54 protein-coding genes, 2 tRNA genes and 3 pseudogenes (1 of these 59 cut by a window edge) are annotated in these 57304 nt (G+C 65.9%); 26 read left to right on the top strand and 33 right to left on the bottom strand.

From position 1 onward, the window contains the following. A protein-coding gene (locus AB0B72_RS02670) for an RNA polymerase sigma factor (RefSeq protein ID WP_367736531.1) crosses the window boundary here: on the bottom strand, nt 1-85 show its 5' portion. 464 nt of this gene lie to the left of the window's left edge; the window shows 85 of its 549 coding nt (coding positions 1-85); its start codon is at nt 83-85; the stop codon falls past the left edge of the window. Between the two features lie 365 nt (nt 86-450). Here AB0B72_RS02670 and AB0B72_RS02665 point away from each other — a divergent pair, with 365 nt between their 5' ends. Next, nucleotides 451-1401, top strand: a complete 951-nt coding sequence (locus tag AB0B72_RS02665) for a methyltransferase domain-containing protein (protein WP_367736530.1) — start codon at nt 451-453, stop codon at nt 1399-1401. 239 nt (nt 1402-1640) lie between these two features. Here the strand turns inward: AB0B72_RS02665 and AB0B72_RS02660 are convergent, their stop codons facing one another. Both AB0B72_RS02660 and AB0B72_RS02655 read right to left on the bottom strand, forming a co-directional pair. Next, nucleotides 1641-2069 (bottom strand): MmcQ/YjbR family DNA-binding protein, encoded by a 429-nt coding sequence (locus AB0B72_RS02660; protein ID WP_367736529.1) that lies wholly within the window; start codon nt 2067-2069, stop codon nt 1641-1643. 189 nt (nt 2070-2258) lie between these two features. Beyond that, a complete protein-coding gene (locus tag AB0B72_RS02655; RefSeq protein WP_367736528.1) occupies nt 2259-3035 on the bottom strand; it encodes an aldo/keto reductase in 777 nt (258 codons plus the stop codon). Nucleotides 3036-3143: 108 nt separating this feature from the next. On the opposite strand from AB0B72_RS02655, the gene AB0B72_RS02650 reads away from it, so the two are divergent. Beyond that, nucleotides 3144-3959 (top strand): hypothetical protein, encoded by an 816-nt coding sequence (locus tag AB0B72_RS02650; protein ID WP_367736527.1) that lies wholly within the window; start codon nt 3144-3146, stop codon nt 3957-3959. Continuing rightward, complete coding sequence (locus AB0B72_RS02645) at nt 3956-4333, top strand: GntR family transcriptional regulator (protein WP_367736526.1); 378 nt, start codon at nt 3956-3958, stop codon at nt 4331-4333. Before AB0B72_RS02650 ends, AB0B72_RS02645 begins: the two co-directional genes overlap by 4 nt. A gap of 68 nt (nt 4334-4401) precedes the next feature. On the opposite strand, the gene AB0B72_RS02640 is transcribed toward AB0B72_RS02645, so the two are convergent. Both AB0B72_RS02640 and AB0B72_RS02635 read right to left on the bottom strand, forming a co-directional pair. Beyond that, a complete protein-coding gene (locus tag AB0B72_RS02640; protein ID WP_367736525.1) occupies nt 4402-5703 on the bottom strand; it encodes a DUF4303 domain-containing protein in 1302 nt (433 codons plus the stop codon). Nucleotides 5704-5959: 256 nt separating this feature from the next. After that, a complete protein-coding gene (locus AB0B72_RS02635) occupies nt 5960-6958 on the bottom strand; it encodes an SDR family NAD(P)-dependent oxidoreductase (protein WP_367736524.1) in 999 nt (332 codons plus the stop codon). Between the two features lie 74 nt (nt 6959-7032). On the opposite strand from AB0B72_RS02635, the gene AB0B72_RS02630 reads away from it, so the two are divergent. Beyond that, nucleotides 7033-7998, top strand: a complete 966-nt coding sequence (locus tag AB0B72_RS02630; protein ID WP_367736523.1) for an AraC family transcriptional regulator — start codon at nt 7033-7035, stop codon at nt 7996-7998. 235 nt (nt 7999-8233) lie between these two features. Then, nucleotides 8234-9202 carry a hypothetical protein gene (locus AB0B72_RS02625; RefSeq protein ID WP_367736522.1) on the top strand — a complete coding sequence of 323 codons (969 nt, stop codon included), beginning with the start codon at nt 8234-8236 and terminating at the stop codon, nt 9200-9202. Between the two features lie 14 nt (nt 9203-9216). On the opposite strand, the gene AB0B72_RS02620 is transcribed toward AB0B72_RS02625, so the two are convergent. Further along, nucleotides 9217-9387 carry a TetR family transcriptional regulator gene (locus AB0B72_RS02620; protein ID WP_367736831.1) on the bottom strand — a complete coding sequence of 57 codons (171 nt, stop codon included), beginning with the start codon at nt 9385-9387 and terminating at the stop codon, nt 9217-9219. A 219-nt stretch (nt 9388-9606) separates the two neighbouring features. Between AB0B72_RS02620 and AB0B72_RS02615 the strand changes: the two genes are divergently transcribed. Next, on the top strand, nt 9607-10650 hold the full coding sequence (locus tag AB0B72_RS02615; protein WP_367736521.1) for a lytic polysaccharide monooxygenase: 1044 nt from the start codon (nt 9607-9609) through the stop codon (nt 10648-10650). Nucleotides 10651-10911: 261 nt separating this feature from the next. Continuing rightward, on the top strand, nt 10912-12183 hold the full coding sequence (locus tag AB0B72_RS02610; RefSeq protein WP_367736520.1) for a hypothetical protein: 1272 nt from the start codon (nt 10912-10914) through the stop codon (nt 12181-12183). 92 nt (nt 12184-12275) lie between these two features. On the opposite strand, the gene AB0B72_RS02605 is transcribed toward AB0B72_RS02610, so the two are convergent. Together AB0B72_RS02605 and AB0B72_RS02600 are read right to left on the bottom strand one after the other, a co-directional pair. Further along, nucleotides 12276-14726: an FtsX-like permease family protein gene (locus tag AB0B72_RS02605; protein WP_367736519.1), complete on the bottom strand. Its 2451-nt coding sequence runs from the start codon at nt 14724-14726 to the stop codon at nt 12276-12278. A 35-nt stretch (nt 14727-14761) separates the two neighbouring features. Next, nucleotides 14762-15505: an ABC transporter ATP-binding protein gene (locus AB0B72_RS02600; RefSeq protein ID WP_367736518.1), complete on the bottom strand. Its 744-nt coding sequence runs from the start codon at nt 15503-15505 to the stop codon at nt 14762-14764. Between the two features lie 194 nt (nt 15506-15699). Here AB0B72_RS02600 and AB0B72_RS02595 point away from each other — a divergent pair, with 194 nt between their 5' ends. Further along, complete coding sequence (locus AB0B72_RS02595) at nt 15700-16338, top strand: TetR/AcrR family transcriptional regulator (protein WP_367736517.1); 639 nt, start codon at nt 15700-15702, stop codon at nt 16336-16338. Between the two features lie 341 nt (nt 16339-16679). Then, nucleotides 16680-17315, top strand: coding sequence for a DUF6368 family protein (locus tag AB0B72_RS02590; RefSeq protein WP_367736516.1), 636 nt, complete (start codon nt 16680-16682; stop codon nt 17313-17315). Nucleotides 17316-17458: 143 nt separating this feature from the next. On the opposite strand, the gene AB0B72_RS02585 is transcribed toward AB0B72_RS02590, so the two are convergent. Together AB0B72_RS02585 and AB0B72_RS02580 are read right to left on the bottom strand one after the other, a co-directional pair. Beyond that, complete coding sequence (locus AB0B72_RS02585) at nt 17459-17935, bottom strand: hypothetical protein (RefSeq protein ID WP_367736515.1); 477 nt, start codon at nt 17933-17935, stop codon at nt 17459-17461. Between the two features lie 225 nt (nt 17936-18160). Further along, nucleotides 18161-18469, bottom strand: a complete 309-nt coding sequence (locus AB0B72_RS02580) for an SCO4225 family membrane protein (RefSeq protein WP_367736830.1) — start codon at nt 18467-18469, stop codon at nt 18161-18163. A gap of 51 nt (nt 18470-18520) precedes the next feature. Here AB0B72_RS02580 and AB0B72_RS02575 point away from each other — a divergent pair, with 51 nt between their 5' ends. Together AB0B72_RS02575 and AB0B72_RS02570 are read left to right on the top strand one after the other, a co-directional pair. Then, complete coding sequence (locus AB0B72_RS02575) at nt 18521-18727, top strand: hypothetical protein (RefSeq protein ID WP_367736514.1); 207 nt, start codon at nt 18521-18523, stop codon at nt 18725-18727. Between the two features lie 147 nt (nt 18728-18874). Then, a complete protein-coding gene (locus tag AB0B72_RS02570) occupies nt 18875-19597 on the top strand; it encodes a HEAT repeat domain-containing protein (RefSeq protein WP_367736513.1) in 723 nt (240 codons plus the stop codon). A gap of 96 nt (nt 19598-19693) precedes the next feature. Here AB0B72_RS02570 and AB0B72_RS02565 read toward each other — a convergent pair whose 3' ends face one another. From AB0B72_RS02565 to AB0B72_RS02545, 5 genes are all read right to left on the bottom strand, one after another. Continuing rightward, nucleotides 19694-19888: a hypothetical protein gene (locus AB0B72_RS02565; RefSeq protein WP_367736512.1), complete on the bottom strand. Its 195-nt coding sequence runs from the start codon at nt 19886-19888 to the stop codon at nt 19694-19696. Nucleotides 19889-20149: 261 nt separating this feature from the next. Beyond that, on the bottom strand, nt 20150-21175 hold the full coding sequence (locus tag AB0B72_RS02560; protein ID WP_367736511.1) for a methyltransferase: 1026 nt from the start codon (nt 21173-21175) through the stop codon (nt 20150-20152). Nucleotides 21176-21323: 148 nt separating this feature from the next. Further along, nucleotides 21324-21396, bottom strand: a tRNA-Arg gene (locus tag AB0B72_RS02555). 1 nt (nt 21397) lies between these two features. After that, a tRNA-Ile gene (locus tag AB0B72_RS02550) sits at nt 21398-21474 on the bottom strand. Between the two features lie 420 nt (nt 21475-21894). Then, on the bottom strand, nt 21895-22134 hold the full coding sequence (locus AB0B72_RS02545; RefSeq protein WP_367736510.1) for a hypothetical protein: 240 nt from the start codon (nt 22132-22134) through the stop codon (nt 21895-21897). A 616-nt stretch (nt 22135-22750) separates the two neighbouring features. Here AB0B72_RS02545 and AB0B72_RS02540 point away from each other — a divergent pair. Further along, entirely contained in the window at nt 22751-23209 is a 459-nt protein-coding gene (locus AB0B72_RS02540) for a hypothetical protein (protein ID WP_367736509.1), read from the top strand. A gap of 789 nt (nt 23210-23998) precedes the next feature. Here the strand turns inward: AB0B72_RS02540 and AB0B72_RS02535 are convergent. The 4 genes from AB0B72_RS02535 to AB0B72_RS02520 form a co-directional block, all read right to left on the bottom strand. Then, the gene (locus AB0B72_RS02535) at nt 23999-24334 is read right to left on the bottom strand and encodes a hypothetical protein (protein WP_367736508.1); all 336 of its coding nucleotides are present in this window, start codon (nt 24332-24334) and stop codon (nt 23999-24001) included. Nucleotides 24335-24587: 253 nt separating this feature from the next. Continuing rightward, a complete protein-coding gene (locus tag AB0B72_RS02530) occupies nt 24588-25157 on the bottom strand; it encodes a hypothetical protein (protein WP_367736507.1) in 570 nt (189 codons plus the stop codon). Nucleotides 25158-25796: 639 nt separating this feature from the next. After that, on the bottom strand, nt 25797-26390 hold the full coding sequence (locus tag AB0B72_RS02525; RefSeq protein WP_367736506.1) for a transposase: 594 nt from the start codon (nt 26388-26390) through the stop codon (nt 25797-25799). Beyond that, nucleotides 26387-26734 carry a hypothetical protein gene (locus tag AB0B72_RS02520; protein WP_367736505.1) on the bottom strand — a complete coding sequence of 116 codons (348 nt, stop codon included), beginning with the start codon at nt 26732-26734 and terminating at the stop codon, nt 26387-26389. Before AB0B72_RS02520 ends, AB0B72_RS02525 begins: the two co-directional genes overlap by 4 nt. A 93-nt stretch (nt 26735-26827) precedes the next feature. Between AB0B72_RS02520 and AB0B72_RS02515 the strand changes: the two are divergent. Next, nucleotides 26828-27031 (top strand): annotated as a pseudogene (locus AB0B72_RS02515) (IS630 family transposase); the annotation flags it as partial. A gap of 34 nt (nt 27032-27065) precedes the next feature. On the opposite strand, the gene AB0B72_RS02510 reads toward AB0B72_RS02515, so the two are convergent. Then, on the bottom strand, nt 27066-28943 hold the full coding sequence (locus AB0B72_RS02510) for a hypothetical protein (RefSeq protein ID WP_367736504.1): 1878 nt from the start codon (nt 28941-28943) through the stop codon (nt 27066-27068). 298 nt (nt 28944-29241) lie between these two features. Here AB0B72_RS02510 and AB0B72_RS02505 point away from each other — a divergent pair. The 4 genes and pseudogenes from AB0B72_RS02505 to AB0B72_RS02490 all read left to right on the top strand — a co-directional run. Beyond that, nucleotides 29242-29526, top strand: a pseudogene (locus AB0B72_RS02505) (DDE-type integrase/transposase/recombinase); the annotation flags it as partial. A 94-nt stretch (nt 29527-29620) separates the two neighbouring features. Beyond that, nucleotides 29621-29887, top strand: a complete 267-nt coding sequence (locus AB0B72_RS02500) for an integrase core domain-containing protein (protein ID WP_367736503.1) — start codon at nt 29621-29623, stop codon at nt 29885-29887. A gap of 145 nt (nt 29888-30032) precedes the next feature. Next, nucleotides 30033-30485: a hypothetical protein gene (locus AB0B72_RS02495; RefSeq protein ID WP_367736502.1), complete on the top strand. Its 453-nt coding sequence runs from the start codon at nt 30033-30035 to the stop codon at nt 30483-30485. A gap of 44 nt (nt 30486-30529) precedes the next feature. Further along, nucleotides 30530-33163: a tetratricopeptide repeat protein gene (locus AB0B72_RS02490; protein ID WP_367736501.1), complete on the top strand. Its 2634-nt coding sequence runs from the start codon at nt 30530-30532 to the stop codon at nt 33161-33163. 34 nt (nt 33164-33197) lie between these two features. Here AB0B72_RS02490 and AB0B72_RS02485 read toward each other — a convergent pair. From AB0B72_RS02485 to AB0B72_RS02465, 5 genes and pseudogenes are all read right to left on the bottom strand, one after another. Continuing rightward, nucleotides 33198-33418: pseudogene (locus tag AB0B72_RS02485) on the bottom strand (IS3 family transposase); the annotation flags it as partial. 396 nt (nt 33419-33814) lie between these two features. Then, complete coding sequence (locus AB0B72_RS02480; protein ID WP_367736829.1) at nt 33815-33931, bottom strand: hypothetical protein; 117 nt, start codon at nt 33929-33931, stop codon at nt 33815-33817. Between the two features lie 1387 nt (nt 33932-35318). Further along, a complete protein-coding gene (locus tag AB0B72_RS02475) occupies nt 35319-35972 on the bottom strand; it encodes an HAD family hydrolase (protein WP_367736500.1) in 654 nt (217 codons plus the stop codon). Nucleotides 35973-36031: 59 nt separating this feature from the next. Then, nucleotides 36032-36439, bottom strand: coding sequence for a very short patch repair endonuclease (locus AB0B72_RS02470; RefSeq protein WP_367736499.1), 408 nt, complete (start codon nt 36437-36439; stop codon nt 36032-36034). 196 nt (nt 36440-36635) lie between these two features. After that, on the bottom strand, nt 36636-36977 hold the full coding sequence (locus AB0B72_RS02465; RefSeq protein ID WP_367736498.1) for a nucleoside triphosphate pyrophosphohydrolase: 342 nt from the start codon (nt 36975-36977) through the stop codon (nt 36636-36638). A gap of 29 nt (nt 36978-37006) precedes the next feature. On the opposite strand from AB0B72_RS02465, the gene AB0B72_RS02460 reads away from it, so the two are divergent. The 3 genes from AB0B72_RS02460 to AB0B72_RS02450 all read left to right on the top strand — a co-directional run bounded on the left by AB0B72_RS02460 (nt 37007) and on the right by AB0B72_RS02450 (nt 40844). Continuing rightward, a complete protein-coding gene (locus tag AB0B72_RS02460) occupies nt 37007-38041 on the top strand; it encodes an HNH endonuclease (RefSeq protein ID WP_367736497.1) in 1035 nt (344 codons plus the stop codon). Between the two features lie 551 nt (nt 38042-38592). Beyond that, nucleotides 38593-39261 carry a hypothetical protein gene (locus AB0B72_RS02455; protein WP_367736496.1) on the top strand — a complete coding sequence of 223 codons (669 nt, stop codon included), beginning with the start codon at nt 38593-38595 and terminating at the stop codon, nt 39259-39261. Between the two features lie 386 nt (nt 39262-39647). Further along, on the top strand, nt 39648-40844 hold the full coding sequence (locus AB0B72_RS02450) for an HNH endonuclease (protein ID WP_367736495.1): 1197 nt from the start codon (nt 39648-39650) through the stop codon (nt 40842-40844). 506 nt (nt 40845-41350) lie between these two features. Here the strand turns inward: AB0B72_RS02450 and AB0B72_RS02445 are convergent. Together AB0B72_RS02445 and AB0B72_RS02440 are read right to left on the bottom strand one after the other, a co-directional pair. Further along, nucleotides 41351-41728 (bottom strand): HAD family hydrolase, encoded by a 378-nt coding sequence (locus AB0B72_RS02445; RefSeq protein ID WP_367736494.1) that lies wholly within the window; start codon nt 41726-41728, stop codon nt 41351-41353. Between the two features lie 310 nt (nt 41729-42038). Then, nucleotides 42039-42302: a hypothetical protein gene (locus AB0B72_RS02440; RefSeq protein WP_367736493.1), complete on the bottom strand. Its 264-nt coding sequence runs from the start codon at nt 42300-42302 to the stop codon at nt 42039-42041. A 797-nt stretch (nt 42303-43099) separates the two neighbouring features. Here AB0B72_RS02440 and AB0B72_RS02435 point away from each other — a divergent pair. Beyond that, nucleotides 43100-43825 (top strand): DUF6338 family protein, encoded by a 726-nt coding sequence (locus AB0B72_RS02435; protein WP_367736492.1) that lies wholly within the window; start codon nt 43100-43102, stop codon nt 43823-43825. Between the two features lie 1108 nt (nt 43826-44933). Here the strand turns inward: AB0B72_RS02435 and AB0B72_RS02430 are convergent. The 3 genes from AB0B72_RS02430 to AB0B72_RS02420 all read right to left on the bottom strand — a co-directional run bounded on the left by AB0B72_RS02430 (nt 44934) and on the right by AB0B72_RS02420 (nt 52049). Continuing rightward, entirely contained in the window at nt 44934-46052 is a 1119-nt protein-coding gene (locus AB0B72_RS02430) for a hypothetical protein (protein WP_367736491.1), read from the bottom strand. Nucleotides 46053-46327: 275 nt separating this feature from the next. After that, nucleotides 46328-51424 (bottom strand): hypothetical protein, encoded by a 5097-nt coding sequence (locus AB0B72_RS02425; protein WP_367736490.1) that lies wholly within the window; start codon nt 51422-51424, stop codon nt 46328-46330. Nucleotides 51425-51770: 346 nt separating this feature from the next. After that, entirely contained in the window at nt 51771-52049 is a 279-nt protein-coding gene (locus AB0B72_RS02420) for a winged helix-turn-helix domain-containing protein (RefSeq protein WP_367736489.1), read from the bottom strand. 107 nt (nt 52050-52156) lie between these two features. On the opposite strand from AB0B72_RS02420, the gene AB0B72_RS02415 reads away from it, so the two are divergent. The 3 genes from AB0B72_RS02415 to AB0B72_RS02405 are packed head-to-tail and all read left to right on the top strand — an operon-like array spanning nt 52157 to nt 53624. After that, nucleotides 52157-52963: an SAM-dependent methyltransferase gene (locus AB0B72_RS02415; protein ID WP_367736488.1), complete on the top strand. Its 807-nt coding sequence runs from the start codon at nt 52157-52159 to the stop codon at nt 52961-52963. Continuing rightward, nucleotides 52960-53292, top strand: a complete 333-nt coding sequence (locus tag AB0B72_RS02410; RefSeq protein ID WP_367736487.1) for a hypothetical protein — start codon at nt 52960-52962, stop codon at nt 53290-53292. Before AB0B72_RS02415 ends, AB0B72_RS02410 begins: the two co-directional genes overlap by 4 nt. Continuing rightward, nucleotides 53289-53624, top strand: coding sequence for a hypothetical protein (locus AB0B72_RS02405; protein WP_367736486.1), 336 nt, complete (start codon nt 53289-53291; stop codon nt 53622-53624). The genes AB0B72_RS02410 and AB0B72_RS02405 overlap by 4 nt, the downstream gene beginning before the upstream one ends. A 152-nt stretch (nt 53625-53776) precedes the next feature. Here the strand turns inward: AB0B72_RS02405 and AB0B72_RS02400 are convergent, their stop codons facing one another. The 3 genes from AB0B72_RS02400 to AB0B72_RS02390 form a co-directional block, all read right to left on the bottom strand. Then, nucleotides 53777-54400, bottom strand: a complete 624-nt coding sequence (locus AB0B72_RS02400; protein WP_367736485.1) for a guanylate kinase — start codon at nt 54398-54400, stop codon at nt 53777-53779. Then, nucleotides 54397-55434, bottom strand: coding sequence for an AAA family ATPase (locus AB0B72_RS02395; protein ID WP_367736484.1), 1038 nt, complete (start codon nt 55432-55434; stop codon nt 54397-54399). Before AB0B72_RS02395 ends, AB0B72_RS02400 begins: the two co-directional genes overlap by 4 nt. Nucleotides 55435-55699: 265 nt before the next feature. Then, nucleotides 55700-56047, bottom strand: a complete 348-nt coding sequence (locus AB0B72_RS02390) for a winged helix-turn-helix domain-containing protein (RefSeq protein ID WP_367736483.1) — start codon at nt 56045-56047, stop codon at nt 55700-55702. Between the two features lie 167 nt (nt 56048-56214). On the opposite strand from AB0B72_RS02390, the gene AB0B72_RS02385 reads away from it, so the two are divergent. Together AB0B72_RS02385 and AB0B72_RS02380 are read left to right on the top strand one after the other, a co-directional pair. Next, nucleotides 56215-56553, top strand: coding sequence for a hypothetical protein (locus AB0B72_RS02385; RefSeq protein ID WP_367736482.1), 339 nt, complete (start codon nt 56215-56217; stop codon nt 56551-56553). After that, a complete protein-coding gene (locus tag AB0B72_RS02380; RefSeq protein ID WP_367736481.1) occupies nt 56550-57227 on the top strand; it encodes an FtsK/SpoIIIE domain-containing protein in 678 nt (225 codons plus the stop codon). The genes AB0B72_RS02385 and AB0B72_RS02380 overlap by 4 nt, the downstream gene beginning before the upstream one ends. Nucleotides 57228-57304 lie beyond the last annotated feature (77 nt).

Below are 57304 nucleotides of genomic sequence, written 5' to 3'. Positions count from 1 at the left end.
GCTCGGCCCGCAGCAGGGCGTAGCCCAGCACGCTCCGGTAGTGGCGGTCGTAGAGGTCCGTGAAGCGCTCTTGGGGATCGTTCACACCCAGAAGTCCCCCCAGGCGCCCGCCGATTACCTCTGTCGGCCAATTTTCCAGCAGTCGCGCCCATTTCCGCTGTCGGCGTACAGCACACCCCCACCCAGCCTGCGGGCGGCCTACCAGGCCGAGCCCGACCTGGCCCGCTTCCACTTGGAGCCGAAGGAATCCTTGAAGCCCCCCTGACCGCAACCCTCCGGGGCGTGCTACCCCGCCGCTGGTCTGCGTTGCCTCGCGATGGTGGCCCATGCCGAGCCGGCCTTTCTCGCCGCAGAACTGGCGGCGGAACCGGCCATGCCGAACACCTGTACCCCTGCCGGCGCGTCACGGTGCGGAACCGTGCCGTAGGACGTGCGGGGTTCGCCGGCTGTGTGAGATATCCCTCGTCCGTCGTCGTGGCGCTGGTGGTCCGGCGAGGTGACCATGTGGTGATGACCTCCTCGCCCCGCCCGCCGCACGTGGGCCGACCGGATCCGATGGGCGGGACTACCGCGCCCGCTGGAGAGCCCGCTCCCGCCCGCGGGTACCTGCTGGACAACGCGCGCGCCGAGGCGGGCGAGCGATTCGTCTGGCTGGCCGAGCTGTTCGACGGTGTGACGCGGGGGCACTTCGATCGGCTGGGGGTCAGGGCCGGCTCGCGCTGCTGGGAGGTGGGGGCCGGCGGCCGCAGCATCCCGGAGGCGCTCGCGGCGGCCGTCGGTCCGACCGGGCACGTGCTGGCCACGGACATCGACCCGTCGTGGCTGGAGGCAGGCGGCGGGTACGAGGTGCGCCGGCACGACGTCGCCGCTGATCCGCCCCCGGAGCCGGGGACGTTCGATCTGGTGCACGCCCGGCTCGTGCTGGTCCATGTACCCGATCGGGCTCGGGCGTTGGCCACGATGGCGGCGGCGCTGCGGCCCGGCGGCTGGCTGCTGGTCGAGGACGCCGACACCGCTCTGCAGCCACTTGCATGCCTGGACGACAGCGGCCCGGCGCAGCGGCGAGCCAACCGGCTGCGCGACGCGGTCCGGGAGCTGCTGAAGCGCCGCGGCGCGGACCTGCGCTACGGCCGGACACTGCCGCGGGCACTGCGTGAGGCCGGCTTGGTGGATGTCGCCGCGGCGGGCTCTTTCCCGGTCGGCGGGCCGGCCTGCGACCGGCTGGAGGCGGCGACCATCCGGCACGTGCGCGGCGAGCTGCTCGCGGCCGGCCTGGCCGACGACGCCGAGATCGACGCGCACTTGGCCGCCATCCACGCGGGCGAGCTCGACCTGACACTCGCGCCGCTGATCTCGGCCTGGGGACGCCGTCCAGCCGAGCACCCGCCGGCACTCGGTTAGGTACGGATCCACAGAACTCACAAGCAAGTGCGGTCAGTCCCACGAGCAGTACCACCCGGACTACTACGGCGCCTTCGTACGCGATCCCGACGGCAACAACGTCGAGGCGGTCTGCCGCCGATCCCGCTGAGTCACCGCTTCATCCACGCTCCGGAGCACGCATGCGCGTCCCACCGAACATGTCTTCTTCCGCCGCGATCCTCACGCCGCCCGCAGGCAGGACAAGGAGGCGAGGTGTTTCACGCCGGGTGACGTGCGCGGAGCCAGGCTGCCGCTCTGCGCGACGATGCGCGGGACAGCCACGCGTCGTGGACCACCTCGGCCAGCTCGCTCCGGGTGAGCTCACCGATCCGACTGGCCCGCAGCAGCACCGACGGGTGACCGTCGAAGTGCGCGGTGGTGAAGAACGGCGATGTCTCGTCCTGAACCAGTGCCTGCTTATCCGCCTCCGAGTCGACCCAGAAGACGATCACATCCGCATAGCGCTCCCCGGTGTCGGGGTCGACCGCGTCCGGCCGTGGGTTGCGGAAGAAGACGAACGACTTCCCGCCCACTTGGTAGACCGGATTGTCGCCGGTCCCGTACTCGACGGTGACGTGCGGCATGGCCGAAGCCAGCTCGTGCACGTCCTCGACGCGGGCCGGCCGGCTTCCGTTGTCGTCGGACACAGCCTCAGCGTAGGCGGCTCCCGGTGGAACGTCCGGCCATGCCGCAATCTGGGCGGCCGGTCGGCTCTGGTCTTCCTGTGGGCCGCCCACGTTCACGCCGGCGCCTGAGCTAACGACCGCAACCCGGCCCCGGCGTCCACCGCGCCCCGCAGCGGATTGTCTTCACACGAGGTTCGCCGCCGTCTTCGGTCAGCCGGCCCGGGTGAGGGCGTCGATCGCGGCGACCTCCTCGGTTGTGAGATCGAAGCCGTGCAGGTCGAAATTGGTGGCGACGCGTTCCCGGCGGGAGGACCTGGGCAAGACCACGATGTCATGTTCCAGATGCCAGCGGAGGACGACCTGGGCGGGAGTGACTCCGTGCCTTTGGGCGATCTCGGTGAGGACCGGGTTGCGCAGGTCGGTGTTCTTGAGACCGCTGTAACCCTCGACGACCACCCCTCGGCGGCGGTGCTCCTCCAGCAGGGCCGGGTCGTGCTGCGCCGGGCTCCACGGAATCTGGTTGACCGCCGGCTGCCGTCCGGTGGCCTTGGTCAGCAGGTCGATCTGTGCCGGGCTGTAGTTGCTGACCCCGACGTTACGGACCAGTCCGGCGTCCTCGGCGGACAACATCTCCTGCCACGTCGGGACGAGCTCGTCCCGGTCCGTCGGCCAGTGGATCAGCCAGAGATCCACATAGCCGGTGTCGAGCAGCCGGAGACTCGACTCCAGGGTGCGACGGGCATGCCGCGCGTCCTGCGGGCGGAGCTTGGTGGTGACGAAGACCTGATCCCGGTCCAAGCCGCTGTCCTTCACGGCTCTGCCGACGTCCGACTCGTTCTGGTACAAAGTCGCGGTGTCGACATGTCGGTAACCGATCTCAAGCGCCGCACGCACCGACTCGTACGCCGCCTTGGACCGCAGCTGCCAGGTCCCAAAACCGATCAACGGCAGCGCAGTACCACCAGGCAGGTTCACTGTCTTGGTCATGCGGAGCATTCTGCACCAACGCCGGTGGAGCGTTGACTTTGTCGCAATGTATGACGCACCATGTTGATACAAAGATTGCGACAAAGGCTCCGTGACAGAGGAGGCGTCATGACCCGTGAACCGTTGCCGGACGCCGGCCCGCCGGCCCGTGCGGCCGATCTGCGACCGGCGGGCGAGTGGCTTGCCCAGCACAACCTGGCCGGCGCCCGCCCGACCCCGCTGCTGGCCAGCCGGCTCGCGGTCCGGAGACGCGCCCGCATCGCCGCCGCGGTCATTTTGACCGTGCTGATCCTCGCGAGCGCGCTCGCCGCCGTTTCCGCCCTCGGCGGCTCTCAGCCGCATCGCCCGCTGCCGCTGCTTGCCCTGACCGCGCTGGTGGCCGGGCTGCTGCTGGCACAGTCGCTGCTCGACTGGTGGGTGCGGCGCGTCGATCAGCGGGCGGGTGCGACGCTGTCGCGCAGGGCCGCCCATCTGATCCAGCCCGGCTGGCAAGCCGTGCTCGGCCGGCCGTACGCCGTCTTCGCGGCCGCCACGTTCGCCGGTGCGATGGTGCTGGCCGGGAGCGCCCTGGCCGTTCCCGACCCCACCGTGCGGCGGCTGGCCGTCGTCCTGCTGATCGGCCTGCTCGGCGGGACGGCCATCAGCGCCATGCAACTGCGCCACCTGCTGCGGCGTCCGGTGGTGGCGGAGGACGAGGAGTCGCTGACCGCCGACGTCATCATGCGCGTCGAGGACGCTCGCGAGCTCACCACGCCGAGCGTGCAGTGGACGCTGCCCATGGTGCTGTTGTTCGGCACCGCGCCCGGCTGGTGGAGCGCCGCCGCGGTCGCCTACCTGCTCCTGGGCGTGGGCGCGATCATCGTGCTCCAAGCCAGGACGCCGTCGAGCGCGACGGTGGCCCGGCAAGTTATGCGCGTCGGATGATCGTCATCGACGCGGCCTCGCCGGTGCCGCCGTTCGAGCAGCTACGGGCCCAGCTCGCCCGGCAGATCCAGGACCGCACGCTGGCCGTGGGCGCCCGGCTGCCGACCATCCGCCACCTCGCGGCCGACCTCGGCCTGGCCGTCAACACGGTCGGCCGGGCCTACCGGGAGCTGGAGGAGGCGGGGCTGATCGAGACGCGCGGGCGGGCGGGCTCGTTCGTGTCGTCCGCCGGAGAGGAGGGCCGGGAGCGGGCCCGCCGGGCCGCCGCCGACTACGCGGCCGTGATCGCCAGCGTCGGCATCGACACGACCGAGGCGATCCGCATCGTGCAGGCGGCTCTGACGTCCGGCGCGGCGACACCGGCCTCGTCATGACCGCGACCCGGCCGCGGGGGTCACGTCGCCGGGCGCACGGAATCTCCGGCATCGGACGCATATCTCGGTCAAGGCCTCGCAGCCTGTTGGTGCGTCTGATCAGACGATCGTCTCTGGCGAACTAGGGAAAGGATCGCCAGCCGCCGTACTGTCGCGTCCGCGTCCCGGCTGCCCGTCCGGCAAAGTAGCGGCAGGACCCGCCGTGCGACAGCCGCACCGAGACTCCGCTCACCGAGCACGCTCGCCGCGTGCCGGCGGACGATGACGTACTGCGAGGCCAGCCCGCGGACCGCTTCGTCCACCTCGTCGACGGTGATGTCGCAGTAGCCTCGCCCTGGCTTGAGCTCTTCCGCCAGCGCCGGAACGTACGTCGGCCAGCGCTCGATGACGTCCTCCAGGGGCCGGTAGTCCAGCCGCGGCGGGGCGACCACATGGTTGCGGAAGCTGGTGTACGGCGCGGCCACTGCGCGGACCACGGCCTCCTCCGGGAGGCGGTCGACCTTGTCGAGCACCAGGTCCAGCCGGCCGAGGCGAGACAGCGCCGCGGCCACCCACGACTGGTCCGCCCCTTCGTGCCGCGTCAGCCCGGCGTCCAGTGCCCGGACGACGTCATCATCGGGTCGGCCGATGTCGGCCAGCAGCTTGGCGGCCTTCCACGCCCGGTCCTCGACGGCGAGCATGGGAATCAGTGCAGGGAACGCCGCCGGGCCGAGAGCACGCAGCGCCGACTCGGCCTCCTCGCTGTTGACAGGGCCACTGAACGCCTCCAGCCGGGAGACGTAGTACGCGACCCGCTCGGCCTCCGGGAGCGCGGCGACCCGTGTCAGCTCAACCGCCCGCTCGTCGAGTTCGGGGAAGTGCCGGGTCACCTCGCTCCTGGTGAGGACACGTTTCACCAGCGTCTCGTAGTGTTCGTCGTCGAGAAGCAGTACGACGAAGTCCCGGTCGGTGACCCCGCTCGTCCGAAGGGAGGTCCTGGCCCGCCTGCACACGCGGACCAGCATCGTCAGGTACCTGCGGAACGTCGATGCCCATTGGCGGGTCGTTCCCCGGCAGGCCTCCGCGGTGAGCGCCCGCTCCCACTCCCGGGTCAGATCCTCGGGAAGCCACCCGTCGCCGTAGTGGTCCCAGTCGGCGGCGCTCCACCTCAGATCTGCCTGCTCCTCGACGGGAAACGAAGCCAACGCCTCCACGCTGTTCATCCCGAGGTTGGGCAGCGTGATCCGGCCGTCGGCCTCACGGTAGATCCGGTCCAGCACAGCAGCGTAGAACCGCTCGTCAGGGTGATCGGCGGCGGTCGACCGAACGGCCTGCACCAGTGCGTCCGTCAGCGCACGCTCGAAGCCCACCCAGTCGAAGGTCGCCGCCACCCCGCCATCCTGCCCGACGCGACCACTCCCTCGATGCCGACGCCGACGCTGATTCCCGTGGCCGGCGAGCGGCCGTCGACCAAAACAGGGTGGTCGGCTCGGCCCCGCCCGCCGCACCGGCGGCCGGCCCGCCGACGCGGAGGAGGTGTGCCGGATCGCGCTGGCGTAGGTGGGCATCCTTCTGGACGCCGGCACCGCCGCGGAGGCGTTGAGCGCACGATGACGGAGCTGACGCCGGCACCTCGGCTGGACCCGGTTACGCCTTGAGCAGTTGGGCGCTCAGCTCCCAGAGGCGCTGTGCCGACTTGGGATCGACGGCGTGCGGTACGACGTTGGACGAGGTGATTGCTTCAGGGCCGAAGGTGATGGGCTTCGGATCGTCGTCCAGCGGTGAGATGTCGTTGTTCTTCAGGTAGACACCGCCGATCTCGGCGAGCAGCGGGCTGGTTGCGGCGAACACGATGGTGGCGGCCCCCTGTTGCGGCGTCTTCTTCTCACGGTCGGGGTCGATGATCGGCCGGCCGGACTCGTCGATCAGTCCCATGGCCAGGTTGAAGGCCCGCGCTTGGTCCTCGGGCATCGAGTTTCCCAGGTTGGTGCCGACGACGATGCCGGGGTGCACGGCGTATCCGTGGATTCCGTCGCCGGCCCATCGGCGGTCCAGCTCGACGGCGAACAGCACGTTGGCGGTCTTGGACTGGGCGTAGGCGAGGTGGCCGTCGTAGCCGGTGGTGAAGTGCGGGTCGTCCCAGCGGATGTCGGAGATCCGCTGGGCACCGGACGTCACGTTGACGACTCTGGCGCCGTGGGCGTCGCGCAGCGCGGGCAGCAGGGCCAGAGTCAGCTGGAAATGGCCGAGATGGTTGGTCGCGAACTGCGATTCGTAGCCACGCGCGTCTCGGACCAGCGGGCCGCCCATGATGCCGGCGGCGTTGATCAGGATGTGGAGCGGACGCCCTGAGTCGAGGTAGCGGGCGGCGAAGGCATCGATCGACGCCGGGTCGAGGAGGTCCAGCCGACCGATCTGGACGCGCTCGATTCCGGCCACCGCGGGGGCGGCGCGGTCCGGGTTGCGCGAGCCGACGGTGACGGACGCGCCGGCCTTGCTGAGCGCGCGGGTGGCTTCCAGGCCGAGCCCGACGTGACCAGCGGTGACGATGACGTTCACACCGGACAGATCGATGCCCTTGAGAACCTCGTCGGCCGTCGATGCCGCGGTGAAACCGGATCCGATGGGGTGCTGCTTATGTGTCATGCCATCTAGCCTGGGCCCGCCCGTTCAAACTCTGAATAGTTGTCAGTCCACATTTCTTGCGCGATAGTACGGAGATGGTCGCCGATCATCTGTCGGAAGTGTTCGACCTCGTCGAGGTTCACGGGCTGGTGTCAGGCGGTTTCGCGGCGCGGGGCCCCTGGGTGGTGCGCTCCCCCATCGAGGACCCGCTGAAGCTCCTCGCGATGGTGTGCGGCCGGACCCGGCTGACCGCCGACGGCGTCGACGGTCCGATCGAGCTGGAGCCGGGCGACGTCGTCATTTTGAACAATCGGTCGTGGCTGGAGCACGAGGGCGGCACCGGCGACGGGCCGCGCCAGGAGATCACACCCGAGGAGAACTTCACTCGTCTCGTCGGTGCCGACCGCGATATCGACGACGTCGTCATCGGTATCGCGGTCGACATCAACCCGGCCGGCCGGGCGCTGTTGCAGCAGGCACTGCCCCCGGTGGGGCACGTCCGGGCATCGGCTGCCGCCGCGGCCAACCTGCGCGCCAGTCTCGACCGGTTGTTCGACGAGGTGACCGGCAACCGGATGGGGTCGGCGTTCGCGATCCGGCAGTACGGCCAGCTCCTGCTGCTCGAGGTGCTGCGCGCCTACGTCGACCAGGCCGAGCTGCCCTCGGGATGGCTACGGCTGCTGGCCGACGAACGGCTGCGTCCGGCCCTCAGCCTCATGCATGCCGAGCCCGGAAGGCATTGGGGCTTGGAGAAATTGGCGCAGGCCGCGGCGATGTCGCGGACGTCGTTCGCCGAACGCTTCCGGACCGTGGCGGGCGTACCGCCGCTGACCTATCTCAACCGCTGGCGGATGCTGCTGGCGCAGCGTGCTCTTCGTGGCGGTGACGTCCGCGTCGGGTCGCTGGCGGGCGAGCTGGGCTACGCGTCGGAGAGCGCGTTCAGCACCGCATTCAAACGGGAGGTGGGGGAGTCACCGCTGCGCTACCGATACCGGGTGCGCGATGAGTTGTCGGCCCGCAGCCGGTCACACCAGTCACCTTCCGTTGATCGCGCACAGTGACTGGGTTCATGTCGGGCAGGCGGTGACCATCGAAGCATCCCGAGCGAGGCCCCGTCATGGTTGCGTCCACGGGTGTGGTGTAAGAGTTTCCGCTGGTAGAGGCCATGTACGGGTGGGCAGCGCACTCGAAGCGGCGCCGGGAGTGACGAATGTCTGGCTCTCGTTCTCGCGATCGAAGCCACCGCCACGGGCTCCTGTCGCCAGACCGCGTCGCAATTGCGGGAAGATGCCGTCCATGGCCGGGCAGACGTGGGACGGAACGACGCGGGTTGCGTCGCTGGACGCGCGGACGGCAGAGGCGCGACAGCGGCTGGCCGACTGTGCCAGGCAGTACGACTGGCCAGGCGTGTTCGAGGTACTCGACGCGGAGCCTGGGCTGGTGAACTCGGCGCGGCCCGGCGGCAAGTCGTGGTACGCGCCGTTGCACCAGGCGGCGCACGCAGGTGCGGCTACGGAGGTCGTCGAGCGGCTCGTCGAGCTCGGTGCCTGGCGGGGGCTGCGCAACGCCGCTGGGGAGCGGCCCGTCGATGTTGCTCAGCGCGGCGATCACAAGCACCTCCTCGGCGTGCTCGAGCCGTCCCGGCGCATCGAGGTGCCGGCCGAGAGCCTGCGCCGCATCCAGGTGTACTTCCACGCCGTCATCCGCGCGCAGGTGCAGCATCTCGTCGACCAGCATGCGCTTCGACTGCCCGAACTCGAAGTCCTGCTGGAGTTCGACGAGCCGCAGATGCGGTTTCCCGTGCCGGACATGCACGGCCGGTACGAGTTCTGGCTCGAACCCGACGGACCGGACACCCGGCTGATCATTGACGCGTTCGCCGAGCGGCACGAGGTCACCGCGAAGGAAGTGCGAGTGCGAGCTCATCCCGCGCCGACGCTGGTCCGCGTGCCCGACGACCGGGCCGGGTTCGCGGCGCTCGTGACGTTCGCGCATACGTACAACGGCTACGACCTGCACGGCGGAACCGAAGGGCTGCCCCAGGTGGTGCTCCCGGTGCACGGGCATTGGGAGCAAACTGGCGAGTTGCCCGACGACATCGACGTGCTGCGGGCGTGCCTGTTCTTCCAGCAGCGTTCCCACTACTGGGACGGCGGCTCGTGGGACTTCGAGACGGAGCCGTTCGTTGCCGCCCTGCTGAAACGGATCCGCGTACTGTCCGGCGGTACGGTGCCGCTGCGCTCCCCAAAGCCAGCCCCGCGGTAGCGGACCGCCGCTCCTCATCCTTGATCTTCCGCCTGAAGTCGACGGCCAGGCCCTTCTTGGCTTTCGTACACCGCGTACACCGCGTACACCGTCGGCACCGAGACCCGCGCCTCACGTGCGACGCCGCGGATCGTGGTCTGCGCCCAGCCCTTGGCCTCGAACAGGGTTCTGGCCGTGCTCGCGATCCTGACCGGTGACGGTTGGGCGTCCGCGTTCCGGCGGTTCTTACGGGTGGCCGATTGAGGCGCCCAGAGGTCAGCGGGTGGATTGAACCTTTCAACCCCCTCGGGGCGAATGCCCAGTTCACCCGCTCCAGCCGCACATTACCGTTGTTCTTGACTTTGGGTTAGGAGACCGTGGGCGCCCCAAGCAGGCCCCCGAAACCCCCTTCAAAAGGAGATCCCGTGAGTGCTCCCCTCCGGACTCTGATCCGAAGTTCGCTCGCGGCCATCGTTGCCGCACTCCTTCTCGGCACCGCACTGGTCGCGCCGGCTTCGGCACACGGCTCGGTGAGCGACCCTCCGTCACGCAACTACGGCTGCTGGCAGCGTTGGGGAAGCGACTTCCAGAACCCGCAGATGGCCACATTGGACCCCATGTGCTGGCAAGCCTGGCAGGCGGACCCCAACGCCATGTGGAACTGGAACGGCCTGTTCCGCGAAGGCGTCGCAGGCAACCATGAGGGCGCGATCCCCGACGGCACGCTGTGCAGCGGCGGCCACACCTCCAGCGGCCGCTACAACTCCCTGGACGCCGTCGGCGCGTGGCGGACGGTCGACAAGCCCGCACGCTTCACGCTGAACCTGCTCGACCAGGCGCTTCACGGCGCGGACTACATCCGCGTGTACGCCACCAGGCAGGGCTTCGACCCCAAGACCCAGCCTCTGCGCTGGAGGGACCTGGAACTGGTCGGCCAGACCGGCCGCGTCCCCACGGGCGCGACGACTCCAGTCGAGGTGAACGCCCCCGGCCGCTCCGGCCACCACATCGTCTTCACCATCTGGCAGGCCAGTCACTCCGACCAGTCGTACTACTTCTGCAGCGATGTGAACTTCACGGGCTCCACCCCCACCCCCACTCCCACGCCAACCTCGACCCCCACTCCCACGGCCACCCCCACGCCGACACCCACGCCAACCCCGGGTCCCGGCCAGGGCTGCTCGGCCACGTACCGGGTGACGACCTCGTGGAGCGGCGGCTTCCAGGCCGAGGTCCGCATCACCGCCGGTTCCGCCGCCATCTCCGGCTGGACGGTCAACTGGACGTACACAGGAGGTCAGACGGTCAGCTCCGCGTGGAATGCGACGGTGACGAGCAGCGCAGGAGCCGTGACGGCCCGCAACGCCGGCTACAACGGCTCCCTCGGAGCCGGCGCCGCGACCACGTTCGGCTTCCTCGGCTCCGGCACCCCCGGTGCGGCGCCCACGCTGACCTGCACAGCCACCTGATGAATCAGCCGTACCGCCCGCCGATCGCCGGCGGGCGGTGCCGCCCGATCCTTTGACCGGCATTGACACGCCGACCTTCATTGGCCGCGCGCTTTCGGCACTCTCGACTTCGCGGACAGGCCATCCGCTTGAACGTCGGTAGGCGGTGCGATCGATCGACGTCACACGCACCTCGAAGACACGACCGACAGGCCCTGGGCACCCTAGCCACGGCCGCTATTCGCTCGCCCAGCGCCTCCACCACAGGAATACTGCATGTCAATGATCGAATATGACAGTCCGGCCTCCCTCCGCGGTCAGCTCCAACGGGGACGCGGTGCCGCAGCGCGTCGCGCGTCGACCACCCCCGGCGCCGCAGACGCGGTGTACGAGTGCGTGATCACGGACACGCGCTGGGACCGGCAAGTTGACCAACGTGACAGCTATCTCGCCGGTCTCGTCGCCCGGCTCGACCTGCCACTGGCACCGATCCAACAGCACCTGGTCACATACGACGGCGAGGACGCCGAACCGGTTGAGCTTGCCTTGCAGGTCCTTGCCCTGCTCCCGATGGTCGGTCGGCTCGACGCGGCTGCCGTGCTGCGCGGGTACGCGATCGACGGGCCGCACTGGCCCATGGCACTGGAGGTGATCGACCTCAGCGGTGCGATGAAGCTCCCCGCGATCTGGGACGGGCTCGCTGACGACATCATCGCCAACCGCGACGATGCCCAGCTTGCACAGGCCATCTGGGGCGACACGGAGCCGTGGACGACGTTCGCGCAGTCCCAGCCACGGGTCCGGCGAATCATCGACGAGCTCCAGGCCTCCCGTTCACCCGCACCGCCCTGGCGCGACACACGACCCGAAATGGCTGCCATCGACAACGAAGGCCTGATCGGGCTTGTCGCTGCCGGCGGCTCCGAGCGGCGGCGGGCGCTGGAGGAGCTGGGTAGACGCGGCGATCACATCGTCTTCGACTTCGCCGAAGACCTCGGCCTACGCAACGCGGCCGGGTGGCTGCCGGGTATCCCACAGGCGCTCCACCACCTCGGGCCAGACGCGCTGCCACGCGCCCGCACGTGGATCGGCAGCGGCGACGACATACTCGTCGCGTTGGGGGAGCGTGTGGTAGCAGAGGTCGGTGACCGGGGCGATGCGCCGGTGTTGCTGGCCGCGTTGCACCGATCAGTCGTCGCCGGGGAATGGTGCGCTGCCGAGGTTCCAGCGCGAGGCCTGGGCCGGTTGGGGATCCGTGAAGCCGCGAGCGATCTCATGGCCGCGTGGGAAGGCACGCTTCATTCACTTGCCCGGGGAGCGTTCCTGGACGGGCTTCAGGGATGCGCGCCACATGAAGCCGAAGCCGTCATGGTCGAGGGACTTGACGATTGCGAGCCAACGGTTCAGCAGCGCGCGTGTGAGGCAGCACCAGATACGGCCGCAGTCCGCTCACGTCTGCGGGAGTTGACCGCCGATCCCCTGGCATCGGAGGTTCATGAGGCCGCGAACACGAAACTGCAGGTCTTGGATCTCCGGATCGACCCCCGAGGCTAGCGTCTCTCCATATCACGCATCCCGAAGACGGCTTTCGGTCTCCGCTTCACCCACGACATGACATAGCCACCGGAGCTCCGTGTGCGGCTCGGCTATTCGCGGGTGCCGACGAGTTGCACCGTCCTGGCACGCAGTGCCGCGCCGACGGGCAGCACGGTCCCGACCACGGCGAGCAGCGTGGACACAACTGCGACGCCGATGACCACTGCGTACGGCACCACGATGGGCGTCGTGCCGAACAGTTGGAGCTGCGCGGCCCACAGGCCGGCGAGGTTCACCGCGGTCGCCACCAGCGCGAGTGCCAGCCCGATGGCGGCCACCAGCAGTGACTCGGCGACGAAGAACCGCACGACCTGTTTCGGCGTCGCCCCGGCCATCCGGAGCACCGCCAGATCGCGTCGCCGGTCGGCGGTCGCCATGAGCAGGGTGTTGAGGATCGCGATGAAGCAGAACAGCACGATGATCATGGCGGTGGAGCGTTGCCGCACCTCGGTGAGATGACGTGCGTACACGCTCTCGGTTGCGACCAGTTGATCCCTGGTCATGAAGCTCGTTCCGGTTCCGTCGACCGCCTTGCGGATAGCCGCGATGGCTGCGGCCCGGTCGATGCCGGGTTCCAGCGAGATGTAGGCGCGCCGCGCGAGCCCGTCGCGGGCATAGGCGGCGGTCGTGGCGAACCTCTGGGGCAGATAGGCGACGTCCTCGCCGGGTAGCGCCTTGTAGGTCGCCGCGATGCGCAGGTTGACCTTCTGGCCGTCGGCCATCAGAACCTTCTGCGTCGAGCCGACGTGCATGCCCCATAGATCGGCCACGGCCATGCTGTTGTCGTCCAGATCGTCCAGGGATCCGTCGACTACCTTCAGCTCCATCGTCCGCTTCAGCGCGGCAGGGTCCACGACGAGCCCGTCGTTTTCCTCCAGCCGTCCTTCGTCGGGGGTGTAGACGGTGGTGAGAAGGGGGCCTGCGATCTGCACTCCGTTGATATGGGAGACCCGGTCGATCACCTGCGGGCTGATCCCCGGGGTGCCGTCGGGGGCGAGTGCGTACTCTGACCTCACCTGGTCCTGCAGTCCGTTGTCGCGTGCGGCACTCAGCGAGTCGGTGGCGGCAATCAGTGAAAATGCCAGTCCGACGGTGAGCAGTATGGGCGCCGCGGTGGCGGCGACGCGACGCCGCGAGGTCAGCGCGCTCTCCCGTACCAGCATGGCGGTGGCTCCCGCGGAGCGGCTGAACGGCCATATCAGCAGCTTGGTGAGCGGTCCGGCGGCGAGCGGTGCGAGCACTGCGGCAGCCAGCACCGGAATCATCAGCGAGACGACATAGGAGTGGGGCGACAGGACGGTGCCCGGGTCGCCGACGGCGATCCAGGCAGTCCACCCGGCACCGCAGATCAGCCCGGCCGCGCCGAGCAGTCGCCGGCTCGGTGTCATACCGGTGTCGTCGACCGCCGCTTCGCGCAGCGCCTCGATGGGAGGGATGTTCCCGGCCCGCCTTGCGGCGGCCGCCGCCCCGCCGAGCGCCACCAGGAGACCGAGCAGGAAGGCGCCGGCGAGTGGCGCCAGCACGGTCCAGTGCAGCGAGGGTTCGACCTCGAACCAGGGGGGTGAGATTCCCATCTCGATGAGCATGTCGGCGAGCAGTTGCGCACCGACCAGGCCGAGTGCCGTGCCGGCCGCCGAAGCGAGGATGCCGACAAGCAGCGCCTCGTTCCGCACCATCTTGCGCACCTGCTTGGGTGTGGCGCCGACGGTACGGAGCAGGGCGATCTCGCGGCGTCGTTGAATCACCGCGAAGGCGAAGGTGGAGGCCACGACGAAGATGGCTGTGGTGCCCGCAACGCTGGCCATCACCGGTACCAGTGTGATGGTGTTGTCCAGCGTCTCGCGGTCGCGTTCTTCGCTGGCGTCCGCCTTGTGGCGATCCTGCCCGATGAGCACCTCGGCGTCCTTGCCGACGGCCTCACGCACGTTGCCGATCGGGCCGAGTGCCACCAGGGCTTCGATGCGCGGGGACAGCCGGGCCGCTTCGGCGTCGGTGAAGAAGACCGCGTCCTCCCAGCCGACCGGGGAGACAGTACCGCTAACTGTGTACTGCGCGATGCCCGCGGCGGTCAGGACGGTCACCCTGTCGCCGGTACGCGCCTGGTCGGAAGCGACGACGATCTCCTTGTCGGACGACGGCTGCTTGCCGTCCTTCAATGCGTAACCGCCGAATCGTGCCACCGGCCACGGGTGCCCGACCTGATCCTTGGGACCGCCTTCGAGCTGAGCGTAGAAGGAACGATCCACCACGGTCTCGCCGGTGGCGGCGACCTTCTGCCGCAGTTCCGGGGAAACACCCTTGGCCTCCGCCAACGAGCGGATGCCGAGGTCGTGCTGGGCGGAATTCCACGTCGAGTCGGAGGGCTGCACCACCGCCGGGGCCTGGGCGAACCGTTCCGCGGGCCGGTCAGGCAGATCGAACATGGTCACCAGCAGTACGCCCATGGCCGCGACTTGGGCGACTCCGAACACCAGCGCCACAAGGGTGCCGAGGAACGACACCCAGCGGGCCCGAAGGGTCTGGAAGGCCACCCTGATCACCGGGACACCGCCAGATCCGTCATCCGCGCGGCGACTGCTTCGGGCGTGGGAGAGACCAGTTCGCCGACCAGACCGCCGTCGGCGAGGAACAGCACCCGGTCCGCGTACGAGGCCACGTTCGGATCGTGCGTGACCATCACCACCGTGGCCAGTCCGTCGCCCACGGGGCTGTCGACCAGTTTCCGCAGTATGTCCAGCAACTCGCGTCCTGTGGTGAGATCCAGCGCGCCGGTGGGTTCGTCGGCGAAGAGCACGGCCGGACGGGTTACCAATGCGCGGGCGATGGCGACACGCTGCTGCTGGCCGCCGGAGAGCTGACTGGGACGGCTCCCGGCCTTCTCCTCCAGCCCCACCTGGGCGAGTGCCCGCTGCACCGTCCGCCGGTCGGGCATGCGCCCGGCCAGCCGCATCGGCAGCGCCACGTTCTGCTCGGCGGTCAGCGAAGGCAGCAGATTGAACGCCTGGAAGACAAAGCCGGTCGATGCTCGTCGCAGTTCGGTGAGCGCGGTCTCGTTCAGCCCCGCGATGTCCGTCCCGTCGATGAACACCCGGCCGGATGTGGGCCGGTCCAGGGCGGCGGCGCACTGCAGCAGCGTCGACTTCCCTGAGCCGGACGGCCCCATGACGGCGGTGAACGTCCCCCTTGGAAAGTTCAGGTGGACATCGCGAAGCGCGGTCACTGTGCTGTCGCCCGAGCCATATGTCTTCGTCAGCGACTCGAGCCGTACTGCGTCGTCCATCGATTCTCCGAAGTGAAGCGTGGTGAGGGGATCGCATGCCGCCCCGGATGGTGCCGCGGGGTGGAGGTGGCAGCCGCCCATGGACTTTGTGTACGATGTCCACATTTGCAGCGCCGCAGAGAGCGGAGTTGCTCAGGGGCGAACGCTCGAAGGTTACACAGCAAAGTGGATGCTGTCCACATAATGGAGCGGTGATGGCTTCAAGCGCAGGCGTACCAAAGCGCAACACCTACCGGCACGGCGATCTGCGCAATGCGCTGATCCAGGCCGGACTCGAACTGACCCGCGACAGCGGGCCGGACGCGGTGATCCTGCGCGAGGCCACCCGACGGGCGGGCGTGGTCCCCAATGCCGCCTACCGCCACTTCGCCGACCGCCGCGCCCTCCTGCGCGCCGTCTCCCAGGCGGCGCTGGCCCAACTGGCCTCCGCCATGGAAACCGAGCTGGCCACCCTGCCGGCGGTTGACGACCCGGCCGAGTACGCCCGTGCCCGCATCCGCGCCCTCGCCACCGGCTACCTGCGCTTCGCCCAGACAGAACCGGGACTTTTCCGTGCAGCCTTCTCCACCACCGACATGGTTGACACCGGGGGCGAATCCGCCGCCGGAGCCGGTGGCCTGACCGCGTTCCAGCTCCTGGGCACCGCACTGGAGGACCTCGTCGAGACCGGCGTCCTGCCGCCCGACCGCCGCCCTGGCGCAGAATACTTCGTTTGGTCTGCCGTGCACGGCCTGGCCGTACTCCTCATCGACGGCCCTCTGCGCGGCCTGCTTCCCACACAAGCCCGCGAAGCCGAACAACGACTCATGGAATCAATCGAACGAGGCATCTGACCTGCCACGGACACCGGATAAGACGGAGCGGAACAGACAGGCCGCCGACAAGCCGGCGGCCGGCCAGGAGTGGCGAGGGGTGGCGAGGAACAGACAACCACGTGTTCACGACCAGCTGGGGTGAGCCGATCCATGCCGACACGGTCAGCTCGCTCACCGCGACCATGATCCGCCGCCACAACGACCGTCGAAAGGGCCGAAGCCCAAGAAGGCGCTCCCCATGCCCGGCTCCACGATCTTCGGCGCATCCACGCCACGACGCTGCTCCATGCCGGCCTCCCCGTCCATGTCGACGATGGCGATGACCGCCCGACGGGCACCGAAGGGAGAGATGCCCCTCCATGCGGCCGCTCACGAGGTCTACCGGCGGTAACGAGGGGATGTTTATGGCTGGGCCGGCTGTCGCCTTACTGCTCACGAAGCGCCGCGAGCGTTCAGACTTCACGGATCTCGTGCCGTGGCTGGAGACCTTCTGCGATCCGGTGGAGATCGACGATGACGACAGCCTCAACTTCTGGATCCGGAAACCCGCCACACTGGGTGCTCCGCCCGATCTCGATGTCACAGAGGCGGGCTTGTTCAACCTGTCACACGATAACAACTTCGGAATGGGTGGCGAGGATTACTCCGCATTCACGCCACCGCCGGTTCAAGGGCTCGCGTTGTTCGCGGGTTCCTCTGGCCGCACCAACCATCTCCTCCTTGGCTATGTCGCCCTTGTGATGGCCCGCCGTTTCAGCGCCTTCATAGATTTCGATGGCGCACTCGGGTATAGACGTCGTCTCTTAGATCTGGTCACTGAGAACGAGACGCGCCGCACTGAGGCAAGGCAGTTGGTCTCGTCTCTACCAGGCGTGATCAAAGAAGTCTCGTGGAGCTATCCGGATGATTACGGAAGCCACGGCTGGTCCCATGTAGGTGATGCGGAGTTCCTGGCCGCATGGCTGGAACACCCCGAGTTTCATCTGATCAAGTAAGCGCGCGACTATGCCTGACTATCAGCTTGGGAATTGTGTGGATCACGGCCGTTAGAGCCGATGACCTGGGCGTAGGGCCGGTCAGGAGTGACCGTGATTGACCCCTCGTCACCCCGGTGAATGGCACGCTAATGGCACGACGATCACGCTTGTGACCTCAACCGTTGCCACCAGGATGGCTTGGCGATCCGAGCAGTGGTCCCATGCGGTGCCCCGCCTGTGACGGCGTACGTGAAGAACGCCTCAAGTTCATGCTCGGTCCCGTTGTTGATCCGCTTTGCGGCCTTGTTGTGCGGATAGCCTCGGAGCCCATCAGGGCTCTCTACAGCGGCCGCGTTCTCAACTGTGCAGTACACCCACGTCCAGTCGCTGTTTCGAACGATCATTTCACCCAGGTACGCCCCCGCGCCCATGATCACGCTGTGGGTTATTTCAAAGGATGGCTTGGAGGCCGCGAACTCGGTGCAGTAGTTGTCGAGATGGTGGATGAACGCCGGTTCCCAGTCGAAGGAGTATCCGTCCTCAAGTGTGTGCTCAACGAAGAGCTCGGCCAGCCTGCGCATGTACTCGGCCGTCTCAGCGTCACTTGGTGGCGGCTCCTGCTGTGACTTCCTGCGCAACTTCTACTCCTACGTCCCAGCCTTGATCATCGGCAGCCTCTCACAGCACGACGTGGGAGAGGAAGATCTGCTCGCGTACCGCGCACCTCGCCTACCTGATCACCCCGTGTGCCGTCGACCCGGTGGCGTTGGTCTGCTCGGCTTGTCCCGGGTCGATGGCGGGCGGGGTGATCAGGCTCCTACCTCAGCCATTTACGGCCAGAGACGATGCGTAAGCCTTGGCGATCACCCCGGAGCCGGAGCGCCCCCGCCGGAGGCGTTGCTCCTTCTACGACCGCGGGCGATCAGCCAGAGGAGCCATGCTTGAAACAGTCCGGCGGCGGTGAACGTGAGCAGGAAGATCTGCGGGCCAGGTGGGTCGTCCGGCAGTGAGGCGAGTGGCAGGAACAAGAGGAGTTCCGATGCCGGCGAGGTGACCGCGAAGAGAACGACTGTTTCAAGCCTTGGCTGCCTGGCCTGCGTGTCGAGATGACGACGTAGACGGTCGTGGCGATGACGATCAGCGCGTAGGGGCCGGCGACCGACACGGCGAATGTTCCGCGTTCATATCGGGAGACGTAGCGGGTCAGTGCTCGCAGGAGTCGCATGGTCATCACCTTCTACGAGCATCGGCGGCTGTTCCTGAGTGCAGGTACTCAGGTGACGCTGGGTGCGATGCCGGTACCTGCGGCGGCGCGGTCTCCATGTGGCGCGGCGTTCGGTTCGGCTCCGTGGCTGTGCGGCGGGCGGCCCGAGCCGCTGTCGGCCGGGACCGGCCCCCAGGCCGCATGCCCGGCCGGCGAGCGGGCGTAGGGCCGCGAGGCGGCGCGGAGCGCCGCCCTTGATCCCTAAAAGAACAATTCGGCAACCTTGCGAGGTGATAGGGCGGTGAGGCGGGAAGAGCAGAAGGAACTGAAATGACGGTGACCTCTGTAAGGTCACTGGGCATACTGGGTCGTCGTGACGGAGGACATAGCACGTCTCATCGGGCTGCTTGACCATGACTCGGTCGAGAGTGCTGAAGACGCGAAAGCCAAGCTGATGTGGATCGGTGTCGACGTCATTCAGCCGCTGATGTCCGCGGTCCCCTTTCTGCATCGATATGGCCAGCTCTCCGCTATCGAGATCTTCGAGCAACTCGGCGACCCCCGTGCCGTACCGGTGCTGATCGACCTGCTGGACTGCGAGCACGAAACGGTGCGCGAATGGTCGGCCCTCGCTCTGGCGAAGCTGAATGTCCGGACGGCTGCACCTGCGCTACAAGCGGCTTACCAGCGACTGCGGACCCGGGGCACCCCTCCGGACTTCTCCGAAGCGGTGGCCCTTCGCGGGGTGTTGACCGAGTTTGGCGCACGGCGGGCGGTGATGCCGCCGTTGACTGCTTCCTTACGGGTCTCGATAAGCACTCTGGACGCGGCGTGGCCGGTGACACGGCTGGAAGAGGTCATCAACGACCTCGCCGAGCACGACCAAGCTGTCTTGTACTTCCAACTGTGGACCACTGGCGACAGCGGCACCTACTGGACCAGCCACGAAACCCTGCACTGGGAGTTTGATTCTCACGCGCCCTGGCCGCGGACGGTCGCCACCGCCCGCGACGCGGCCCTACTGGAGGCAGCTTTCATCACCATCCGGGAGAACCTCTTTGCCACTGTGGAGTGGATCGACGAGTCGGATGCTTGAGCTCCCGCAGACGAGACCTCGAGTTGGAGAGGCCCTCAAAACCCCACAGCGTCAATGATGTTTTGAAACCTGAGGCCTACTCCGATCACTGGGAAGCTACGTCGTACGACCAGCTTCCTTCTCGGCCCCCGCCACCAGCTCAACGAGATCAGCGAGGAAATTGGGACATGCGGCGATGGTGGCTCGGGCCTTGGTGGTGTGGGGGTGCCGTCGATGTCGGTGAACGATGGCTCCGGCTTCGCGGGCGATGAGGACGCCTGCGGCGGTGTCCCAGGGGTTGTTGAACAGCATGATGCAGGCATCGGTTTGCATTCGGCTACCCATGCGAGGTCGGTGGCGGCTGATCCGAACATGCGGACGCGCTGCACGCGTGTGGCGTCCCTCACTCCCGAACTGGTCGACGCAATCAAGCGTCACAGGAGCGCGCACAACGCGGAACGCCTCCAGGCCGGCGCGGAGTGAACCGAGCACGGGCTGATCTTCCCCACGGCTTTCGGCAATCCGGGGATCGGCCAGGATCCCGCTCGACGCGGACCCGAAATCAGTGCCCAGTCAGGCACACACCGCCTCGAGGATCGACATATCTGAGGTCGTCGCAACGACCCGCTCGAGCCGGAAACCGCAGGTCTGCAACAGCGACTCGTGTTCGCTGTGGGTGCGTTGCCTGCCCCCGGTGTGGATGAGCATCATGATGTCCATGGCTTTAGACCAGTCGGGCCCAGGGTCGTCGGGGATGACGCTCTCCACCAACAACAGCCGCGCATGCGGCGGAGCGGCCTTCCGTACGGCGGCCAGGATCGCCGTGGCCCGCTCGACGTCCCAGTCGTGGATCACGTCCATGAGCATGTAGGTGTCGCAGACCGGCAGCGGGTCCTTGAAGAAGTCGCCAGCTTGCAGCGTGAGCCGATCGGAGGCGATCTCCGCGGCACGCTCGATCACCGGGGGCAGGTCGAAAAGGATGCCCGTGGTTCGCTCGGCCGCGTCCACCACCGCCTGCAGTAGGTGTCCTTGGCCGCCGCCGATGTCGGCGATCGTTCCGCAGTCCGAGAAGTCGTAGGCGGCCAGGACACTCGCGACCTGGATACGCGCCTTTGAGACCATCGCGGCGTCGAAGACCCGGCCCGCCTCGGGATCACTCTGAAGGATGGCGAAGAACCCGTCCGGATTCAGCTTGTTCGTGGCCGGGAGTCCAGTCTGGAGTGAGTAGTCGAAGTAACCCAGTTGCTTTGCAGTACGTTCGGTTCCGAATGTTGCCACGAAGTCACGCCAAGACTGGGGATGGTCGGAACGGAGCATTCGCGACGCGCCGGTGTGGGTGAAGCGGTCGTCGCTGGCCGCGAAGACGCCATGGGCAGCGAGGAGGCGAAGCACACGACTGAGGGCCTCGGGATTCGCCCCGGTAACTTCGGCCAGCTCCTGGGCCGTCCGCGGTGTGTCGTCGAGCGCGTCGGCGACGCTGAACCTGGCCACGGAGGCCAGGCAGTACCCGACAAACAGGCCCCCGAGCGCCGCGGTCAGTGTGTCGAAGGGCCCCGTCTGCCGATCGGGCGCGGCGTGGTGGTCATCACTGGCGGCCATGAAACGCCTCCGGTTTGTCCCCGGCACGTGGACGGCGCAATCGTCGTCGCAATCATTGTGCGAGCCATAAGGCGTCGTCGACAGAGGGATAACCCTGGTTCGGTCCCGACGAAGCGGGTTGACTCAGCTGCGCCACGACCCGAATGCGTACCCCTGACAGGAGTCGAACCTGCATGCCGCCCGGTTCGTAGCCGGGTGTTCATCCATTGAGCTACAGGGGCATGGTCCCGTCGGCAGGAGTCGAACCTGCTGCGGCGGTCGTATCAGAACCGTGCCCGTACCACTCGGGCCTCGACGGGGCTCCACTTAGCGAGTCCGGGTGCGTGGCGCAGAACTATTGCCTTTCGCCGGTTAGTACGGCAGCGGCACTCGTGATCTATGTGCTGGTGGTGGCGTCGCGGCGTTTGTAGTGGCTGCGTCTGGCGGTGGCTTGGTGGCGTCGTCGCCACAGTGACCAGCGAAGGCGGTGGCCGGCGCGGGCGTGACCGGGGCGATGCTGGCTGCGAGCCTGCGCGGCATTGGTAGTCGTCCAGCCCGATGTGGGTCTTGGCGACCTGGAAGGCCTCTTCGATGCTCCACCGCCGACCGGCCACGGCGATAAGAGTGGCCATCGGTACCGGGCGCGGGGGCCAGCAGCGGTAGAAGGCCAGTTCGCCGTCGCTGGCGCGGCGGACCAGCAGGCTGTGCCCCCCGCCGTCATCACTGCTGTGATCGTGTACTCAGGCCCAGTCGGAGAAGCGTTCACCCTTGGACCCGGCCCCACATGAGCGTCGTTCCCAGGCCAGCTCGCCCAGGCCAGCGGCGATGTCGTCCGGGCGCAGCCGCACCGGTTGGGTGGCCTGCACCGGCTGGTTACAGGCGATGGCCAGCACATAGCCCAGGCCCAGCCGGCGCAGCCCGGCGCGCAGCGTCGGATCGGCCCCGTAGACCTCATCGCCGGTGACGAACCCGACCCGCACACCGCGGCGCGGCGGTCACCTCGTCTAATACCGGCCGCCAGCTCGGGGCGGCTACGCTGTCGGCCGACGCGTGATCATCAAGACTGTCCACGACAGACGATGATCAACCACGCGTCTGCCGCCCTCACTCCGGACCTGACAAGTGCCGCTGCCGTACTAAGACACCTGCTTTAGTCCCTGATATCCCTACGGGGTGCCCTTCCGGGCGGAACGCCGTCCATGCCATGGCCAACACCTCGCCGGTGGCCGACACGGCTGAAGTCGGAGGTGGTTGCCCGCCGACGTCGCTTGGCCAGGGGTATCAATATGCACCGGGGTCGGACCACGGTGGCAGCACCTCGGTCAACGGCGAATGCGTCATGATCAGGTGTTCCTGCACGGCCCGGAGGGCCTGGTGGCCTAACTCAGCGTCTCCGCCCGGCCAGCCGCATGCCGAGGCGCGCCCGGGGCCCGTCGAGCTGGCGCGAGGCCGCCTGGGCTCTCGCCGCGATATGGGGCACCAGCCTTTCGGCCAGGCCTTTCCCGGTGCCCATTGCCGGGAAGTAGAGGGATAAGCCAAGATCGATGGGTGATCCGCTGTGGCATGCGCCCCGGTCCACCATCGGAGGGTAGACAAGTGATCAGGTCTGTTACGAAGGTCGTCGCCGTGACGGCCTTGGCCGCCGGCGTTCTCGCGGCCAACCCGGCATACACGGCGTACGCGGCCTCCTCCCCTTACACTCCCGAGGGCGTCTGCGGGGCGGGGTTCGCCCGGGTGAAGGACGGCTCCCGTCCCCTCAAGTCCGGACGTGACACCTTCGGCTATGTCTACCTCATGTACAACCGCAAAACCGGTTACAACTGCGTGGTCAGCATCAAGACCGCCTTCTACCGGACCGCCACCTACACCACCGCCACCCTGACGGTGAAGGGCAGCAAGCCGAAGACCGACGCGGGCAAGTTCAAGTACTACGCCGGGCCGGTCAAGGTGAAGGCGCGCGGCAAGTGCGTCTCGTATTGGGGCAGCACCCGAGACACCCGGCTGGACTTCGCCGAGGCGACCGGTGGCCGCAAGACCTTTGGCAACTGCGGGTAGCGAAGCCCCGCCGTCCGGATAGTCGATCTCGCCCACTCGCCAGCGGTCGTCACCGGTCTGGCGCCACAGGCAGGCGGTCACGACCGGCATGCCGTCCTCGTCGCAGAACGCGGGCTCGGCCATGCAGTGGCGGAAGACCTCGGGAACCGAGTCGAGCACCCCTGGCCACGGCCCACCGTTGCCGTACGGGCTCATCACCGCCTCGTGATCGAAGCCGCGGATGTAGGCACCCGCCGCCGAGAAGATGATCGAGAAGATGATGGAGTGCTCATCTCCGGAGCCGTTACGCATGGAGGCCATCTGCTCCCCCGGGCTCCAATCCGCGTCGAAGGAGTGGTAGCGGCTGGACCATTCCGGGCTCAGCACGGCCTCCAGCACCGCCATGGACCGGCACAGATCGCGCAGCATCGGGATATCGGGCAACAGCCGGGCCACGTCATGAGCGGTCATGCGCTTCATCCAATCGGAGGTCGGGTGACATCCCCATGCGTCCTCTTCCCAGTGCAGGGAGGTATCAGCACTTCTCCAGCAACAGCCGCCGAATCCAGTGTCGACGGCGCCGGATGGCCCTTGACTGCGATTCTGTCCCTCATGGCGTCTCATCGTTTCCGGGCATCTGGCGGCGTCGTTTGCTCCCGCCGCGCCCTGAGGCGCCGGGAACGCAGCCATTTATTACGAGCAACGCTGAAACAATCCTCGTCCTGCCTGCGTTGGCGCCTTACCTCTCCGGGCCGCTCATTGTCGTCCACGGTTGTCCGCCATCGTCCGGCGGCGTTGTCACGCAGTCCGTCACACAGAGACGCTCCGCCGGCGGCTCGTCGGGCCGAGGTCACGGCCGTCGAGAACCTCGATGTCCGTGATCGTCGTCGCGGTGGGGTCCAAGCTCAGCAAGATGACGTCTTCACCGTTGCGTTTCAACTGCACCATCCAGGAACCTGAGGAACCCGGCGGGGCCGTCAAGAGGTTGGTACACATGGAGCTACAGGTACACGCGCCGTAGAACAGCAGGCCCCCAACCTTGCCGGCTAGAGGGCCGTTCTCGTCCTGCTCCCCCAGCAGAGTGATGATCTCAGCGGTGAGGTCGGGAAACACATCCGCCAGGCGGGGATGCGGTTCGGTAGTCATAGAAGGCACGCCGGTTGCAAGCTGATCCGATAGGGTTCCTGTCGGGCCACGTCCCACTCACTTCTAAGTTGTGGTCAAGCTCGATGCTGCTGCCTGGGCGCTGACCTGCTGTTTACATGTCACCCCAGCGCCTTCTCCCGACGCTTCCCGGCATCCCATCGGGCCAGGACAGAGCACTTTTAACTTGATCATCATGAGGTGCCGGCGAACCAGACCCTACAAGCTGGCCACCTCGCCACGGCACAGGCACCGGCTAGCACTGCCATAGGAAGCGCCCCTCCTGCTCGTCGGCGCTGAGAAAGCCGTACCCCACCCCACTGCCGGCGAACAGCGGCCCGTACATGTCGGTCTCGTTGCGGAGTTGGAAGAAAAACGTCCACGGCCCGCCCTTCGGATACTCCTCGAACTGCCACCAAGTAGGTGTGCCCAGCAAGTAAGACCTCCACCGGAGGGACTCGGACTGCTCGACCTCCTCCAGGTCGACCATCAACTCGCTGACGAGGCTTTCACCACAGGCGACATCGGCCGTCTCCAGAAACGACGGTATCCGGCCCGGCTGCACGATGAGCGCATTCTCACCACCCTCCGGCTGAAATGAGCTCTCAGATGCGTCGTCCATGAACAGATAGGCCATCCGAATCTGCCGGCCGGGCAACCGGAACTGCCCAATGAACCCCATGGGGCGCTCATGCCGCCAACAGAGCGGCCACTGCGGTTCCTCCAGCCAGACGGGCCGGCCCCCCAGCTTGGTACAAAACTCGTCGATACTGTCGTCGGCCTGCGAGAAGATCATCTCGTAGGCAAGATCCTCGCCGTTGACCACCACGGCAGCCTAGGTGACCACGAGAAGTGGCCCAAGGTCTACGACCTGGCGAGCATGGGACCGATGCCGACTCCAAGCGTCCGACCGTTGCGGCGTGCTGATCATTGTGCTCGGGCTCGCGTGGGACTACGTCGACCTCGGCGGGGAGCAATTGTGGACCTCTCGTCAGCCCACGCGCGTCAGCGGCCCACTCCTCACGGCCGCGATGGTCGAGATCTCTTGGATCGCCATCAGATGCCGTTGTCGTATGAAGCTGCTGTACAGAGATCAAAAAGGCCCATTCCGATGATGGAATGGGCCTTTGAGCTGGGCGCGGCCGGGAGGACTCGAACCCCCAACCTTCTGATCCGTAGCAATGTCAGGCGTGTCCACAGTCGTCCAGAGTTGTCATAAACGCCTGCTCAGAAGTGGTGTCAGGCCTTAGAAGTTCTACACCCGTCCATTGTCATCCAGGGCTGCTGTCGGGTCGCGTCCTCGGAGCGGTGTAAAAGCTCAACGAGGTAGGTGCCGTGGGTTGATCTTAAGCGGCCACCGTCGAGGGCGTCGAGTCGGTAGCGGGGGTGGCCTCTGCGTGGAGCTGGGTGGGCGGGTGAAGCAGGGCTCGGCGGAGGTCTTGCAGGATGCGCAGGCCCTTGCTGGTCATGGTGAAGCCGCGCCAGCCGCGGGCGGCGCGGTCGAGTACGGCCCAGACCAGGGACACGCAGCTGGTCTCGCCGGGGAAGCGGCCGATGAGAGCACGTTCCTGGCGCGATGAACGAGACATCTTTGACGCAGTGAGGCGGGGAAGATCTGCTCAGCGGCGCTGATCAGGCCGGGCGCGCCGTCGGAGACGATCAGCAGCGGTGAGCGCAGGCCGCGGGCGACCAGGCCGGACAGGAAGTCGTGCCAGGCGTCGGTGGACTCGGCCGCGGCGGTGGCCAGGCCGACGAAGAGGGGTTTGCCCTCGGTAGTGATGCCCCAGGCGGCCAGGATGGGCTCGGCCCGGCTGCCGTCGTGCATCTTGAAGTGCGAGGCGTCCAGGAATAGGTAGTCCAGCTCGACGCCGGACAGTTCCCGCCGGCACCAGGTGTCGTACTCGGCGACGATGGCCTGGCAGATGGTCGAGACGGTCGACTTCGACAGGGCGGCTTCGAGGCCGAGAGCATCAGCCAGGGCGCCTTCGACGTCACGCGTCGACAGGCCGCGCACGAAGGAGGCGATGACCAGGGTCTCCAGGGCGTTGGTGCGGGTCACGCCGGCGCCGAACAGGCGTGAGGCGAACTTCTCGGTGGTGCCGCCAGCTTCGGCCGGGCGATGGTGATGGGCCCGGTGGTGGTCTTGATCGTGGTCGGGCAGTGCCCGTTGCGGTGACCGGGCCGTACGGTGTGCGCCTCGTCGCCGCTGGTGGCAGCGTTGGCGCGTTGGTAGCGGGCGCGGCCGAGGAAAGCGTCCACCTCGGCTTCGACGGCGGTCTGGATGATCAGGCGGGCACCGAGACGAGCGACGTCCTCAATGACCTCGACCAGGTCACGACCTTCGGTGAACAGGGCGTCGATCTCGGCGCGGATGGCATGAACGGGCGGTAGTGTGCGTGCCACGAGCGTAGGTCCTTGCGTAGTGCGAACTTTGGTCGGTTCAGCACGGCAACCTACGCTCGTTCACTTTTACACCGCATCTCGGACGCGACCCAGTTCGGCCCCCTGCGCAGCTTCGTGATGAGCAACTCCACCCACCCCAACCACACCGTGCTGGCCCGCAAGCTGCAGGCCTACCTGCACTGGCGCAACGCCAACGCCCGCCACCCCGACGTCCTGGCCGCCCAGCGACGCGAACGCGCCCGCATCCGCAGCGAGAAACAACGCCGCTGGGGACGACCCGCCACCCGAGTCGCCTGATCAACCAACCCGGCGAACGTTCATGGACACCGCACTAGCGGACGATGCCCTGGCTGTCCTTGCCGTCGCCGTCCCAGTCGCCGATCACCGGCAGGTCACCCGCGTCGCCGTAGGCCACCGAATGGGTGGTCTCGGTCGCCGTGGTCACCGGACTGGTCCGCATGAAGAACGTGTAGCCCATCCGCACACCCACGTTGTCCTTACCGTCACCGTCCCAGTCCCCGACAAACGGCACCGCGTTCGCGTTCCCGTACAAGAAGGAGTACTGGGCGGCCCCCGTCGCCGGATTGTTGCTCAGCAGGAACCGTCCCGTCCCCGGGTCGTAGGCGCTCACGGTGTCCTTGCCGTCCCCGTCCCAATCCCCCACCAGCGGCACCATCGGCGCATCCCCGTAAGCCACCGACTGCGTGGTCTCGGTCGCCGTGGTCACCGGACTCGTCCGCATGAAGAACGTGTAGCCCATCCGCACACCCACGTTGTCCTTACCGTCACCGTCCCAGTCCCCGACAAACGGCACCGCGTTCGGGTTCCCGTACACGAACGTGTACTGTGCGGCCCCCGTCGCCGGCGTATTGCTGATGAAGAACCGCCCCGAGGTCGGATCGTAGGTACTGACCGTGTCCTTGCCATCCCCGTCCCAGTCACCCGTGATCGGCACCATCGGACTGTTGCCGTACTGGAACACCGGCCGCGTCGCCGCACCGGAGTTCTGGTCATCGGTCAGATAGAAGTCCAGCACGTTGTAGGTCACCGGGCTGTCCGCTGCTTCCAGCGGTGCCCAGTCGCTCCAGTCGCCGCCCGCGGTCTTCTGCCAGCTGTGGTACGGCTGACCGTTCGAAGTGAGGGCGACCACCTCGAGCCGTCCGTCCGCGTTGCGGTTCGCCGCGAGACCCAGGCGGCCGAAATCGCCCCTGGTGCCGAGGTTGGCCCAGCCGCTCCAGCCGCCGTTCGCCGCCGTCTGCCACATGTGCTGGACGTGATTGTCGGCGCTGATGGAGAAGACCTCGATGCGCCCGTCCTCGTTGCTGGCCACCGCCGTCGGCGCCTGCGTGTCGATCCGTCCGTTACCCCGGTTCTCGTAGGCGTGCCACGTGCCGTCGGGCTGCTGCCAGGTTGCGCAGAGATCCCCCTTCAAATAGTCGGTGCTGGTCGTCCTGATCTCGTAGAATTCGAGTCGCCCGTCCTTGTTCTGGGCGACGTTCACCGACGTGACGGTCCGGTCGTTGCAGTGGCCCATCGGCTCCCAGCCGCTCCAGTCGCCGCCCACGACCTTCTGCCACTTGTGATAGATATGCGGAATACCGCACTCGTTCGTCGGCGTCGCGATGCCGCACCCCACGCCGAATACCTCCAGCCGCCCGTCGCTGTTGCGCGCCGCGACCACCGGGCCGTTCGCGTTCCATGTGAGCACATGTCCGAGGTTGGCCTTCTCCCAGCCAACTCCCGGACTGGTCTGGTAGACCGACCAGACGTAAAAGCCGTCCGCGACGAACACCTCAAGGCGCCCGTCCAAATTGACGACCGCCGAAAGCCCCGTCATCATCGAAAATTGGTCGATCTGCGCCCACCCGCTCCAGCTGCCGCTGTTCTTCGAGAGCTGCCACATGTGGTACAGCCTGCCGTCGGCCGTCCCCGCGAAGATCTCCATCCGCCCGTCCTTGTTGGACCGGACGATCGGCCCATTGACCACGAACGAATTGGGAATGTGCGCCCGCGCCTGCCAGCCGCTCCACCCGCCGCCGGCCAACTGGTGGTTTGTATAGAGAACGTCGGTGCTGTTGAAGGCCACGACCTCCAGCCGCCCGTCCTCGTTCTTGCCGATGGCCGTAGCCCACAACCCCGATGTCGCCGCCGACGCCCCCGGAGCCACCGCTACGCCCAGCCCCGCTACCATGACCACGGCGATCGCCACCCTCATGAACCGCCGCACGAGCCGCCTCGGATCCATGTCCACCATCCAGCCTTCCATCGCGTTGGAATCTCCTCCCGGCGACTATTCGGAGTGCTGGTATAGGTCCGGTATATGCCCTGGTCACACGCCTTGTGAGCCGCTCGGAAACAGAAGACCCCTGATGAGTGACGACCTGATCAGGGGTCTGAGAAGAGAGCCGCTGAGCTTCCCCTCCTAGCGTGGAGACCGAACCGGGAGAGGTTTGGTCGTGGCAGCTACCACGAGACACCGTTTTGATCCGGAGTTTCGGGCTGGAGCGATGCGGATGGCCGAACTCGGGCTGGCCGGCCGCCCGCCTAAGAAGCGCCGGTCACTGACCCGGCAGGGCAGACGGCGAGCGGCGCCAGACCTGGTCGGCCGCACGTTCACCGCGGTCGCGCCGAACGTGCTGTGGGTCAGCGACGGCACGATGATCGATACCGATGAAGGGCCGCTGTACCTGGCCACGGTTGAGGATCTGTTTTCTCGCCGGCTGCTCGGCTACGCCATGTCCGAGCACCACGCGGCACTGACGGTCGCTTCACTCCAGGTGGCGGTGGCCATCAGGGGTGGGAATGTGGACGGGGTGATTTTCACTCCGACCGCGGATCGGATACACCGCTGCCCACTACCAGGCCGAATGTCGCAAGCATGGCATCGTGCAGTCGATGGGCCGGGTGGGATGCGCTCTCGACAACGCAGCGGCCGAGGCGTTCAACAGCACGCTCAAGGTCGAGTACGTGCACCGGCAGCGCTTCCGGAGCCGGGCCGAGGCCCGCGTGAAGATCGCAACCTGGATCACCGACTTATACAACGCAAGGAGGAGGCACGGCGCCAACGATGGACTGCCGCCCATCACATTCGAGCGTCAGCTGACCGAGAAGAGGCAAACCTCAACGGCCCTGATGAGGACCGCTGTGGCATAGGACCGTCTCCACGTTTTCAGGGGATTGACACCCAGTCGACAATCTTGTGTTGTCCGCACGATCTGAGGTCGTGCGCAAAGCGCTCGGTGAGCTGGTGGCTGCCGTGTGCTTGACTGGCTCGGCGGGTGCCGGTAGCGTCCGCGGCGTGGACCCGGTGACGCTAATCGTTTCCTCGGTCGCGGTGGGTGCGGCCGCAGGGTTGAAGGATTCTGCGGCGCAGGCGGTTAAGGACGCTTACTCGGTGTTGAAGCGACTGTTGCGTCGTCACGAGGTGGATGTTTCTGCTATTGAACGCAAACCCGATTCGCAGGCGCAGCGGGAGGCGTTGAAGGAAACATTGACCGATTCAAAGGCCGACACCGACGCGGAGCTGCTGGCCGCGGCGCATCGGCTGGCCGAGCTGGTTCGGGCGCATGACCCCGGCGCAGCACCCGCAGTTGGTGTTGATCTAGAACGGATTATCACCGAGGGTGCGCTTAGGGTCAGGGATGTCCAGTCGACCGGCACTGGTGTTCGCGCGCGCGACGTCAAGAGCGGTGGTGACATCGACATCAGCGGCATTCGGGCCGGTGGAGCGCACGCTGCGGATCTCCCTTAGGCGCGGCAGGTCAGCCCGACCCTGCCGCATCCGATCCTCTGGGCATGTCGCCGAGTCTTGCAGCCTTGTCGCACGTTCATGCTGGCCGGGACATCACGATCCAGCATTTCCAGGCCGCCTCCGCGGCGGAGGCCAGGTCGGCGGTGCGGGTGGTGGGCTCGATACCCCAGCGGGCACTCGGCTTTCAACCCCGAGCGGCGCAGGCCACGCTGGCTGCGGATCGAACGGTAGGCCGCACCGCGGGACCCCAATCGGCCTGGGTCGTTTCCGGTATGGGTGGAGTCGGGAAGACCCAGCTGGCCGCTGCGGTCGCGCGGAACCTGCTGGCCACCCATGCGGTGGACCTGCTGGTGTGGGTTCCAGCATCGACTCGGGCCGGGATCATCACCAGCTATGCGGCTGCGGCCGCTTCCGTCGGGGTTGGCGCTGAAGATCCCGAACAGGCCGGTGTCAGGTTTGTCGGCTGGCTGGCAGAGACCTGCCACCGGTGGGCGATCATGTTAGACGATGTGTCCGTCCCGGAGCACCTGCGGGGGCTGTGGCCTCCCGAGCACCTGACCGGCACAACGATTGTGACCACCCGGCGGCGGGACGCCACGCTGCTGGCCAACCGCGAGTTGATCGACGTCGATGTCTTCACCAAGGTCGAGGCCCGCGCTTACCTCACCGAGCGGCTCCCCGAGCAACTGGCGGATGACATCGACGGGATCGCCGCTGATCTGGGTTTTCTACCCTTGGCGCTGAGTCATGCCGCGGCCCACCTGATCGACCTTGAGCTTCCGTGCTCGAGTTATCGAGAACAGTTCGCCAACCGCAAACGCCGGCTTAACAAGCTGTTCCCCACAGCCACTGCGCTCTTCGACGACAGCCCGGCCGCGACGGTCGCCACCACGTGGTCGATGTCGATCGAGCAGGCCGACAGAAACCTGCCGACCGGTATGGCTGGGCCACTGCTGGAACTCGCGAGTCTGCTGGACCCTAACGGCATTCCCAATGCGGTGTTCAACACGGCCGCTGCCCGCGACTACCGCACCAAACCAGCAGATCCTCTGGCGCAGGGTGATGAGCCTGCGGCCGGCATCGATGACGAATTGGACGACACTGATATCCGCGCGGGATTAGCCAACTTGCGACGGTTCAGCCTCGTCGCTACGGCCGGGTCGGTCGTGCGAGTGCACGCCTTGGTACAGCGTGTTGTCCGAGAGTCACTACAGCACCAACGGGCCGGTCGAGCAGTCCACGCCGCGGCAGACGCTCTGCTACAGACCTGGCCCGACATTGAACGCGACTCGACGTTTGGCGCGCTGCTACGGGCTAACGCTGCTGCGCTGGCCAGCTGTCCGGAGGCCGAGTACCTCTGGAATACCGATGGCGTCCATCCGATCCTATTCCGGATGATCGTCAGCCTGGGAGATGCCGGCCTCGTCCGCGCCGCTGCCGACGCGGCGGACCAGTTGCACCTGCACAACCATGAGCGCCTCGGACCGGACCACGCAGCCACACTGGCAGCCCGCAGCCACCTGGCACGCTGGCGAGGAAAAGCGGGGGATGTGGCGGGCGCTTTCGCCGCCAACGAGCAACTACTCGCTGATCAACTACGGATCCTGGGCGCCGACCACCCCGATATCTTCACCACACGCCGCGAGGTCGCATGGTGGCGTGGTGAGGCCGGCGATCCGGCCGGTGCGGCCGAGGCAACCGCAGGACTGCTCCCCGAGGCTTTGAAGGTGCTCGGCCCGGACCACCCTGAAACCCTCACGATTCGCTTCTTAGTGGCGTATTGGCAGGGCGAGGCAGGCGATGCGACCGGCGCCGCAGCCGCTCTGGAGGAGGTCCTCGCCGACCGGCTACGAGTGCTAGGCCCCGACCACCCTGACACTTTCGGCACCCGCGGCACCCTTGCCTACTGGCGAGGCGAGTGCGGCGACCCTGCCGGTGCCGCGACCGCAACCCAGCAGCTCCTTGCCGACCGGCTACGGATCCTTGGCCCCGAGCATTCACGGACCCTCGCCACCCGGTATAACCTCGCGGTCTGGCAGGGCGAGGCTGGCGACCCGGCTGGCGCCGCGAAGGCTTTCGAAGGGCTACTCGAGGACGAGATGCGCATCCTTGGCCCCGACCACCCAGACACGCTCACCACTCGCTACATCCTCGCGCTCTGGCAAGGCGAGGCTGGCGACCCTGCCGGTGCCGCGACCGCGATCGCGGAAGTCCTCGCGGATGTGCTTCGGGTACTCGGCCCCAACCACCCCGACACGTTGGCCACACGGCACGGTCTCGCGGTCTGGCGAGGCGAGGCTGGCGACCCGGCCGGTGCGGCGACCGCGCTTGGCGAGCTGCTTAGCGACTACTTCCGACTCCTCGGCCCCGACCACCTCGACACGTTGGCCACACGGCACGGTCTCGCGGTCTGGCGAGGCGAGGCTGGCGACCCGGCCGGTGCGGCGACCGCGCTTGGCGAGCTGCTTAGCGACTGCCTCCGACTCCTCGGCCCCGACCATCCGGACACTGTGGCCGCCCGCAGCACGCTCAGCTACTGGCTGAGTGTCACCCGCGATCCAGCAGCGGCGGAGACCACGACCAGTCAGCGGCCCGCCGAGATGCCTCAGAGGCCCGGAATTCCCGGCGCGCTAGCCAAACCCGGGTTAAGTCACTGGCGGAGGCGGACATGCAAGTGAGTTCGTCGGCCGACCTCGTCAGCCACAAGCCACAGATCCGAGCGGCGAGCTCGGCGTCCGCGGCCGCGCGGGCCGCCCGCGCGGCCGCAGCCGCCCGCCAGCGGTAGAACCCTGAGCGGGAAACGGAAAGGACCCGACACAGTCGCTTCACGCCGAAGGCGCTGGCATGGTCGGCGACGAACTGGAAGCGACTCACCAGTTGGTCTCCCCGGCGAGGTACTTGGCTGCCCGGCGCAGGATGTCGCGCTCCGGCTGTTCCTGCTGGCTCAAGGTCCTGACACGGGGAAGGCATTGGGAAGGATCACCCGAAGTCAGCGGGTAAGGGCCGGACACAGCTGGACACCGGCAACTGATCGCGAACACGAGAAAGCCCAGATCATCGACTGATGACCTGGGCTTTCGTTTGGCGCGGCCGGGAGGACTCGAACCCCCAACCTTCTGATCCGTAGCCAGATTGGTGATGTCCACCGGCGTCCACGTCCGACACGAGCACCTGCTCAGAAGAGGTGTCCGGGCTCAGCGATTCCACACTTGTCCACGGTCGTCCAGGGCTGTCGTTAGCAGCGCCGTTAGCAAGCTCACTCGTCGGGATACTCCTCAGGGTGAGGGAGACGGACATGGGGAAGGTCCTGCCGACGACTCGCACCGAACTCAGCGAAGTTCCGCCACCCCCTGCGTAAGGCTAAGCTCGAAGTCCGGGCCGCCGTGCACTTCGTCGGCGTCATGGTCGTCCTGTCCATCGTCTTCCCAGAAACAAACTGGATAAATCTCGTACCGCCTCGCACGTTAAGAGCGAGGAAACCGCAGCAAGGGCATGGATACGGCTTGTCCCTTGGGGCGGTGCACGCTCAAGAACTCCGCTTGGAGACCGTAACGTCCGCGATCAGCAGCCTCAAGGCGTTGACGGCTGACCGCCTCATCGCACGGATGACAGGCTGCTCACCGTTCGCTCCTCGCCCGGTGGGATCGTAGATTCAGGCCGGCCAAAGACGGGGTTGCAATCCAATGGAACGATGTCCGTCGTGCGCCCTAGGCTCGCTCTATGGTTAAAACTTTGGGCGACTATGAGGGAGGCCGACGCACGCTGCTGATGAAGGCTCCACAGCGTTTGGCCATCTTCGACACTTCGGCCCTAACCAGCGATGTAGTGGCCGCACTGCACAGGGGCCAGCCGTCATCGTGGGTCATGGGCATGCGCTCGGGGACCATCCGCGGATTCATCCCCGCCTATGTCTGGGCTGAGGTGCCCCGCGTCCTGAGCGACCGCCACCGGGAAGGAGGAGATTTCAATCTGGCTGCGGCTGAAGGTTTGTGGTGGTCGGATTATGTGCCGCTGCTGTACGTCGTACCTACGACCTACTTGCCTATGACACCGCCGGCTGAAGTCCTGGCACGTGAGGACAATTCTGACGTCGGAGCATTGGTCTTGGCTGGCGTACTGGCACCGGTCGCCCTGATTGCTTCCGACCGTGACCTGCTCCGTAGTGGACTCGCCCATCTGGAGTGGAGGCAGGTGCGGGCTGCGGTTGGCCACGTCAGAACAGCGGAAACGCTGGCGGATGGCTCCGTCACGCTTCTCGGTGTCTCCCTACAAGGAAGCGCCTGGGCCGCGGGCCAACTTGTGCGATTGACGCGGACTTCACCGGCAACGGCCGCGCTGGGCCTAGCCACCGTGGTTGGCGCCATGGTCCTTTACCGCCGGCACCATCCGTCTGCTGGCCATAGTGGGATCTTGGCGCTGCGCCGGCTCGCAACCGATTTGGCGGCCGCATTGGAGGTAGTGGCGAGAGGCCACCGTGAAGGAGAGGCAATCTGGGTGAGCGCCGAGCGCGGCACGACTGGCTCCACTGCACTGCATCAGGTAGCCAGAGTCATCGCCTGTGCACCGGAGCCGGTTACCCGTTCCCAAGTGCTGGAGTCTCTGGGCTGGCGGCGCACCCGCGGTCGGACACAACAGATGGCGGGACTTGAGCGGCTGCTGCGTGCTTACCCGATGTTCGTCGAAATCGCCCCTGGACGGTGGCAGGTGGGTCGGGCTGGCGCGAACTTCGGGCTTCCTGCAAGGCGTCACTTCGTCCTGGCACCTCCCAGTACTGGAAAAGCATCTGAGCCAGATGCCTCCTAAAGAACGCCCGGGCTTGACGAGATCAGGCATTCATGAAGCCTCACCGTGCAGGATCTCCATCGCCTGGAGCACATCAGTAACAACGTGGTCAGCGTCTTGCCAATGGTCGGGCCGTGCGCCTCGGTCGATCCAAATCGTATGAAGCCCGACCGCGCGTCCCCCAGCGATGTCGGCGACTAGGTCGTCGCCGATCATCCAGCCTCCAGCGTCAAGATTCGCACCGCATCGCTGGGCGGCGATCTCGAACAGTCCGCGGTCTGGCTTGCGCAGCCCATCTACACCAGAGAGCGCATAGGCGTCGACGGTGTTAGCCAACCCCGTCCGCTGGATCTTTCCAAGCTGGTTGTCTGCGGTCCCATTGGTGACGATCGCCACCTTCCAACCGGACGCGCGCAGTCGCGCTAACCCGTCCATGACCTCATGTCGGCAGCGGACGAGGTACGGCATGCGCTTCCGGTAGCGGCCCCACAGCTCCTCGACCGACTCGGAAAGGTCGAAGTGCTCGCGAACCTGAGCGAAGAACACCTCTCGATGCGGGTAGCCGGCCCGGTCCAGCGCAATCAACCATTCAACAGCCTCGAAGTCAAGACCGCGATCGTCTGCGAACTCCGCAGCCCACACCTGGAAAGCTTCGTCCAGGTTGACGAGGGTGTTGTCCAAGTCAAAGAGCGCGAGCCGCTGCACAGCTTGCATCCTACGAGCAGCACAAAGCCTCCGAGGGAGATCGTGACGAAGTCAGTTAACTACTCATTCCGACGACGTGTAGTCGCGGCCAAACCTTGTGATCTCCGGTTGGTCACCTCTCGGGCGACCTTCGCCGCGGCCTCTCGAGCGTCCTCGTGCTCCCAAACACGTATCGACAGCCAACCCGCCAAAGTAAGCAGTCTGTTGGTCTCCACGTCACGCTCACAGGTGCGCCTGACCTTCTCGACCCAGTACTCGGGATTGGTGGCCGCCGCGGAGTAATGCAACGGGCAGCGATGCCAGAAGCAGCCATCAACGAAGACAGCAACTTTCGCCCTGGTGAAGACCATGTCGGCTGTTCGTCGCAACGAGGGTAAGGGGCGCGCTGAAACTCGACAACGGAGGCCCAGCGCGTGAGCGGCCTTTCGCAAAGCGATCCCTGGGCTAGTGTCCCGCGCTCTGTTCAACGTGGACGAGCCATCCCCCCACCTCAGCTGCCACGCTCAGCGCAGCACCCACCTTCTGCACGATGTCGTTAAGCACCAGGCAGCCACCCATCAACCATGTCCAACGGCAGCGCACACCTAGGCCACGCGGGCGGCACGGCTGCCACGTACTTCCTCTGGACTTCAGCCAACCCTGTCTGTTGACCATTGACACGACTCACGGAGTTGATAGCACCTCTTCAAGCCACAGTCGGCGGCTGAAGCTGCCCCGCTTGGCCCGCTTGTGGCATACCGCCTCCTGGACCTGCTCGTCGGAGAATCCGAGTGTCGTGACGAGGGCCGCAAGGACCTCGGAGATGTCAGCCAGTTCCCCAAGGCGATCAGCGGGCTCGGCTTCGCGCAGCTCTTCAGCCTCTTCGATAAGCTTCGCCATCAGTGCGGGGACCAGCTCCGACTCACCAAGGACGCGCACCTTGGCCGTCCGGCCGTCGGCCTCGATAATCTCCGGGATCCGATTACGAACCAGCTTGCCGTAGATGATCTTCTGTTCCTGGCTCAAATGTCGCCCTCCTGGCGCATACTGCGCGTGTGGATTACCGACGCGGCGTGGTTACTGGTGAGAGCGTATGGCGTGCCATCGTGTTGTACGGCGCCAACTCGGCCACCTACAAGTTCGCCTTTGGGGCGACACTGCTAGATGTCGCCGCCTCCGGCCGTGACCATGTCGCGCTCGATGAGCTGGCGCCGCGGTACGCGGAACTGCTCTGTCAGGCCCTTCAGCGCCAACCCCGGCAGGGCACCGCGCCCCGCAGCAAGTTCCTGGACGCCTGCCGCGCGTTCAACGCCGGCGAACTTGACCGTGACGCGCTGCACAGGCGCACCGTCCAGTTCGGCTTCAACAACGTCATCGACGCATTCCCCCAGCTCGGTGGGGACCAGGCACCGGTGCGCTACTACGAAGACCGGCGCAAGAAGTCCGCCGCTCCAGGCCTGGTGCTGCGCGATGAACTCCTCGAACTCGCCCGATCGGTACACGCCCAGGACCTTGACGCCGAAATCGCTGCGCGCTGGCGGCTGGTGGAGACGGCGTGGGCGACCGGCATATCCGACGCAGTACTCGCCCCCGCGCTGGTCTACGACCGTGACACGGAATGCCTGGTACTTCAGACCAAGCAGCGGCGCAAGAGCGTCACTGGCGTTGTTGTCGTCCTCAACGGATACCAAGACGGCCGCTGTGCCTACTGCAATCGGGCCATCGCGCAGGGCACGAAAACCAGGCCCATCGTTGAACACGTGTTGCCCTACAGGCTGCGCACCCGCCATTGGGTCGGACCCGACGTCGATGCCATCTGGAATCTGGTTCTGTCATGCGAGCCCTGTAACCAGGCGAAGGGGGGTCGACCACCGCACGAGACCTGGATGCCCTGGCTCGAACAGCGTAACAACGACCTCATCGAATCACGTCATCCGCTGCGCGAAATACTCATGGCCCAAACAGGCGCAACTACCGTCGTTCGGCATTCCACCCTCAAGCTCGCCTATCAGAGGGCGACAGAACTCCTCCCGGTAGTTTGGACACCTAGGATTGAGAAGGGAATCGACGTATGGCGTATTGGTGGGTGAACCAGCAGCGTTCGTTTCGGCAGGAGTTGGAAGCGGGGATTCTCTGGGCGCCTATCCGGGACCGAGCGGGGAGACGTCAGTCACACTGGGAGACCATGACTGCGGTAAGTCTAGGTGACACTATTATTCATTACGCATCTCGAGTGACCGCGCTTAGCCTGGTGACGGCCGCGGCCGTTCCTTCTCGTCGCCCTCACGAGTTACCGGATGGCCTCTGGGATGAGGATGGGAGACTCATACGTGCCTCCTACCGGGAAGCATCGGAGCCAGCCACATTAAGGGAAATCCCCGAGGCATGGCGTACCGGCCATTCGCCAAACGGGCCCTTCAAGAATGACGGTGGCGTCAAACAAGGGTACTTGTTTCCCGTAGACGACTCCTTCGCCGTGCAATTCATGAACCGGTTTGCTACCCGGTTTCCCGTTAGTCCCATCGCACTACCTGCTGAGGCGAGCGACAGCGCTACGGAGCTGCTACGACGGCTACTTGGTCAAGACATTTTGACACTTCAAGGACGGCATAATCGAATCCTCGACGTAAAACCTCCACACGTGCTCGTCGCGACGGACCGCTCCCCAAGCGGGCAGCAGGTGCCGATTGCTGACGTGGAAGCTGCGCTTGAAACTCTCCGCACTGAAGGCCGCGTGGTAATTAATCCCGACAAGATCGGTTACCGCAGTGCTTTCATTGGAGCAGTGCTGCTCACTCTTCCGGAAGTTGCGTCACTAGGCGGAACACCACCCATCATCGCCGTGCGTCCTCTTGATGCAGCTGATGCGTCGGCCGAACATAGAGAGACCTTCAGCTATGAAGGTGATCTAAGCCGACCGGTAACTACAGCACAGCGCGGCGAACAGTCCATCTTACGCCGGCTTCTATTCGGCTCAGCCAAGGCCGCAGCGTGCGCTATCTGTGGTGAGATGTATCCCGTCCGCTTCCTGGTTGCCGCACACATCAAGATGCGAAGCCTCTGCAGCGACGAGGAGCGTCGGGACCTGGCTAACGTTGCGATGCCTGCGTGTCAGTTTGGATGTGACGCGCTCTTTGAAACCGGCTACATATCCGTCAACAAGGACGGGCGGGTTGTGGTCGCCGACTCAGAGGCTGTCGGATTACTTGCGGATCGCCTTGCGCGTCTCGCCGGACGGCCATGCCTCACGTTTTCGGAAAACAACGAGCACTATTTCGAATGGCATCACTCCACACGATTCCGTAAATGATCACTTTCGTCCTGCATTTTGGAGTGTCCGGCGCCCTCGACTCTTCATAGATAGTGAGCAGATGAACCTCGATTTTCGTGCGTCCGCGCCTATGTCCTCGTTCCCGCAGCAACCTGCGGTCGGGTGGACTCTTGCTCTAAGGGAGTCCGACACTGATGCGCCTGGTTGAGTGGGGGATACCCGCGGGATTCGACATTCCGATCTACGGCGGGGGCATCGACACCTGGCCAGACAACCCGGGGAAAGGATCCGGCTTCGACCGCTGGCCTATGACTCCCCTTGGTCTAGCTACTACAGCCCAGCTCGCCCAGCGGGGTCTGCGCCCACGGAACGCACTCCGGCCAGACGCACTGCAGATCGGACCGGCGTTGCTGGACGGGGCACCTGTGCCCATCAACTGGGCCGCTTTACGTGGACGGCGCGGGAGATTCGACTGGGAGAGGGAGCAGGAGTGGTGGTACGAGATCGTCGGGCCACTTACGGGTGACCAGTTCGGCTTCACTTACCCATGCACATCCCTGTATGCGGAGGTGCATGCGCAGCCCTTAACTCAACCCCCTTCGCCGGATGAGCAGGTCGAGGATCGTAGGGAGGCGGCGGGGTGGGCGGACTCGGTGCTCAACGACCCGCGCACGCTCATCCTGGAGATGAGCACCGTCGGGAACTTCGATGTGACTGACCCACTCGAGCGAGCGGCGCTGTGCGAGATCGCTATCTGCACTACCAGGGGCAAGCTGCTGATGGACACGCTTGTCTGCCCCACCTGGGGAAATCTTCCCACCGAGGAACTGATCGCCCTCGGCCTGGATCCCCACGCCGTAGCGGTCGCGCCTACCTTCCGTCAACTTCGGAGAGAGATCAAAACTTTACTTGCCGACCACCGTGTGGTGTCCTTCGGCCGCAGTCGCGCCTACAGTGTGCTCTTCTGTGAACTCGAGTACGACCGCGGGGGTGACTGCCTCGAAGACGGCGCCCTGGCGATCGAACACGTTGACATACTCGGCGATCTGGGTAAATCCATATTCGAGTGCGCACAACTCGCCTATTCGTGCTACCTCGGTCAGTGGAACGCCGACCAGCGCCGCTACTCGCTGTGCGAGCACCCAGCTCCGGTCGCATCGGCAGCAAAGCGGTCTGCGGCGGTCTTGGAACTGCTCCGAGTCATGGCGGCCCAGGCACCAGATCGGTACCTGGACCTATGCCAGATCGCAGAGGAGGCTGAGCGCTCTGGACGCAGCCTCCGCCGGATCGAAACGCAGGGGGAACGGCGGATCCGGCTGGCACGGGCACGTGACGCCGTTCTCAACCGTGCGGGCACGCGATGCGAGAATCCATCCTGCCCCGATTCCGGCTACTTGCAGGATGTCAGTGACAAAGGGGAGCCACTGCTGCAGGTTCATCACATCGAAGAGCACGCTCAAAATGGCCGGGATCACCCGGACACCATGATCGCGCTATGCGCCAACTGTCACGAACGGGTGACCCGCGGGCGAACCCGGAAGCAGCTAAACGAGATCTTCCGCACCGCGGCACTCGCGAGACACCAAAAGTATGTGAGCGAACTCTCCAAAACGACCAGGTGATGAAGATCGCAGCGAAGACACCACCCAAGCGCCTCGCCCCCCTATGCCCGCAAACCGGCTGTCGCGCGGGCGCCTACCGCCGGCGACCTGATGGCCAGCGGTAATCGAAACCGTAATCTCCTGATTCGTAGTGAGAGGCGGTATCCAGGTCGGCGAGCTTGCGCCCTGGTCGGATGGTAGATGCGGGAAGGTGGGGTGTGAGTGCGTAAGGCGGTGTTGCTGTACGGCGCTGTGTACAGGACTCCCTGTGGGCAGCGTCGCCCCCCCGAGTTAGCGCTCGCTATGCAGAATCTCCATTGCCTGGAGCACGTCCGTGACAACATGGTCGGTCCCGTGCTCCTGGTGCTGCGACATCCCCCGGTCGCCCAGACCTTACGGAGGCCGGCGGCCCGTCCCCCGCCGATGTCCTTGAGGGGTGGTCCCCGACCATCCATCCCCCACCAGCCTGCCAGACACCCGGGCTTACAGGTACCTTCGATCCCAGAGAGCGCGTAAGCGCCGACGGCCTAGACCAGTCCTATCCGCTGGTTCTTGCCAAGCTGTTTGTCCGCCGTCCCGTTGGTAACGATGGCCATCTTCCGGCCGGACACGCGAAGGCGGGACAGCCCTTCCGTCACCCCCGGCCGACAGCGGACGAGGTACGGCATGCGCTTCCGGTAGCGGCTCCACAACTCCTCGACCGACTCGAACAAGGCGAGGTGCTCGCGAACCTTGGCGAAAAACACGTCACGATGCGGGCAGCCAGCCTGGTCCAGCGGGACCACCCAGTCAACCGCCTCGCATCCCATGCCATGCTCATCGGCAAACTCCGCAGCCCACACCACAAAGGCTTCGTTCAGGTTCATGACGGTGTTGTCCAGATCGAATAGCGCGAGCCGCTGCACGTCGCGACTTCAAGCGTCCTGGCTTTGACCACACAACAGTCCGTGTTGATCAGAAACCGGGCCTTAACTCCTGCGATGCGCACCAATCGGACGTGACTACGAGGTGCTCAACTTAGTGCTTTGCATCCGCTTGCCGTCCTGGTCGTTCGCCGGCGTTTCCTAGACTTGCAGCGGTTGTCACTCGGCTGGTCACTCGCGGAGAATCTGGCGGCTCGGCGGCGTGACCAGCACGGAGAGGCGTCAGCGGAAATGGGCTGTTGGCCTGCGCCTGGTCTGGCATCCCCACTTCTGTGGAAGCAACCGCAGTCCGTTACTCGGTACGGGTGTTGCTGCCTGCGGACTTCCGGCGCTTATGAGCCGCTTCTCGGCACTGGCAGGCCTGCTGCTTACCGGACGTCGCGGCGAACTTCGCAATCATTGCGACGCCGAGAAACATGACGAGATGGGTAGACGTGCTGGCATCGGACTTGGCCATCTGTGGAAACCAGATGAAGATCCATGCAGCTGTGGCAAAAACCGCAGCTCCAGGGCCCTGGTCAACCAGCGAGTCCAGGGTACGCTCGAGGTGTCTCATCTTTCTCCGTAGGACTAGATGAACATTCGGGCGGCTCTCGTCTCCACCGGGGCCGCCCCTCCATGTCAAGAGTCCCGTAGGCGATCCAGAGGACTGTCATCAAAGTGTTGACGTTCTACTGGGGATACGCTGGTATGGAGGCATGATGAACAAGCGTCTAGAGCGGCTCCTGCTGGCGCGGTCCGGCCTCGCTATGTCCCTTTCTTCGAGTTTCAATGCGATAGCAGATCCCTGCTCGCCAGCGGCGAACAATCCTCGCTATTGGCCAATGGCTAATCTCAGCGAAGAAGTTCGAACTGTTGAGGCTTTATCATGTGCGTTATTCACGTATAGCGGCATGTCATGGGACGCTCTCGCGGCACGTTACGGGGTTTCTCGCCAAGCGCTACATCGGCGACTGGGGGCACTTGCCGATCAGGCTGTTGATCGAGCGGAGGCATACCCTGAGCATTATCGTCACGCGCTGCAATTTAGTCAGTCAGTTCTTGAGGACCGCGTTCCCCACATATCCGATTCTCTGCAGACTGAGCTATCTCGGGCGGTCGAGGTTTGGGGCAACCGACGTAAGGCTCCGCGGTGGTGGCACGGCCCTTCGTCCGAGTGGTGGGCCGGCTCTTAGTCGAGCATCGCCGCATAGGACTGGGACAGTGTGTCTGTCCTGATCTGACGTCTGCCGTCAATGCATCGCGAAGCGGCAGACCGGGCGCTGAGGGCGCGGTTGCTCGGCCGGCACCACTTACTGGACGCTGCGTATGTAGCGTGTCAGTGTTCAATCCCGTCGCAAGGAGTGATCAGTAATGCCCACCACCTTCACGGGACTGCTGCTGTTCGTCGTGCTTCTGCTTCCGGGGTTCGCCTATCTGGTGGTTCGGGAGCGCGTGAGTACCGAGCGGCGGCTGTCGCCGTTCCGAGAGACGGGCGTCATAGCTTTCGTCAGCGTGATCGCCGAGCTAGCCGTGCTGGGCGTGTTCGCCCTCATGCGCGTCCTTGCGGCCGAATGGACACCTGACATTGGACGTCTCATTCGGGACGGACCTGCCTACGTCAGGACTCATTACGCCTCGCTGGGGCTTTGGGGCGTCGGGCTCCTACTGATCGCGGTGCTCGCTGCCGCAGCTGCAGGTCGTTGGCTCCTCCGGCAACCGCACTCCTCGACAGTTTCTGCCTGGTGGCAAATGTTCGAGATCTGGCACCCAGGCCTTGATAGGCATGTGGTATGCCTGCTGGACGACGGATCCTCCGTTGAGGGCTATCTCACCTCCTTCAACAGGTCAGCCGAGGACACTCCCGACCGCGATCTCATACTGGAAGGACCACTGAAGCACAGGCTGCCAAACGAGGCGGAGCCCGTTGACTATCCTGCCAGTGTCGCCTGTATCTCAGCTCGCCGAATTGTCACGTTGTTTGTCACCTATGTGAGCATCCGTCAACGCGATCTTCCTAACGCTATTTCTCCTTCTCCGTCTTCGGAACACGAGACGGCGGGGGCGAGTCCTTCGGCGGTGGAGGTCGCTCCGACGTAGTTTTCTGCCCTTTCTCCTCCCAGCCAGGCCCCTTCGGGTCTTTGCTGTATTCGTACGCCATACCAAACTCCTGATCTTCCACAAGCAGGGGGACACCGCTAACCGTACTCGGGTGTCAACCAGACAGCGAAGGTTTCTGGTACTCCCACAAGATCGGCATTACGTCGAAGCGTGGAGGTCATCGCTAGGCCTTGACGGCATTGGGCGTGAGCCGTACAGCTCAGCGGCCTGTGGCTGGTGACCGCACCCATGGTGGGCTTGTTGTCAAAGCGAAGATGATGCAAGGTCGAACCCACCGCTGGCTTCGAGGGAGCCAGCGTCTCGCCGCTTCAACAGCGGCCACCAGGTGGTCATCTCCTCGTCGGGCAGGCGCAGCCATGCCGGGCCGGACGCCTGGGGTCAAGCCGTCGTTCGCGTGTACATGCCTCCCGGCGACTTTCCTCGCCTGCTGGTTGCCCTGCCCGCACTCGACGGCTTGACCTTGGGCGGCCGGTCTGGCATCCCTCCGGGGTGGCCGACGAGGAGGTGACCGCCCCTCACCCGCACCCTTTTCCGCCCCATCTCCGAGGAGGGCCGGGGGCGCAGGGGGCGGAGCCCCTTGCGGCTCTTCCGTCTAAGTGCCTCGGCGCGCTGGACTGTGTCGCCCTGGTAGTCATGCTGGCCGCGGTGGTGGGCTTGGACCGTCCGACGTTCCGCCTTGGTGGCTTGGAGCGCGCGGGCGGCGCCGGCCGGGACCGGCCGAAGAGCCGCAGCCCGGCCGGCTGGCCGACCAGCGCGCGACGCGGGCCGCCGTAGGCGGGCCGCTTCAAAGACGTAGAGAAAGTCCTCATCCGGCACCGGCTGGATGGCGTGTCCTGCTTCGGCTGATGCTTGACACTGCAGCCTCGGTTGATGGTTGTCCCGATCAACCAGTAGGCGTGCCGGGTGTGCGACTTGCGGCAGATCCGGGCACTCCGTCATGGCCTTGCGACAGGATCCGGAGCACTCTGATGACCGCAAGCCGCAAACGCGAGGTACCTCTTTGGGTTCCCAAATCCGAGACGGGGTGGCGCACGCTCATCGGCACGAGGGCGGTGGATGGCCTTCAGACAGGCTTCAAGATCGCGGTTTAGCTCTTCGCTGGCCACAGCTCCCATCGGTTCGCCCGTCCGCGCCGCACCTCGGCATCAGGGAACTGCTTGTGCAGCTCGGTCAGGCGCGCCGTGATCTCCGCAATCGGCAACCCCGACGGGATGACGGCCAGCGGTTCCGGCTTAGGGGGCGGCGACGCTGATGGCTTCTTGCGCCCCTTGCTCGCCTCGCCAGCAGCTTTGAGCATCTCCCGCACCCGTTGTATCCGCTTCGCCCACCCTGGCCAAGCCGGACACGGGCCGTCATACGGTGGTGTCACCCAACCGTGCTTGAACATCGGCGTGGCGCACTCGCTGCACATCTGCTTGGCGGCAAGCTCGGGAACTGCCAGCAGATCGTCGAGCTTGTGCTGGGCCATGCTGATCTTGAAGCGCAGGTCTGAGCGCTCTTTTCGGTCCTTCGAGGCTTTGTAGGTGGACTGCAGTTCGGCAAGCTGCTTCCGCAGGTCCCGAACCGCGAACTCCCGGTCGTACTTGTACTGAAAGAGCAAGGCCTCGCGCCGCTCCCCGGGCAACCAGCCGTTCTTATCGAGGACCTCCTCCGGGTCACCCACTTCGGCCTCAAGGTGCTTCACGAACTTCTGGACACGCTCGATTTTGGTCTCAAGCTCGGCCATCTCCTTCTGGCGCTTGACCGGCTCCATGCCCGGGTAGCGCGAGCCGTCCCGGAACGCAGCCAGCTCCGTTTGCAGGTGGTCAAGGATGGACTGGTTCTCGATGAGCGACAGCCGTGCCTGCGCCCGTTGCGGGTCGTAGTGCTGCTTGCGGGCCTCGCGCTGTTTGTCGGCAGCGGCGCGTTCTCGTTTCAGCTTGCGGTCCTCGCGCTCCCAGCGTGCTTCCAGCTGCTTCGTCGTCAGCCGGCGGTGTCCGGGTTCGGCTCGTGTCCACTGACCCATGATGGCGATCGCCTCATCGAGTTCGGCCCGGCGCTCGTCGATTACCCACGGGTTCCATCTGCCTTCGCAGTTGATCTCAACGAAGCGCGTCCGCGCCGTTATGAACTTCTTGGCCGTGGCGGTCGCGCCGGGCTTCGGCTTCCAGAGCATCCCGTCGACCTCGATGACGCCTTCGGGGAGTGTTGCTGATGTCGTTGCCATCGCTTCGACCTCCGTCCGTCTGACGATGCACTCAGTCTGCACACGCCCCGCGCACGGCTCGCCGGATTTCCGTAATCCCATCGCGCTAGGGGAGTGCCGCCCACCCAACGCGCTTCGCGCGCCAAGTCGGTCTGATGTCCAGTAGCCGCGCGGGTCAGGAGAACCGAGAACAGCGCAGATATAACCGCAGGCAGACGTCCGACCATCGGCAGAGCCGCGCGGATCGCGGCGGATCCGGAAGTTCTCAGGAAAGTTTGGTTAGGGGCCTTGAGACGTCACCTGCTGTGCGGCGCCAGTCCTTCGTTCCCGGCGACGACCAAGGAATCGACAAGCATCTGCCACTCGTTCAGATGGCCGAGTTCCTCCGCCGTACTGCGAACCTCCTTGAGCCAGTTGTTCGACAGCCGCGACTGCTTGACTGTGACCCGGCCGTCTTGAATGCACAGGTCGGACACCCAGCGCAGGCCGCGAGTGACCTGCACCTCCACCGAGAGCTTCCGCAGGATGCCGATGAGCCCGTCGACGCATTTGACCTGTCCGTGGGCGGCGGGTGACCAGTCGTCGATCAGCCCGACGAGGTCTTCAGCACGGACCCAGTCGATGGGTGCACCGATGACCTCGTTGTACAGCCCTTGCGTCCACGGAAGCGGGTCCGGCAGGAGGGCAGCGGCGGCCCAGTCGCCCCAGTGGTGGTCCTGATAGGGGCTCGGGTCGTCGCTCAGGTACCCAATGGCGTGGCGCAGCAACAATGGCCAAACACCTCGGGCAGCCTCAGCCAGGCGTTCGTTCTCTGCGCCGACTGCCGCGAGACCGTGCAGGAAGTTCGACATCAGTCCTGCGTCCGCGCGAAGGACATCGAGGTGTTCGAGCACCGGCCTGCCGTTACCGTTCTTTGCAAAGCCCTCGAGCAGGGCTCGTGCGGCGACGAGGGTGTGCGTCCCACGGTCGTCCGCGGTCCAGCCCTTCTCTTCCTGTTCGACCATGGCACGTCGCTCGACGTCGAGAAGGGCGGCGAGCAGCGTCGCTGCGTCGTCAGTGCAGCAGTGGTCCGAGGACGCGGCTGCGCCGAGTCCGCGTACGGCTGCGTCGAGCACGGCGATGTCGATGGAGTCCCCAGCCAACTCCTGAAGGCGTTCGGCGACGTCGCCGACAATCTGGACGTTCGGCCGCCGCTGGGCGTGTTGGTCCCACGGCCCGATCTCTGCGATACGAGCGGACTCAGCCAACCAGTTCAATGCTGTCCGGTGGACGCATGGGTCGCCGTGGCACGGCGCTGCCCAGACGAGATCGCATCCGCGCGCCAGGTATAGCCGCGTCTCCAGGGACGCTTTGCCTGCCATCGCGAAGCCGGCCTCGGCAACATCATCGGTCGAGCCTCCCGCGGCCTCTAGGGGTGCGGTCATCGCAGATGTGAGGAACGCCGGCAGGGCCTGGGCCACGGCCCGGTCGGCGCCGAGGTCGAAGTACTGACCCTCGTGGCGCTGGTCCTTGGCGGCCTGGAACGACAACGCAACACCGAGAACGAACTCGGTCGCGAAGGTCCCCTCGCCGCCCAGCGCGTCGATGTCACCGGCCGCGGCTCGTTCGACCGCTGCGCGGACGACGTGGGCTACCGCGTCCATGGGTCGGGTCGGCATCTGGTCTCCATCGGACTCGAGCAACGAACGGCCGGCGGCCAGGTCCGCGGCGATCTCCTTTGAGGAGGGTGGCACGTAGTCGGCTTCGTACTTGGCCGAGCCCCAGTACCGGTTCTGCAGTCGCATGGTGGTCTGCACGAGCTCCTCGTACGCCGCGTGCGTCTCTTGCGCGGCCTGGATCTCAGGTGGCGGAACGACCTCGATGTAGTACTGATCGCCATGCTGAGTGATTCGGTACTGGTCGGAGTCCAGGCTTGCGGCCCAGTTTTTCGTCAGCTCGGGGCTGATGCCGAGGCGGTCTCCGTTCTCGACGAGTTGCTCGGCGACCTTCTTCAAAACCTCGGCGCGCTCCTGCCCGCCGTGAGTCATCAGCCACGCGGCCACCTCACGCGGTGTCCACTGGCGACGTTCCAGGTTCACGAGGCCTTCGGTTGTAGCTCGCAGTCCAAAGTACTCACTCATCCGGCGGCCGAACTCCAGCTCCCAAAGGACCGGCTCAGCGAGGAACGGGTCAAGCTCGCTGCCGACGTTCTCTAAGTGGCGCACCAGCAGACCGAACAGCATCCCCGGGACCGCCAGGTTCTCGCATCCGTTTAGGAGTACCTCGACGACCTTCCTCGGCGACACACCCTGGCTCAGCCATCCGTCAGCGAGGCGTTCCATCGCCTGGAGTGCACTCATTGCCGAGTACGGGCCGGCTGATGTGCCCCGGTACCAGCTCCAAACGTGGCTGTCGCCGACGTACAAGCGGGCGGTGCCGTCGAGGTTCAGGACGGCACCCTGGTCTTCGCCCTCTTCGTCTGCGCCGTTGGTTTCGGCCTCGGATTCTGCGCCTGGTTCGGCGACCGGTTTAGCGAAAACGCCGGTTGAGTTGAGCCGAGACGGCGTTTCGACTCGCGCCCGCGCGCCGCTGTTCAAGATGTTGTTCAGCACCCGTACCGATGTGCGCAAGGGTGCGCTCTGGAACAGCTGCCAGAATCCACCAAAGTAGTACTGGAAGAACGGTGGTCCAAAGCTGGTCCAGCGGCCTTGATGCCCCCGGACGCCCTCATCGCGGTGCCAACCGTGCTCGTCGTCGATGTAGTAGGCCTCCATCAACGTCGCTAGCAGCTCCGGGTTCTTCTGCGCCAAGGCTCGGGCGCTCAACGGCGAGTCGGCAGCCGGGGCCAGGAACGCCGGTGCGTCATCGGCGATTGCCCGAAGACACGCTTCGGCGGCTTCGTCGATGTCCGGTCCGAGCAGCGCCAAGGTTTCAACGAACTCTGCCTTTGTGAGGTGGTAGTCCAGCTTGCGCCGACGTCGACGCCTTTCGGGCATCCAGCTGGGCGGAACGTCACCGCTGGTGTCGCGCGGAGGGAACGAGCCCCAGTAGGCAAGTAGGCGGCCCCGCAGCCTGATGCGCAGCTCGTTTCCCGCCGGTACGTCGGCCAAGGACAGAGCCTGCAACCAGTCCGCGAGCAGCTCGAACGACTCCTCTGACACGTCCCACGGCGCTTCTTCATCGAGGAGAATCTGCACGACTGGGGTTGAGATGCCGGGGTCGACCAACGCGTTTACCTTGTGCCTCTGCTGAACCACCCGAACCACGTCACCGAGTACGAGGCCAACGGACTCATTCGCGAACGCTGCCTTCAGGCACTCGTACGCGGACCGCGTCTCCAAGACCGCCTCTACGGGAACGTCAGCCCACCTGGGCCCGTGCGCTGCCGCGAACAACGTGAACTGCGAGAGCAGTTGGACGAACACTCGGATGGGTCGAGCGCTCGGCGCTTTCAGCAATCCCTTGCATGCGAGTGTGGCGGCTGACAGGGCCCACCGGGGCACGCCAGCTGCTCCCAGCAACTCGGTCGGGCTCTGGCCGCGGACTAGAAGAATGGCGGTCGCATACCGCCGGACTTCGTCGTGCGCAAACTCCGGCTGGTCTCGATATGGGCTCGCGGGCGCGAGCAGATGGTCCCGCCTTAATGCATCGACCGCTGCAGCGTCAATGCCGGCACCAGGTCGTCGGTTTTCGGGCAGTTGCATTGTTGACGCTGCCACCGCGAGCAAGGTCTGTTCGCGGGCCTCCGCCGAGCCGACGCCCGGGCGCCCGTCGCCCCGTACAACCTTGCTCCACACCAACTGCAGGCACTCCCACTCGCCCATTGAGCTATCAGGTTCCAACCCGGTCCGTGCCAAGAGGTCCAACACAACGGGCCGTCGCAAAAGCGAGTTCGCAGGCAGGTCCCGCAGGACTGCACGCAGAAGCGGGAAGTGGTCCGAGACGACCGAGATGTCCTCGTCCTCCAGCGGCTTCATCGTGAAGGACGAAATGGGCCTCCCGAAGCCCAGCTCCAGCTGCTCCCGTACGAAGCTGGATGCCTGGTCAGACGTGACCGCGGCGACCCCGACACCCGCGGCAGCCGCGGCCAGCACCAGGTCGCTCAACAGACCAGCGGACCGCTCCAGTGCCGCATCAGCAGCGTCGACAACGAGGACCCGGCTTGGTGCCGAAAGTTCCGCGAGTACCTGCGCCATCGACATCCCGAGCACGGCATGAAGCTCCAAGCTTGTCTGTGGCAAGCTGCGGAAGTTCACCACCACCGCCTCGAATCCTGCGGGGTCCGCGGCTTCAAGCTTTTCGATGGCTGACAGCGTCAACGCGCTCTTGCCGATGCCGGACTCACCAGATATCAGCAGAGCCGACCCTCGAGCTCCCGCTGCGCGCAGAGCTTCTGCAAGTTGCTCGCGACGGCCGGTGAACGCGATCTCGACCGGTCCGCCGGACGACTCATCACCGATGGTGGTCCGCACACCGGCAAGGGCCAACTTTCGGTGCTCAGCGATTACCGTCCACGCGCGCTGCCTCCGGGTCGCGGCCGAGTCCAAGACGACGTGAAGGTCGCGGCGCAGAAGATTGAGGTCCACCACGGCGCCGGTCGCGTCGTAACGGGTTGCCTCGACCTCAATCCGATCCCGGACCACGGTCCCGTCAACTTGTGCCGCGGCGACACCGTCCAGCGATGTCGCCACCGCAGTACGGTCACCCTCGTCCGGACTCTGAACAGCGAATCTGAGCACGTGCAGCCGACCAAGGAGCCGCCATGCCAGCTGTAGAGCTTTCTCGGGTGAGATGCCGCCTTCGACAGCCTTATCAACCATCTTTAGGAATTGACTGAGCCGCTCACGCACTGGCTTGGACCAGCGGTCATCGACATCCATGGACGCTTGGAACGATTTCAGGTCATTATTGGCTCGCGCGATGTCGCACACCGTCGCAAGCTGCTCCCACTGATTGGACCAACCGGCGGTCGCGACCGCCACCTGGTGGGAATCGCTGTCGAACTTCTCCACCTCGGCGAGTAACGACTTGACGAGCTTCACCGTCTTGTCATCGCTCTGGACGAAGTTCGGCGTTGCCCGACAAGCCACGGCGAGCGTCACCTCTGCTGCGTCGTCGCCACACTCGAGAAGAAGGTCATCAACGGGGTGAGCCGGACCGGTCTGAAACGACACCCTTCGCACCGGCAGCTCAGATGCCTCGGCCCGCCGGGCCTTGGTCAATACGCTGGCCAGGTAGACCGTCGCGACACGATGCGCGAACGAAACCCCTCCGCCACCGGTCGCGTAGGTACTCGAACCCCGCTCAGTCTCCCCCGCAGTCTTGGCGCCCGCGTCCTGGAGAGCAGCAGCCAACGCAGGCGTCCCCTCACCCTCGGGCCCAACGGCATCGTCTGGCGCAAAGGGCTCGTTCATGTGCTCCTCAGATGACATCGTCCTCGCGATGACCGGACCATTGACCGTAGCGGTGCGCCGCGAACAATGCAGCCCTAGTTGTTGCATCCCGCCCCCGGCGCAATCAGACCGACGCAATCAGATCGTCCCAATACCCGCGTGAGGTCGTCAGCTTCTGACGGTAGGCACTGCACTGTCATCGGCATGAGCGGAGGTGTCGCGGGCGACAGGATGGTCAATCCGCGTAGAGCTTGAGTCGGTAGCCACCTCGTGATCATGTAAAGCTGCAGGCGGGGCCGAGCGTCAAGCATGAACCGAGGTCCGACACCCGCTGGACGGTCTGGCCTGGTGCTCTGCTTGTCTGGGTCTACTCGACTTCGGGCTCGGGTGAGATCTGCTCCGGCGGGCCACCGGTGTTGGGGTCGGCGGCGAAGGTCCCGATGTTGCGTACGGTGTAGACGAGTCCCTCTTCTATGAGGGCGTTGATGACCTTGCGGGCGGTCCGGCGTGCGATCCCGAATTCCTCGGCCATGCGCGGTTCGCCCGGGATGGGGTAGCCCGGCTTGTAGTCGCCAGCCTTGATACGTCGGCGCATCTCGGCAAGGACCTGCTCTGACTTGGGCTGATCGGGCCGGAAATGGATCACAGGAGTGACGATAAGGACCGGTGCGTTAGGTCACGTGAGAGGACGTTCCGACACGTACCGATGAACAGGGGTAGGCAAGGGTAGGCAATGCCTTTTATGCTGAGCGCATGACCGGCTCTGGGAACCCCCTCGCCTCTCACCAGAGGATCTCCCCCTTCACCACCGCGAACGTCGCCCGGATGTACGACTACTACCTCGGCGGTAAGGACAATTACGCGGTTGACCGTGAGCGCGCTGATGAAGTGATCAGCCGAGTGCCGCTGACGCGGGAGATCGCGCGGGCCAACCGGGCATTCCTCGGTCGCGCGGTGCGCTTCCTGGCCGCTGAGGCGGGCATCTGCCAGTTCCTCGATATCGGCGCCGGCCTGCCGACGCAGGACAATGTCCACGAGGTCGCCCAGCGTGCCAATCCCGCCTCCCGCGTCGTCTACGTCGACAACGACCCGATGGTGCTGGTGCATGCCCGAGCGCTGCTGGCGCAAGACGCACAGACCCGGGTGATCGCCGGGGACGTACGCAACCCGGATGACATCTTGACCCATCCGGAGATGCGCGGGCTGCTCGACCTGTCCCAGCCGGTGGCCGTACTGCTGGTCGCGGTGCTGCACTTCATCCCCGACGATCACGGCGCTTTCCCCGCCGTACGGACGCTGGTCGACGCGCTTCCGGCCGGCTCGTATCTCGTGCTGTCGCACGTGGAGCATCGCCCGGAACTGGAGCATGGGGCGCGTCAGTACCGCCAGGCAAACGCCCCGGCCGTGTTGCGGCCAGTCGATGAGATCGCCCGATTCTTCGACGGGGTGGAGCTGGTCCCGCCGGGGTTGATCAACGTACGGCGCTGGCGCCCCGATGACCATGTGCACGCCTGGGACCGAGACGTGCCCTTCTACGGCGGCGTGGGGGTGAAACGGTGAACAGACCCGCGACGGCGCACCGCTCCCCCGGCACCGTGACGGCCGAGCAGCTCCGGACTGAGTTGGAACGGCTCGGCGTCGCCGCTGACCTGCACGCAGGCGACGGCGTGGCGCTGCTGTCGGTGTGGCTGCACCTCGTCGTGTGGTGTGAGTGGGGGCCGGACGGCTGGCGCTATCGCTGGTGGACCGGCCGTGTGTCGGACCGTACCGGGCGATGGATCTACACCGGCTGCCGGGCCCTGGCGGTGAAGACGGCGGCGCGCCGGATCGCCGCGCGCTACGCCGAACTGCGTCAGACGCCTTCTCCCTTCGACGGTGAGACGTCGTGACCCTGCCTTCGCCTTCGGTGCGCGGCAAGTCGACGCCGCCCGGCGTCCTGGAACTCTTCGCAAGTTGCCTGGGCCTTCATTCGAACTCGCCGCAGGACGGCTACACGCGGATCAACTGGCGCGACTCCCTACCTCGGGCCGAGCGTGTCCGCGTTCGCCGGCACACCTGCGACTGCCAGCCGATCGTCTATGAGCTGTGCCAGGCCGGCGGACTGCTGTTCGTCCGACGCCTCTATCGCTCCGACGCCGTGCTCGTCCAAGAGAGCGACTGGACACGCGCACCCCAGGCCGAGCAACTGTGGACGCAGATCCTCATGGGCCAGGCCCGATGACGGCGGCGGTCCTCCCCCACCACTCAACGCACCATCGCAAGCGGAGAAGGTGGGGACTTGCAGTCACCTGGACGTGCGCTGGGACGGCTCTGGCGACGGCATCCCCAGTGGCGCGGCATGCGTCGGGTGCGGCACCTGGTGGCGCGCTGATCTCATCCCTGACGGCGTGCGCCCATTTCCTCCCGATGGTCCACCGTGTGAGGAGCGGCGGCCCTCGTCAGCGAACGGAACGCCTCACTAATCTCCCGAGCAGCGGCCTCGGCGTTCAACCCGTCAGTGTCGATGCGCAGGTGAAAGAACCCCTCGTCGGTGTGGGCGGTGAGGTCGACAAGGGTTTCGTCCCACGCCTGGAGCCGCTCGGCGGTGTCGGCGTCCCCGCGTTCCTTGGAGCGGCGTTCAGTGACCTGGCGCGGCACCCACAGCAGCACGCGCAGCCAGGCATCCGGCGTACGGCCAATGAGGCGGCGCAGGTCGGCGATGTTGCCCATGTGCGCGACCGGCACGCCTCCGGCGTCGGTCATGTCCTCGATGTGCTGGCGGTCGACGGCGTAGACGTTGCCGTACCGGTGGGTCTCCAGCAGCAGTCGGCCCGCGCGGCGCAGCTCGTCGAGCCGCTCGGCGGTGACGAACTCATAGCCATCCGTGCGGCCGGTGCCGGCCTTGAGCTTGGGCAGCAGCCGGAACCGGGGATCGATCCGGTGCAGTGCGGCGGTCACGGTGTTCTTGCCTGCGGCGGGCGGGCCGTACAGGACAATCCCGATGGGCGGTGCGGTCACGTCAAGATCCGCTTGAGCGCCTCGCGGGTCTGGTCGGCAAGGGTGATCGCCGAGCCCAACCGGTTGTCCACGGTGATGTGTGCGGTGGGCGGGCTGGCGTCGGTGGTGAGACCGGAGATGTAGGTCTCCCAGTTGGTGAGCTTCCAGGCGTCGCGGGCGGCGGCGCGGAATTCGATGTACTCGCGCATGGACTCGGCGTCGCAGCGGACCCAGATCGCGGCGACGTCGATGCCCTTGGCCGCGCACTTGTTCTCCAGGCGCTTGAACCACGCCTCGTCGTTCAACTCGGTGATGAATGGCGCGGACAAGATGGCGGAGGTGCCGACGTTGAGGTTGTCCCACGCGGTCTCCATCAGGCACCGGTACTCCAGCGGGCGGACCTCGGTCAGGTACAGGTCGCTGTGCCGATCGTTGGGGTCGCCACCGAGGGAGACCAGGAGCCGTTCGGCGATGGCCCGGGTGATGGAGTCCTTGTCCAGGAACGCCCAGCCGGTGATGTCGGACAGGAAGCGGGAGAACTCGGTCTTGCCCGATCCGGCGTAGCCGCCGACGAGGGTGAGGATGGGCTTGGGGCTGCCGCCGCCGTGCCGGCGGCGCCAGGCGTCCACGATGCGGTTGCGCAGGGCGATCTCTTGGGGGTTGCCGGGCTGGAGGCCGCCGACCGACGCTTTGGCCAATGTCTCTTCGATGACTTGGGCGGCGGCGTTGTCGGCTGCCGGGTCGGTGGGAGCGGGCAAATCGGAAATCATAATTTCCGCTTTCTCCGTTTCGCCGGGTAGGGGCGGCCGGAATCCCAACTGCGGTTCGGTGGCCTGGTACATGAGGCAGTAGGCGCGCCGGTAATGCGGCCCGGGATATATCGAGCCGTTCTCATGTCCCCATAACGTCTGGAAGTTCGCCGCGGGCACCGCCAGGCCGTGCCGGCCGGCGGCCTCCCGGAGCCGGTCGCCGGCGGCCTCCAGGGTCAGGCCGTGCGCCTCGCGGTGTTCCCGCAGACGGGAGGGGGTCCAGCCGGTGCGCTGGGTCGCCTTCATTGCATCCCTTCACGGTCACTCTTTCGGGTGGGGCGTGCGGTGGTGCATGTGAAAACGTACGTGTAAACCGCTGATGAGACGGCGTGAAGAAGCTTAGTTAAGAGTGCGTGATACAGAAAAGCCCGCGCTCACGGTGAACTAACGGCATCAGCACGAGGGGAAACCCGGACCGTAACTCACCAGGGAGACACCGTGAACGCCAGCGACGAGACCACCCGGCGGGTCATCGCCGAGCTTCAGTCGATCCGCGCCGAGCTCGAAGAGATCACTTGCCGCGTCCACCAGATCGCTTCGACTCTGGGTAGACAGCAGATTCAAGATCGGCGATCCGGTCCCCCAGGTCCTTGAGCACCGCGCGCATCTCGGCAAGCTGCTCCAGGACGGCGGTGCCGCCCGTCTCAGCCGGGCCGTCGGCGTCCTGTTCCCGGACGTACACGCCTTTGCCCTGCTGGCCGATGATCAGCCCTTCGGTACGAAGGACACTGATCGCCGCCTTGATGACGCTGGAGGACACCTCGTAGCGCTCGCAGAGCTGGTTGATCGAGGGCAGCGCGGCACCCGGCGGCAGCGATCCATTCCGGATCTGCCCGCGTAGCTCGTCGGCGATCTGCATGTAGGCAGGACGCCCGGTTCTCTCGATCATCCCGGCCCCCTCTCTTTGCCTCCAGTTCACCACAGCACGGCGCCCACGCCAACCAAGAGTTCCAAGCAGTCCTTGACAACATGGAATGCTAAGTACACCATGAGTTCTAAGAAGCTCATGAACTGAAAGGAACGATCATGCGCACCATCCCCATCCCCGTCGACGTCTCCAAGCTGCACATCATCTGCGCCAAGGCCGCCCGCCCCCGCCTGGTCAACAAGGAGACCGGCGAGATCAAGCGCGACCGCGACGGCAACACCATGTACGAAGTCACGCTGCTCATCGAGGACGAGCAGAGCCGCATGGAGCTGGTCAAGGTCGCCATCACCCCCGAACCGGCCATCTCCCCCGGCGAGCAGGTGATCCCGATCGGCCTGGTCGGCTACGTCTGGGAGCAGGGCGACCGGTGGGGCATCTCCTACCGCGCCCAGTCCCTCGCCCCGGCCGCCGCGCACCGGACGGGAGCGGACCGATGACCGACCTTCCCCGCCCCCTGCTGTGGACCCTGGCCGCCCTGTTCACGCTCATCGCCTGGCGGCGCTGGGCCCCGGTCTCGTACTGGTACCTGTTCGTCTTCCCCCGCAAGGCCGTGTGGCTGCGCTGGTCCTGGCGGCACGTCGCGTCCGGTTGCGGCCTGACCAAGAAGCGGCACCGCTGGTGGTTCACCACCGTTCCCGGCCTGGTCGCCTCGACCGGCGTCGTACGGGTCAAGCGGCGCTTCCAGCGGGTCGCCGTCGACACCAAACCGTGGATGGGCCTGCCCCGCCCGGTCCGGCACGGCTTCCGCATCACCTTCCACCTGCTCGACGGGCAGGTGCCCGACGACTACGCCAAGGTGTGCGAACGGCTCGCGCACGCCTGGCGGATCGAGGCGGTCCGCGTGGTCGGCTCCCGGCCCGGACGCGTCACCATCCAAGGGATCAACCGCGACCCTTTAGCGCACGTCGCGCCCGCCGCCCCACCCGCTGAGCCACGGGAAGGGTGGCGGGCAGAGGACCTGCTCCGGCCGGTCGTCGGGGTCCTGGAGACCGGCGCCGCCTGGCGCATGGACTTCCGGCTGATCCCGCACTGGATGAACGCCGGCGCCACCCAATCGGGCAAATCCAACCTCATCAACGCGCTCATAGTGGCGCTAGTGCCATACGCCTGAAATTCGTCGGATAAATACTTATCCTGATGCGTATGGGGAATCCGGGCCCGTCCGCGGTACCGATCGAGTTGACCGAT

Origin of the sequence: Microbispora sp. NPDC049125, from assembly GCF_040802045.1 — a bacterium.
Classification (GTDB): domain Bacteria; phylum Actinomycetota; class Actinomycetes; order Streptosporangiales; family Streptosporangiaceae; genus Microbispora.
Note: the sequence above shows the minus strand (reverse complement) of the source record. Positions and strands in the feature narration are given on the sequence as shown.

Coding starts and splice junctions, on each gene's coding strand:
- AB0B72_RS02655 (WP_367736528.1), bottom strand. CDS start 3,035: ATGACCAAGACAGTGAACCTGCCTGGTGGTACTGCGCTGCCGTTGATC.
- AB0B72_RS02650 (WP_367736527.1), top strand. CDS start 3,144: ATGACCCGTGAACCGTTGCCGGACGCCGGCCCGCCGGCCCGTGCGGCC.
- AB0B72_RS02645 (WP_367736526.1), top strand. CDS start 3,956: ATGATCGTCATCGACGCGGCCTCGCCGGTGCCGCCGTTCGAGCAGCTA.
- AB0B72_RS02635 (WP_367736524.1), bottom strand. CDS start 6,958: ATGACACATAAGCAGCACCCCATCGGATCCGGTTTCACCGCGGCATCG.
- AB0B72_RS02630 (WP_367736523.1), top strand. CDS start 7,033: ATGGTCGCCGATCATCTGTCGGAAGTGTTCGACCTCGTCGAGGTTCAC.
- AB0B72_RS02625 (WP_367736522.1), top strand. CDS start 8,234: ATGGCCGGGCAGACGTGGGACGGAACGACGCGGGTTGCGTCGCTGGAC.
- AB0B72_RS02610 (WP_367736520.1), top strand. CDS start 10,912: ATGATCGAATATGACAGTCCGGCCTCCCTCCGCGGTCAGCTCCAACGG.
- AB0B72_RS02600 (WP_367736518.1), bottom strand. CDS start 15,505: ATGGACGACGCAGTACGGCTCGAGTCGCTGACGAAGACATATGGCTCG.
- AB0B72_RS02595 (WP_367736517.1), top strand. CDS start 15,700: ATGGCTTCAAGCGCAGGCGTACCAAAGCGCAACACCTACCGGCACGGC.
- AB0B72_RS02590 (WP_367736516.1), top strand. CDS start 16,680: ATGCGGCCGCTCACGAGGTCTACCGGCGGTAACGAGGGGATGTTTATG.
- AB0B72_RS02575 (WP_367736514.1), top strand. CDS start 18,521: ATGGTCATCACCTTCTACGAGCATCGGCGGCTGTTCCTGAGTGCAGGT.
- AB0B72_RS02565 (WP_367736512.1), bottom strand. CDS start 19,888: ATGCTGTTCAACAACCCCTGGGACACCGCCGCAGGCGTCCTCATCGCC.
- AB0B72_RS02560 (WP_367736511.1), bottom strand. CDS start 21,175: ATGGCCGCCAGTGATGACCACCACGCCGCGCCCGATCGGCAGACGGGG.
- AB0B72_RS02535 (WP_367736508.1), bottom strand. CDS start 24,334: ATGACTACCGAACCGCATCCCCGCCTGGCGGATGTGTTTCCCGACCTC.
- AB0B72_RS02490 (WP_367736501.1), top strand. CDS start 30,530: ATGTCGCCGAGTCTTGCAGCCTTGTCGCACGTTCATGCTGGCCGGGAC.
- AB0B72_RS02440 (WP_367736493.1), bottom strand. CDS start 42,302: ATGAGACACCTCGAGCGTACCCTGGACTCGCTGGTTGACCAGGGCCCT.
- AB0B72_RS02435 (WP_367736492.1), top strand. CDS start 43,100: ATGCCCACCACCTTCACGGGACTGCTGCTGTTCGTCGTGCTTCTGCTT.
- AB0B72_RS02430 (WP_367736491.1), bottom strand. CDS start 46,052: ATGGCAACGACATCAGCAACACTCCCCGAAGGCGTCATCGAGGTCGAC.
- AB0B72_RS02425 (WP_367736490.1), bottom strand. CDS start 51,424: ATGAACGAGCCCTTTGCGCCAGACGATGCCGTTGGGCCCGAGGGTGAG.
- AB0B72_RS02415 (WP_367736488.1), top strand. CDS start 52,157: ATGACCGGCTCTGGGAACCCCCTCGCCTCTCACCAGAGGATCTCCCCC.
- AB0B72_RS02395 (WP_367736484.1), bottom strand. CDS start 55,434: ATGAAGGCGACCCAGCGCACCGGCTGGACCCCCTCCCGTCTGCGGGAA.
- AB0B72_RS02390 (WP_367736483.1), bottom strand. CDS start 56,047: ATGCAGATCGCCGACGAGCTACGCGGGCAGATCCGGAATGGATCGCTG.
- AB0B72_RS02385 (WP_367736482.1), top strand. CDS start 56,215: ATGCGCACCATCCCCATCCCCGTCGACGTCTCCAAGCTGCACATCATC.
- AB0B72_RS02380 (WP_367736481.1), top strand. CDS start 56,550: ATGACCGACCTTCCCCGCCCCCTGCTGTGGACCCTGGCCGCCCTGTTC.